Source organism: Geobacter benzoatilyticus (assembly GCF_017338855.1).
Classification (GTDB): Bacteria; Desulfobacterota; Desulfuromonadia; order Geobacterales; family Geobacteraceae; genus Geobacter; species Geobacter benzoatilyticus.
The window spans coordinates 1,283,819-1,341,489 of sequence record NZ_CP071382.1 but is presented as its reverse complement, the minus strand read 5'-3'; the positions used below and the strand labels follow the sequence as shown (position 1 = coordinate 1,341,489).

General features: G+C 60.3%; 50 protein-coding genes, 2 tRNA genes and 2 other RNA genes (2 of these 54 running past the window's edge). 23 read left to right on the top strand and 31 right to left on the bottom strand.

Annotated elements, in window-relative coordinates; translation table 11 throughout:
• The 20 genes from atpD to JZM60_RS06225 form a co-directional block, all read right to left on the bottom strand.
• Positions 1–515, bottom strand: the beginning of a protein-coding gene (atpD, locus tag JZM60_RS06320) for a F0F1 ATP synthase subunit beta (RefSeq protein ID WP_207164654.1). 898 nt of this gene lie to the left of the window's left edge; 515 of the gene's 1,413 nt are visible here — the first part of the coding sequence; the start codon lies at positions 513–515; its stop codon lies off the left edge, out of view.
• 55 nt (positions 516–570) lie between these two features.
• Positions 571–1,434, bottom strand: coding sequence for an ATP synthase F1 subunit gamma (gene atpG / locus JZM60_RS06315; protein ID WP_207164653.1), 864 nt, complete (start codon positions 1,432–1,434; stop codon positions 571–573).
• A gap of 21 nt (positions 1,435–1,455) precedes the next feature.
• The gene (atpA, locus tag JZM60_RS06310) at positions 1,456–2,967 is read right to left on the bottom strand and encodes a F0F1 ATP synthase subunit alpha (protein ID WP_207164652.1); all 1,512 of its coding nucleotides are present in this window, start codon (positions 2,965–2,967) and stop codon (positions 1,456–1,458) included.
• An 8-nt stretch (positions 2,968–2,975) separates the two neighbouring features.
• Positions 2,976–3,518 carry an ATP synthase F1 subunit delta gene (atpH, locus tag JZM60_RS06305; protein ID WP_207164651.1) on the bottom strand — a complete coding sequence of 181 codons (543 nt, stop codon included), beginning with the start codon at positions 3,516–3,518 and terminating at the stop codon, positions 2,976–2,978.
• Positions 3,515–4,135: a F0F1 ATP synthase subunit B family protein gene (locus JZM60_RS06300; protein WP_207164650.1), complete on the bottom strand. Its 621-nt coding sequence runs from the start codon at positions 4,133–4,135 to the stop codon at positions 3,515–3,517. The genes atpH and JZM60_RS06300 overlap by 4 nt, the downstream gene beginning before the upstream one ends.
• Position 4,136: 1 nt before the next feature.
• A complete protein-coding gene (locus tag JZM60_RS06295) occupies positions 4,137–4,562 on the bottom strand; it encodes an ATP synthase F0 subunit B (RefSeq protein ID WP_207164649.1) in 426 nt (141 codons plus the stop codon).
• A gap of 184 nt (positions 4,563–4,746) precedes the next feature.
• Positions 4,747–5,586: a ParB/RepB/Spo0J family partition protein gene (locus tag JZM60_RS06290; RefSeq protein WP_207164648.1), complete on the bottom strand. Its 840-nt coding sequence runs from the start codon at positions 5,584–5,586 to the stop codon at positions 4,747–4,749.
• Positions 5,579–6,352, bottom strand: coding sequence for a ParA family protein (locus tag JZM60_RS06285; protein WP_207164647.1), 774 nt, complete (start codon positions 6,350–6,352; stop codon positions 5,579–5,581). Before JZM60_RS06285 ends, JZM60_RS06290 begins: the two co-directional genes overlap by 8 nt.
• A 136-nt stretch (positions 6,353–6,488) precedes the next feature.
• Positions 6,489–6,914 (bottom strand): response regulator, encoded by a 426-nt coding sequence (locus tag JZM60_RS06280; protein ID WP_241426386.1) that lies wholly within the window; start codon positions 6,912–6,914, stop codon positions 6,489–6,491.
• A 187-nt stretch (positions 6,915–7,101) separates the two neighbouring features.
• Positions 7,102–9,012 (bottom strand): selenocysteine-specific translation elongation factor, encoded by a 1,911-nt coding sequence (selB, locus tag JZM60_RS06275; protein ID WP_207164646.1) that lies wholly within the window; start codon positions 9,010–9,012, stop codon positions 7,102–7,104.
• Complete coding sequence (locus JZM60_RS06270; RefSeq protein ID WP_207164645.1) at positions 9,009–10,808, bottom strand: ABC transporter ATP-binding protein; 1,800 nt, start codon at positions 10,806–10,808, stop codon at positions 9,009–9,011. Before JZM60_RS06270 ends, selB begins: the two co-directional genes overlap by 4 nt.
• 141 nt (positions 10,809–10,949) lie before the next feature.
• The gene (locus JZM60_RS06265) at positions 10,950–11,537 is read right to left on the bottom strand and encodes a GTP-binding protein (protein ID WP_207164644.1); all 588 of its coding nucleotides are present in this window, start codon (positions 11,535–11,537) and stop codon (positions 10,950–10,952) included.
• Between the two features lie 19 nt (positions 11,538–11,556).
• Complete coding sequence (locus tag JZM60_RS06260) at positions 11,557–12,048, bottom strand: roadblock/LC7 domain-containing protein (protein WP_207164643.1); 492 nt, start codon at positions 12,046–12,048, stop codon at positions 11,557–11,559.
• Positions 12,049–12,324: 276 nt separating this feature from the next.
• Complete coding sequence (gene nifJ / locus JZM60_RS06255; protein ID WP_207164642.1) at positions 12,325–15,912, bottom strand: pyruvate:ferredoxin (flavodoxin) oxidoreductase; 3,588 nt, start codon at positions 15,910–15,912, stop codon at positions 12,325–12,327.
• A gap of 61 nt (positions 15,913–15,973) precedes the next feature.
• Complete coding sequence (gene recR / locus JZM60_RS06250) at positions 15,974–16,567, bottom strand: recombination mediator RecR (protein ID WP_207164641.1); 594 nt, start codon at positions 16,565–16,567, stop codon at positions 15,974–15,976.
• Positions 16,568–16,811: 244 nt separating this feature from the next.
• The gene (locus JZM60_RS06245) at positions 16,812–17,126 is read right to left on the bottom strand and encodes a YbaB/EbfC family nucleoid-associated protein (RefSeq protein WP_207164640.1); all 315 of its coding nucleotides are present in this window, start codon (positions 17,124–17,126) and stop codon (positions 16,812–16,814) included.
• A 77-nt stretch (positions 17,127–17,203) separates the two neighbouring features.
• Complete coding sequence (dnaX, locus tag JZM60_RS06240) at positions 17,204–18,925, bottom strand: DNA polymerase III subunit gamma/tau (RefSeq protein ID WP_207164639.1); 1,722 nt, start codon at positions 18,923–18,925, stop codon at positions 17,204–17,206.
• Between the two features lie 82 nt (positions 18,926–19,007).
• An RNA gene (gene ffs / locus JZM60_RS06235) (signal recognition particle sRNA small type) lies at positions 19,008–19,106 on the bottom strand.
• Between the two features lie 95 nt (positions 19,107–19,201).
• Positions 19,202–19,289 (bottom strand) — tRNA-Ser (locus JZM60_RS06230).
• Between the two features lie 90 nt (positions 19,290–19,379).
• Entirely contained in the window at positions 19,380–21,104 is a 1,725-nt protein-coding gene (locus JZM60_RS06225) for an ABC transporter ATP-binding protein (protein WP_207164638.1), read from the bottom strand.
• A gap of 395 nt (positions 21,105–21,499) precedes the next feature.
• On the opposite strand from JZM60_RS06225, the gene JZM60_RS06220 reads away from it, so the two are divergent.
• From JZM60_RS06220 to JZM60_RS06185, 8 genes are all read left to right on the top strand, one after another.
• Positions 21,500–22,084 carry a 4Fe-4S dicluster domain-containing protein gene (locus JZM60_RS06220; RefSeq protein WP_207164637.1) on the top strand — a complete coding sequence of 195 codons (585 nt, stop codon included), beginning with the start codon at positions 21,500–21,502 and terminating at the stop codon, positions 22,082–22,084.
• A gap of 17 nt (positions 22,085–22,101) precedes the next feature.
• Positions 22,102–22,983 carry a CoB--CoM heterodisulfide reductase iron-sulfur subunit B family protein gene (locus JZM60_RS06215; protein ID WP_207164636.1) on the top strand — a complete coding sequence of 294 codons (882 nt, stop codon included), beginning with the start codon at positions 22,102–22,104 and terminating at the stop codon, positions 22,981–22,983.
• Complete coding sequence (locus tag JZM60_RS06210; RefSeq protein WP_207164635.1) at positions 22,984–24,981, top strand: CoB--CoM heterodisulfide reductase iron-sulfur subunit A family protein; 1,998 nt, start codon at positions 22,984–22,986, stop codon at positions 24,979–24,981.
• A gap of 129 nt (positions 24,982–25,110) precedes the next feature.
• Positions 25,111–25,617: a hydrogenase iron-sulfur subunit gene (locus JZM60_RS06205; RefSeq protein ID WP_277603791.1), complete on the top strand. Its 507-nt coding sequence runs from the start codon at positions 25,111–25,113 to the stop codon at positions 25,615–25,617.
• Between the two features lie 46 nt (positions 25,618–25,663).
• Complete coding sequence (locus JZM60_RS06200) at positions 25,664–26,593, top strand: 4Fe-4S dicluster domain-containing protein (RefSeq protein ID WP_207164634.1); 930 nt, start codon at positions 25,664–25,666, stop codon at positions 26,591–26,593.
• Positions 26,594–26,665: 72 nt separating this feature from the next.
• Complete coding sequence (locus JZM60_RS06195) at positions 26,666–27,676, top strand: 4Fe-4S dicluster domain-containing protein (RefSeq protein ID WP_207164633.1); 1,011 nt, start codon at positions 26,666–26,668, stop codon at positions 27,674–27,676.
• 110 nt (positions 27,677–27,786) lie between these two features.
• Positions 27,787–28,632 (top strand): FAD/NAD(P)-binding protein, encoded by an 846-nt coding sequence (locus tag JZM60_RS06190; protein ID WP_207164632.1) that lies wholly within the window; start codon positions 27,787–27,789, stop codon positions 28,630–28,632.
• A gap of 167 nt (positions 28,633–28,799) precedes the next feature.
• The gene (locus JZM60_RS06185) at positions 28,800–31,187 is read left to right on the top strand and encodes a sensor histidine kinase (RefSeq protein WP_207164631.1); all 2,388 of its coding nucleotides are present in this window, start codon (positions 28,800–28,802) and stop codon (positions 31,185–31,187) included.
• A 26-nt stretch (positions 31,188–31,213) separates the two neighbouring features.
• Here JZM60_RS06185 and JZM60_RS06180 read toward each other — a convergent pair whose 3' ends face one another.
• The 5 genes from JZM60_RS06180 to JZM60_RS06160 form a co-directional block, all read right to left on the bottom strand.
• Complete coding sequence (locus tag JZM60_RS06180; RefSeq protein ID WP_207164630.1) at positions 31,214–32,389, bottom strand: aminotransferase; 1,176 nt, start codon at positions 32,387–32,389, stop codon at positions 31,214–31,216.
• A gap of 4 nt (positions 32,390–32,393) precedes the next feature.
• Positions 32,394–33,194, bottom strand: a complete 801-nt coding sequence (pgeF, locus tag JZM60_RS06175; protein WP_207164629.1) for a peptidoglycan editing factor PgeF — start codon at positions 33,192–33,194, stop codon at positions 32,394–32,396.
• A gap of 4 nt (positions 33,195–33,198) precedes the next feature.
• Positions 33,199–34,158, bottom strand: a complete 960-nt coding sequence (locus JZM60_RS06170; RefSeq protein WP_207164628.1) for an RluA family pseudouridine synthase — start codon at positions 34,156–34,158, stop codon at positions 33,199–33,201.
• A 71-nt stretch (positions 34,159–34,229) separates the two neighbouring features.
• Entirely contained in the window at positions 34,230–34,493 is a 264-nt protein-coding gene (locus tag JZM60_RS06165) for a hypothetical protein (protein WP_207164627.1), read from the bottom strand.
• Positions 34,494–34,546: 53 nt separating this feature from the next.
• Positions 34,547–35,965 (bottom strand): DegQ family serine endoprotease, encoded by a 1,419-nt coding sequence (locus JZM60_RS06160; RefSeq protein ID WP_207164626.1) that lies wholly within the window; start codon positions 35,963–35,965, stop codon positions 34,547–34,549.
• Positions 35,966–36,144: 179 nt separating this feature from the next.
• On the opposite strand from JZM60_RS06160, the gene JZM60_RS06155 reads away from it, so the two are divergent.
• Positions 36,145–36,735: a helix-turn-helix domain-containing protein gene (locus JZM60_RS06155; RefSeq protein ID WP_207164625.1), complete on the top strand. Its 591-nt coding sequence runs from the start codon at positions 36,145–36,147 to the stop codon at positions 36,733–36,735.
• A gap of 21 nt (positions 36,736–36,756) precedes the next feature.
• Here the strand turns inward: JZM60_RS06155 and JZM60_RS06150 are convergent, their stop codons facing one another.
• Entirely contained in the window at positions 36,757–36,954 is a 198-nt protein-coding gene (locus tag JZM60_RS06150) for a hypothetical protein (RefSeq protein WP_207164624.1), read from the bottom strand.
• A gap of 79 nt (positions 36,955–37,033) precedes the next feature.
• Positions 37,034–37,621 carry a hypothetical protein gene (locus JZM60_RS06145; protein WP_207164623.1) on the bottom strand — a complete coding sequence of 196 codons (588 nt, stop codon included), beginning with the start codon at positions 37,619–37,621 and terminating at the stop codon, positions 37,034–37,036.
• 167 nt (positions 37,622–37,788) lie between these two features.
• Between JZM60_RS06145 and JZM60_RS06140 the strand changes: the two genes are divergently transcribed.
• The 3 genes from JZM60_RS06140 to JZM60_RS06130 all read left to right on the top strand — a co-directional run bounded on the left by JZM60_RS06140 (position 37,789) and on the right by JZM60_RS06130 (position 41,260).
• Positions 37,789–37,878, top strand: a tRNA-Ser gene (locus tag JZM60_RS06140).
• Between the two features lie 137 nt (positions 37,879–38,015).
• A complete protein-coding gene (locus JZM60_RS06135) occupies positions 38,016–39,974 on the top strand; it encodes a hypothetical protein (RefSeq protein WP_207164622.1) in 1,959 nt (652 codons plus the stop codon).
• A 59-nt stretch (positions 39,975–40,033) separates the two neighbouring features.
• Positions 40,034–41,260, top strand: a complete 1,227-nt coding sequence (locus tag JZM60_RS06130) for a Tll0287-like domain-containing protein (protein WP_207164621.1) — start codon at positions 40,034–40,036, stop codon at positions 41,258–41,260.
• A 58-nt stretch (positions 41,261–41,318) separates the two neighbouring features.
• On the opposite strand, the gene ssrS is transcribed toward JZM60_RS06130, so the two are convergent.
• Both ssrS and aroF read right to left on the bottom strand, forming a co-directional pair.
• Positions 41,319–41,496, bottom strand: a non-coding RNA gene (ssrS, locus tag JZM60_RS06125) — 6S RNA.
• A 60-nt stretch (positions 41,497–41,556) separates the two neighbouring features.
• Positions 41,557–42,573 (bottom strand): 3-deoxy-7-phosphoheptulonate synthase, encoded by a 1,017-nt coding sequence (gene aroF, locus JZM60_RS06120; RefSeq protein WP_207164620.1) that lies wholly within the window; start codon positions 42,571–42,573, stop codon positions 41,557–41,559.
• Between the two features lie 226 nt (positions 42,574–42,799).
• Here aroF and JZM60_RS06115 point away from each other — a divergent pair, with 226 nt between their 5' ends.
• The 10 genes from JZM60_RS06115 (at position 42,800) to JZM60_RS06070 (ending at position 54,108) form a co-directional block, all read left to right on the top strand.
• Positions 42,800–43,084, top strand: a complete 285-nt coding sequence (locus JZM60_RS06115) for a DUF507 family protein (RefSeq protein ID WP_207164619.1) — start codon at positions 42,800–42,802, stop codon at positions 43,082–43,084.
• Between the two features lie 31 nt (positions 43,085–43,115).
• Complete coding sequence (locus JZM60_RS06110; RefSeq protein ID WP_207164618.1) at positions 43,116–43,388, top strand: DUF507 family protein; 273 nt, start codon at positions 43,116–43,118, stop codon at positions 43,386–43,388.
• The gene (locus JZM60_RS06105) at positions 43,385–43,972 is read left to right on the top strand and encodes a hypothetical protein (RefSeq protein WP_241426385.1); all 588 of its coding nucleotides are present in this window, start codon (positions 43,385–43,387) and stop codon (positions 43,970–43,972) included. Before JZM60_RS06110 ends, JZM60_RS06105 begins: the two co-directional genes overlap by 4 nt.
• A 139-nt stretch (positions 43,973–44,111) precedes the next feature.
• On the top strand, positions 44,112–44,399 hold the full coding sequence (gene groES, locus JZM60_RS06100; protein ID WP_207164616.1) for a co-chaperone GroES: 288 nt from the start codon (positions 44,112–44,114) through the stop codon (positions 44,397–44,399).
• Positions 44,400–44,465: 66 nt separating this feature from the next.
• A complete protein-coding gene (gene groL / locus JZM60_RS06095) occupies positions 44,466–46,106 on the top strand; it encodes a chaperonin GroEL (RefSeq protein WP_207164615.1) in 1,641 nt (546 codons plus the stop codon).
• A gap of 280 nt (positions 46,107–46,386) precedes the next feature.
• Positions 46,387–48,447 carry a serine protein kinase PrkA gene (locus tag JZM60_RS06090; RefSeq protein WP_207164614.1) on the top strand — a complete coding sequence of 687 codons (2,061 nt, stop codon included), beginning with the start codon at positions 46,387–46,389 and terminating at the stop codon, positions 48,445–48,447.
• Positions 48,448–48,521: 74 nt separating this feature from the next.
• Positions 48,522–49,760 (top strand): DUF444 family protein, encoded by a 1,239-nt coding sequence (locus JZM60_RS06085; protein WP_207164613.1) that lies wholly within the window; start codon positions 48,522–48,524, stop codon positions 49,758–49,760.
• Between the two features lie 15 nt (positions 49,761–49,775).
• The gene (locus JZM60_RS06080; RefSeq protein ID WP_207164612.1) at positions 49,776–51,413 is read left to right on the top strand and encodes a SpoVR family protein; all 1,638 of its coding nucleotides are present in this window, start codon (positions 49,776–49,778) and stop codon (positions 51,411–51,413) included.
• 3 nt (positions 51,414–51,416) lie between these two features.
• Entirely contained in the window at positions 51,417–53,708 is a 2,292-nt protein-coding gene (locus JZM60_RS06075; RefSeq protein WP_207164611.1) for a serine protein kinase PrkA, read from the top strand.
• A gap of 31 nt (positions 53,709–53,739) precedes the next feature.
• Positions 53,740–54,108 carry a hypothetical protein gene (locus JZM60_RS06070; RefSeq protein WP_207164610.1) on the top strand — a complete coding sequence of 123 codons (369 nt, stop codon included), beginning with the start codon at positions 53,740–53,742 and terminating at the stop codon, positions 54,106–54,108.
• Here the strand turns inward: JZM60_RS06070 and JZM60_RS06065 are convergent.
• Together JZM60_RS06065 and JZM60_RS06060 are read right to left on the bottom strand one after the other, a co-directional pair.
• The gene (locus tag JZM60_RS06065) at positions 54,077–55,252 is read right to left on the bottom strand and encodes a metallophosphoesterase (RefSeq protein ID WP_207164609.1); all 1,176 of its coding nucleotides are present in this window, start codon (positions 55,250–55,252) and stop codon (positions 54,077–54,079) included. The two genes, JZM60_RS06070 and JZM60_RS06065, sit on opposite strands and share 32 nt — an antisense overlap.
• A 46-nt stretch (positions 55,253–55,298) precedes the next feature.
• Entirely contained in the window at positions 55,299–55,451 is a 153-nt protein-coding gene (locus tag JZM60_RS06060) for a hypothetical protein (protein WP_207164608.1), read from the bottom strand.
• A gap of 231 nt (positions 55,452–55,682) precedes the next feature.
• Here JZM60_RS06060 and JZM60_RS06055 point away from each other — a divergent pair, with 231 nt between their 5' ends.
• Positions 55,683–57,671: the 5' portion of a hypothetical protein gene (locus tag JZM60_RS06055; RefSeq protein ID WP_207164607.1), read on the top strand. The gene runs 1,950 nt beyond the window's last position; the window shows 1,989 of its 3,939 coding nt (coding positions 1–1,989); the start codon lies at positions 55,683–55,685; its stop codon lies beyond the right edge, outside the window.

Genomic DNA, 57,671 nt, shown 5'->3' with positions numbered 1-57,671 from the left:
TTGATGAGCTCCATGATGAGAACGGTTTTGCCGACGCCGGCGCCGCCGAAGAGGCCGATCTTGCCGCCCCGTGCATAAGGTGCGAGGAGGTCAACGACCTTGATGCCGGTGGTGAAAGCCTCTACCTTGGTGGACTGGTCAACGAAAGCGGGGGCTTCACGGTGGATGCCGTATTCCTTCTCGGCGCCAACGGGACCCATCTCGTCGACGGGATCGCCGATTACGTTAAGAATACGTCCGAGGGTCTTGCGGCCCACAGGTACCGAAATCTGCTTGCCGGTATCGAGTACTGCCTGGCCGCGAACGAGGCCGTCGGTGGAATCCATCGCGATGGTCCGTACAGAGTTCTCGCCAAGGTGCTGCGCAACTTCGAGCACCAGATTGTATTCCTTATCATCAATGGCCGGGCTGGTTACCCGGAGGGCGTTGTAAATGGGAGGCAGTTTGCCCGGCTCGAACTCGACGTCGATAACCGCGCCGATAACCTGAGAAATTTTACCGAAATTCTGACTCATTGTGCCTCTTCCTCCTGCGGCCCGTGCCGGGCCTATTTTATAATCGTGAGATTGCTTATCCGTTTACCGACTGAGCACCGGAGATAATCTCCACAAGCTCGGTCGTAATGGCGGCCTGGCGGGCCCTGTTGTACTGGAGGGTCAGCTTGGCTATCATTTCGTTTGCGTTCTTGGACGCACTGTCCATGGCAGTCATGCGGGCACCGTGCTCAGAAGCCACGGACTCCAGGAGCGCCTTGAACACCTTCACCTCAATATGCTTGGGAAGAAGTTCAGACAGCAGCGCACCTTGCGACGGCTCGTAAATGTACTCGGCAACATCTTCATCTTCCGCAGAAGCTTCAGGCACAATCGGCAGCAACTGCTCAAGCGTGATATCCTGTGACATTACGCTTCTGAACGAGTTGAACAGCAGGAATACCTCGTCATACTCTTCCGCGAGGTACCCGTCGATAACTTCCTGGGCCAGCAGAGCTGCCGTCGGGTAGCTGAGGTTGGAAAGAACGTTGCCGAAGTTCTTGTAAATGGTCTGACGGTTCTTAAGGAACTCGAAACCTTTACGGCCAACCGTCATCATGGAGATTTCGGCATACTCGCCCTTTTTCTCCCGGACAAAACGCTCGGCAGCCTTGCAGATGTTGGCATTGAAACCGCCGCAGAGGCCACGGTCCGATGTCACCACGATCAGGAGAGCCTTCTGGCCGACCCTTTTCTGAAGCAGCGGGCTTGCGTTTTCGTCCTGGCTCTTGGCCAACCGCTCCAGCACCTCACCAAGCTTCTTGGCATAGGGACGGGCAGCAACCACATTTTCCTGGGCGCGACGCAGCTTCGCGGCAGAGACCATTTTCATGGCCTTGGTTATCTGCCGGGTATTTTTTACCGAAACAATACGTTTTTTTATGCTTTTCAGGCTTGCCATATCTGGAGGACCGTCCTTAGATTACGCGGTAAATTCCTTCTTGAATTCTTCAAGGGCGGCAACAATCTTGCCCTTAAGATCATCATCAATAGCCTTCTTGTCGCGGATTTCAGCAAGAACATCGGCTTTCCGGCCGTCAAAGAAGGAGTAGAGTTCACTCTCGTAACGACGGAGAGATGCAACAGGATAATCATCTACATAGCCGTTGTTGGCGGCAAAGATAATTAGAACCTGCTTCTCGTTGGGAATCGGGCGGTATTGGGGCTGCTTGAGAATCTCAACGAGACGCTCACCCCGTGCCAGCTGCATCTGGGTCGCCTTGTCAAGATCTGAACCGAACTGGGCGAATGCAGCCATTTCTCGATACTGGGCAAGGTTCAGACGAAGGGTACCGGCAACCTGCTTCATTGCCTTGACCTGGGCGGAACCACCGACCCGCGAAACCGAGAGACCGACGTTGATGGCCGGGCGAACGCCGGAGTAGAAAAGATCGCTCTCCAGGTAGATCTGGCCGTCGGTAATGGAAATGACGTTGGTCGGAATATACGCGGAAACGTCGCCCGCCTGGGTTTCGATGATCGGCAATGCTGTAAGGGAACCGGCGCCGCAGTCATCGGAGAGCTTTGCTGCACGCTCAAGGAGACGGCTATGGAGATAGAAGACGTCGCCCGGGTAAGCTTCACGCCCCGGCGGACGGCGAAGGAGCAGGGAAAGCTGACGATAGGCAACGGCCTGCTTGGAAAGGTCATCGTAGATGATCAGGGCATGCTTGCCATTGTCGCGGAAGAACTCGCCCATGGTTACACCGGTGTAGGGAGCGATGTACTGGAGCGGTGCCGGCTCGGAAGCAGAGGCGGAAACAACGATGGTGTAATCCATCGCCCCGTGCTCCTGAAGCTTGCTCACCACCTGGGCTACGGTGGAGCGCTTCTGACCGATGGCGACATAGATACAGATGAGGTCGCCGCCCTTCTGGTTGATGATGGTGTCGATGGCAACGGCGGTCTTTCCGGTCTGGCGGTCGCCGATGATGAGCTCCCGCTGGCCGCGGCCGACCGGAACCATTGCATCGATAGCCTTCAGGCCGGTCTGCATCGGCTGATGTACCGACTTCCGCTTGACGATACCGGGGGCCTTCACTTCCACCTTACCGAAGGTGGTGGTGTTGATGGGGCCCTTGCCGTCGATGGGTTGGCCGATTGCATTGACGACGCGGCCGACAAGGGCCTCGCCGACCGGAACCTCGACGATCTTGCCGGTCCGTTTGACGGTAGTGCCTTCCTTGATGGTCTCGTTGTTTTCACCAAGGATCGCCGCACCGACGTTATCCTCTTCGAGGTTGAGAACCATGCCGGAGACCCCGCCGGGGAACTCCAGGAGCTCGCCGGCCATGGCCTTGTCCAGGCCGTGGATGCGGGCGATACCGTCACCGACGGAGATGATGGTACCGGTCTCGGCTACCTCGACCTCCTTGCCGTACTCCTTGATCTGCTTGCGGATAATTTCGCTGATTTCTTCGGCTCTGATTTCCATGGAACCTCTCACCCCTTCTGTAATATATCCTGAATCCTGTTCAACTGGGTCCGTACGCTTCCGTCAAAAACCTTGTCGCCAATCTTGGCAACCACGCCGCCTATGAGCGACGAGTCAACCTCAACCGTGAGCTTCAACTGCTTGCCCGTTGCCTTGGCAAGGGCATTCTTCACCCCTTCCACCTGCGCATCCTCAAGGGGGAACGCCGAAGTGAGGACCGGGCGCATGACACCGGAGAGCTCATCGGCGAATGTGGCATAGCTGTATGCAACCTGCGGCACAAAACCTATTCTTCCCCGGTCAAGAAGGACCTGGAGGAAGTTGGCAACGGTGCCGGAAAGGTTCAGCTTCGCAAGGATATCCTTAAGGATTTCCTTCTTGGCTTCAATGCGGTAAGCAGGGCTTTTCAGGACCGCGGACAGGTCGGCATTTCCTTCTAGGAGCGCCGCAAACTGCCCCAGCTCGGTGCCGAACCGATCAACCGCCCCTTCTTCCGCGCCGAGCTGCACCAAGGCCTTGGCGTAGCGGCGTGCAATAGCGTTCGAGATCAATGTAAGTTCTCCACCTTCGTAAGATAGTCGTTAACCAGCCGGTCCTGGTCATCTTTTTTTATGGTTTCGCGCAGGGACTGTTCAGCCATCTGCACTGCAAGGCTGGCAGCTTCTTCGCGGAGCGCAATCCTTGCCTTGAAGACCTCCTGGGAGGCGGTGGCGGCGGCCTGCTCGCGAATCTTCTCCGCAGTAACCTTGGCTTCTGCGATTATCCGCTCTTTTTCCAGCTCCCCTTCCTTGCGGATGGCAGCATAGATTTCATCAATTTCCTGGTTTGCCTTTTCGAGCTTTTCGCCGTATTCGGCAAATTTTTTCTCGGCAGCAGCCCTCGCTTCCTCTGCTTCTCCGAGAGCCTTCTCAAGGGCCGCACTCCGGTCAGCGAGAGCACCTTTGGCATTAGCCTTCTTGAGTGCCCAGACAAGGATGCCGAGCAACGCGACAAAGTCGATTACCCGCCACATGAAGTCTTTCATCTGCTTGCCGGTGTCGACGTGGTGGGCACCCTCGCCCCCCTCGGCAGCAAAGCCGAGCGCCGCCATGCCGGCCAGCACGAGACAAATGGCAGCCGTCGAGACGATAGGCTTCAGGAGCCCGCTTTTCTTGAACCCATATGCCATGTTACAGACTCCTCCCAAGGACTTTCTCGCAGATTTCAAGGGACAGGGAACGGGCCTGAACCGTCAGATACTCTTTAGCCTCGACAGTCTCTTTCGCAACCTTCGCCTTAATGGAGGAGAGAGAATCAGCGGCCTCCTTGCGGGCCTTCTCAAGAATGGCAGCCTCCTCCCGGAGAGCATCACCCCTGAGAACCTCGCGCTCGGCGCCTGCCTTCGACTTGATTTCGCGCAACCGGGTCTCGTAAAGAGCCATCTTTTCCTGCACGTCTTTATCAACAGCCGCGGCACGCTCTTTTGCGCCGTCAATCTGCCCCTTCCGATCCGCCATGACCTTCCTGATCGGCTTATAAAGGAAGATGTTCAGGACGAGCATGAGAACCAGGAAGTTCACAAGCTGAATGACAAAGGTAAGATCTAAAGTTATCACGCTGCCACTCCGTAAAATCCACCGCTGTTATTTGTGTAGCCTGTTGCTATATACATGTATCAAAAAAAAATACGGCCGTGCTGCCGCTAAACAGACGTTAGCTATCACATAATAAACAAGTGTGTCAAGAAATTTATCCGCCCAACTCCATTAGAATCAAAAGCCGGGGCACAGTGCCGACAGCTCAACCCATCAGGATTTCAACAATTCTCTCAAGCTCATCCTGATTGCCGTAAGCAATTTCTATTTTCCCGCCCTTGCCGCTTTTACGTACGGCTATCCTCGTCATAAACCGGCGTTGCAGCTGCTCCACCAGGTCGGCAGCATGTATTTCGGCGGACACGGATTTGACTGCCGGTTTCCGGCCGCCTTTCATGCGTTTCACGAGGCTCTCCGCCTCGCGTACGGTGAGGTTCCCCTTGATGATTGCGTCCCTGGCCTCGCGAATCTGCAATTCGGTATCAAGGGAAAGCATTGCCCTTGCATGCCCCATGGCGAGCCGGTCTTCGACAATATCCTTCTTGAGGTCGCCGGGAAGCTTCAAAAGCCGCAGCGAGTTGGCAACGGTGGAACGATCCTTACCGACCCGCCTGGCAAGCTCCTCCTGAGTCAGGCTGAAGTTCTCCATAAGGGAGTGATAGGCCTCGGCCTCCTCAACGGCGTTCAGGTCCTCCCGCTGGATGTTCTCGATGAGGGCCATCTCCAGGGCGGTATCCTCTGATACGTCCTGAATGACCACCGGAACCTCGCGGAGGCCCGCCTTCTGAGCGGCCCGCCAGCGGCGTTCCCCTGCGATCAGCTCGAAGTGGTCACCCTTTTTCCGCACTACAAGAGGCTGAATGATCCCCTTCTCGCGAATGGATGCGGCAAGCTCCTCCAGCTTATCGGCGGTAAAGGTCTTGCGAGGCTGGTTTTTGTTGGGACGAATCTCTTCGATGGGGCAGGAGAAGTAGCGCTTGCCTTCCTCTTCCACGACCGGAAGAAGGGCTGCCATCCCCTTTCCGAGTCCGGTCTTCTTAACCATGGTTCGCCTCCCTGTTCATGAGTTCCCGGGCAAGCTCCAGATAAGTGACGGCACCCTTCGAGGTGATATCGTACAAAATGATGGGACGACCGTGGCTCGGCGCCTCGGATAGCCGCACATTGCGCGGCACCACGGTTTCGAATGCCAGGGCACCGAAATGGGCGCGAATCTCCTCGCTCACCTGCCGGGAGAGGTTTATACGCCCATCATACATGGTGAGAAGAATCCCCTCGATGAAAAGCGCCGGATTAAGCCCCTTCTGGACCAGCTTGATGGTTTTAATGATCTGGGAAAGCCCCTCCATGGCGTAATATTCGCACTGAAGCGGGATGAGAACCGAATCGGCGGCGGTCATGGCGTTGACGGTCAGCAACCCCAGCGAGGGAGGGCAGTCGATTATAATATAATCATACCGGCTGTCGAGGCTCGACAGCGCCTCCTTGAGCTTCCATTCCCGCGCCATGGCGGAGACAAGCTCCAGTTCTGCACCGGCCAAATCAGTTGTGGACGGGAGGAGATCAAGACAGGCGAGGTCGGTGCGGACTATCAGGCTTGCCGGATCAACATCGTTGATAATTGCATCATAGACCGACTCCGTCAGGCTACTCTTGTCAATGCCGACGCCGCTTCCGGCGTTCCCCTGGGGGTCCATATCCACAAGGAGCGTCCGCTTTTCCGCGGCGGCAAGTGATGCCGCGAGGTTGACGGCGGTGGTTGTCTTGCCGACTCCACCCTTCTGATTCGCTATGCAGATCTTCTTAGCCATTTTGGGCAACCGTTGCGGGAAATGTAAGAGGGGAAAACGGATGGAAAGTTAGATTAGATATCACATATTCCGTTGTTTGTGAAGGCATTTCTGCCCCATCCAGGCAGCATCGCCAATCTGCCGGGCATAGGGCCGTTTACCGGCAAGGCGCGTTCAGCAGCCGGGCCTGCTCCAGAATGCCGACCAACTCCTTCCCATCCACCGGCTTGGTCAGATATGCGAGAGCCCCCAGCTCCCGGCAGCATTTCAGGTCGCATTCCTCGCGGGAAGAACTGAGGACAATGACGGGCACGCTTTCAGTTCTTTTGTCATTGCGCAGCGCCCTGAGAACCTCGATGCCGTTTATTTTCGGCAGTTTCAGGTCGAGCAGGATGACTGCCGGAACAATGGCCGCCGCTTCACCCGCAGGACAACCGGTGCCGAGAAGATAACCGAGTGCCTCTTCGCCGTCATGGGCGACAACAACGTTGTCCAGTCCCTGCCGACGCAAGGAACGCAACGCAAGAAATTCGTCATCGGGGTTATCCTCAACCAGAAGAACCAGAAACTTTTCCACTGTCACCTGTCCCCTCCCCACCTGCGGCGCAGAAACCCATTTCGCTCAAGGCCGGAGTCAACCTCCAAATCCACCACTCTGGACAAGTCGCTCCCCTCCGGCGTTGCGAATCCCGACCCCTCACCTCCGTGCAACCCTGTCTGAATCCTACGCAAGAACGCCCGATTTGCAAAGCGAGAAATGCATTGTGAGGCTATCCCTTGCGGAGTATGCGCTTGTCACCAACCCGGATGGTGACTTTCTCCTGATCGAAAAACTCCAGAAGCGGAATCATGAATTTGCGTGAAAGCCCAGTGACATCTCGAAACTCAGGCGGCGTAATTTCACCCTTTTCGCGAAGATGCGCGATGAGCTGATCCCGCAACTCGCTGACGGGGCCGGGAGCGTAAAACACATCGCTCTTGAGTTTCACGGCCCGTCCTTCACGGGCAAGGATATTCAGGTGCTCCAGAACTTCTTTCTCGCCGCATCGAAGCTGATCGCACAACTCCTTCACGGTGGGAGGTTCCGCTCCGCCCCGCCCAAGGGCAGCCTCGATACGCCCCTGAAGTCCGGCCTGGTCCGTCGTCGGACTCCCCTTGCGACCGGGGAGCTTGACCAGTTCCCGCTCCAGGACCACCTTCCCCTCCTTTTCCAGCGCGGTCAGCAGCGGGGTGAAAAACCGAGGATCGCTACGCTTCGGAAGCCTCGTCTTCAACTCCTCCTTCCCGATCCCCTCCCGAAGGGTATTCTCTCGGAGATACCCTTCCACCTCCCCCAGCAGATGGGCCTTGAGGGACATGAAGGCATCCCGGGAGAGGAATATGCGGGGTTCCCGAACCACCTGTACCACCTCTCCTGCGGAGAGGAGCGGAGCCAGGGCAGCTTCAGCCTTTTTGGGCGGCAGCCCGCTGCGGACGGCAATCTCATCGAAGGGAACGCCGGAGAGAAGGCTCCCGGCCACCAACAGCCGTACGGTCTCGGGCCCCGCAGCCTCCCCCAGGGAATGGAGCAGCGCCAAAGCTTCCTCGGAACGGCGGCGCCGCCGGGGAGGCATCGGGTCCAGTACCCGGCCGCCGCCGACCGTCACTTGGGGTGAATAGGAGCGGAGCACAAAGGGGTCGCCGGGGAGAAGGAGCACCGGATGCTTCAGGCGAAGCTGCACAAAGGCCGACTCCCCCGGCGCCAGAGTATCCCGGTCCAGGAGAATTATCTGGGCCGGCACCTCGTAGGTGGCTGAATGCAGCCGAAGGGTGGCCCGGTGCCGGAGCTCCTTCGGCGCAGCGGGAAGCAGATCAAGGCGGGCATCCACAGCCCGGGTGGTCCGGAAGGCTCCCCTGGGCACAACGATGTCGCCCCGCACCACTTCCACATGCTCCACGCCCTGGAGGTTGACGGCCACACGCTGCCCGGCGCCCGCCGAATCCCCCTTCGTGCCATGGGTCTGCACGCCGCGCACCCGCGCCTGCCTGCCGGAGGGGAGCATTTCCACCTCATCCCCCACCCGAATCTCCCCGGCCAGCAGCGTGCCGGTCACCACCGTGCCGAAACCGGTTACCGTAAAGACCCGGTCCACCGGTAGCCGAAAAGCCCCCTCGCACCTTTTTTCCTCCACCTGGGATGCCAGGAGGGCCAGCTCACCCTTCAGCTCTTCGATCCCCGCGCCGGTACGGGATGATACCGGCATGATCGGCGCTTCCTCCAGGAAGCTTCCCGCCAGATAATCACGCACCTCTTCCACCACGAGGCCGAGCCACTCGGGGTCAACCATATCGCTCTTCGTAAGGGCGACCAGCCCCTTCTTTACGCCGAGAAGCTGACAGATCTCCAGGTGTTCACGGGTCTGGGGCATAATCCCCTCGTCGGCGGCAACAACGAGCATCACCAGATCCATCCCCCCAACGCCGGCCACCATGGTCCTGACAAAACGCTCGTGTCCCGGAACGTCAACAATACCGAAACGGGTGCCGTCGGGGAGCTCCAGGTGAGCGAAGCCCAGTTCGATGGTGATTCCCCGCTTCTTCTCCTCCGGAAGGCGGTCGGTTTCGATGCCGGTCAGAGCCCTGACCAGCGATGTCTTGCCATGATCGATGTGGCCTGCGGTGCCGAGGATAAGGTGTTTCATGTATCTTCCTGCCCCCTGAATTGAAGCTGATAGAGTCGTGCGTAGAGCCCGCCGGCGGCCAGCAGATCCCGGTGCGTCCCCTCCTCCGCCTTCTCCCCCCGGTGGATGACGGCAATCCTGTCGGCATCCCGGACCGTCGAGAGCCTGTGCGCCACCACCAGCGAGGTCCGGCCCGCCATGAGTGCGCGAAGCCCTTCCTGAATGAGCCGTTCGGATTCGCTGTCTACGCTGGAGGTGGCCTCGTCGAGAACTAGAATTTCCGGATCGAAGGCCACGGCCCGGGCAAAGGAGATGAGCTGCCGTTCGCCGGCGGATAGGTTCACGCCCCGTTCCCGCACCTCTTCGTCGTACCCCTTGGGAAGCGCCTCTATGAACCGGTCCGCCCCCACGAGCCGTGCCGCCTCTTTAATTCTGCGGGCAGCCTTCTCATCCCCTAGGGAGATATTGAACCCGATGGTACCGGTAAAAAGGTACGGCTCCTGAAGCACCACCCCAATCCGGCGCCGGAGTTCCGGAAGCGGCAGCTCCCGGATATCGGTGCCGTCAAAGCAGATACTGCCGCGGGTCACGTCGTAGAAACGGGATAGGAGGCGGGTAACCGTCGTCTTACCGCCGCCGGTTTCGCCCACCAGCGCCACCTTTTCGCCACGCCTCAGGGTGAGATCGATCCCCTTGAGGACATACTCTTCGTCCTTGTAGGCAAACCAGACGTCGTGAAATGAGATGGTATCGACAGGAAAGCCCCCCTCACCACTTACTCCTTCCGCCGAAGGTCGGGGAGAGGGGGAAACATCCTTCTCCATGTCCAGCAGATTGAAAATCCGCTCAAGGGCCGCCATGGCCCCCTGCATGATGGAGTATTTGGCCGAAAGATCCCGGATGGGAGCGAAGAACTTCTCAATATACTGGATAAACGCCACCAGCGCACCGAACGTGAGGGCTCCGCTGACGATCTCCCCACCGCCATACCAGACTATGAGCCCCACGGCCACGGAAGAAAGTGTTTCCACCAGGGCGTAGAGGGAGGCATCCCAGGTGATGACCGGAAGATTTGCATCCCGGTACCCGGCATTGAGCCGGGAGAACTCCCTTCGCTCCAGCTCCTGACGGTTGAACAGCTGCACCACCGCCATGCCGCCGATGGTCTCGGCCAGGAATGTGTTGAGATTCGCCAGCCGCGCCCGAACCTCGCGAAATGCCCTTCGCATCTTGATCCGGAAGGTGAAGGCAACCCAGATGAGCACCGGGAGCACCGCAAAGGTGACCAGCGACAACTTCAGGTTAATCCAGAGCATGACGCCGACGATCCCGGCCAGAAATAGAATATCCCCCACAACCGTGATGATGCCGGCGGCGAACATTTCCCCGAGCACTTCAACATCACTGGTGAGGCGTGTCACAAGGCTGCCGGTGGGGGTACGGTCGAAGAAGGAGACCGGAAGCCTCTGGACGTGGCCGAACAGCTCCATGCGCAGGTCGAACATCACCTTCTGCCCCAGATACTGAAGCAGGCAGACCTCAACAAACGTGATTAGGGCCTCGGCAAGAATAAGGGCGAGAAAACCCGCCGCCACCAGCGGCAGTCCCTCCATGCGGCCGGCAACGATGTATTCGTCGATGGCCGTTTTCATGAGCCATGGCTGCGCCAGGCGCGCCGCCGCCGACAGGGGGAGAAGGCAGAGGGCGGCCACGGCGACCCATCGGTAAGGGAGCACGTAGCGGACGAACCGGTACATGAGCCTTCCGTCATAGGCCTTGCCGATTATCTCATCTTCGTAGGCACCGCCAAAGTGCATAATGTACCGACCGGCACTCCTTCCCCAGGCTCTGAAATCGTCAGCGTGCGCATTCTACGTCATTTCTTCCGCAGGCAAAACAGAAAAGCCCATGGTTTTGCCATGGGCCGCAAGCTGCGAATGGAGTCGAAACTCCTGCCATCATTTCCCCTTTTTCAGGTCAATGAGAATCAGCTTCGCAACCGCCTTCAAGGTCTCGAAGACCCCTTCGCCAGTGGAGGCGCAAGCCTCGTAGTCGGGAACTCCGGTGGGATTCAGCTCCCGGCGCAGCTCGTCCACGCCTATGATGTCGGGAAGGTCCCGTTTGTTGTACTGAACAACGTAAGGGAGCTTGTCAAGGTCGTACCCCTGTTCCTGAAGGTTGATGCGGAGGTTTTCCAGGGATTCGATATTGGCGTCCATCCGCTCTTCCTGGGAATCGGCCACGAAAACCACGCCATCCACACCCTTGAGAATCAGCTTGCGGGAGGCGTCGTAGAAAACCTGGCCGGGAACGGTGTAAAGATGAAAGCGGGTCTTGAAGCCGCGAATCTCTCCCAAGGCCAGGGGGAGAAAGTCGAAGAAAAGGGTCCGTTCGGTCTCCGTGGCGAGGCTGATCATCTTCCCCTTCGCTTCGGGAGCGGTCTTCTGGTAGATATACTGAAGGTTGGTCGTCTTGCCGCAAAGGCCCGGCCCATAGTAGACAATTTTGCAGTTTATCTCACGCGATGCGTAGTTAATGAAGGACATCCGCCATACCCCCGGCCCGTCAGTTGAAAAGATTGTCGATGTCGTCGTCGGTGATCTCGGCGAAGGGGAACTCCTGGATGCCGCTGCGCTCTTTCTCCTCAGCCTTTCTCTTCAGCTGGTCGAATATGGCGGTCAGCTCCTCGGAGGCCTTTTTCACCCTCAGCCTCACCAGACCGAGGGAAGAGCGGCTGTCAAACAGGACCACAAGGATCACCCGGCCACCGACAATGGAGATATGAAGGTTGTCCTTTTCTCCCTCGTGGAAGAGAATAGAGAACTCCTTCTCCCCGATCAGCTTGGCAAGGCCGCCGGTGGCAGCAATGTTTCCCGCGGTGAGAGAAGCCAGGGAAGTGGTGTCGAAACGCTCGGTTTCTCCACACCCGGCGATAAGCTGGCCGTTTTTGTCGACCAGGAAGATCACCTTTGCATTGGCTTCCCGGAGCAGTTTCTCTATTACAGCACTGATCTGCCTGAACTCCTCATCGTACATCACCATCTGAGGATCTGCCATTGAGTACCCCTTCGTCGGCCTGTGAGTTATGCACCGATACCGGATGGGTTATAACAAAAATTTGACACCCGTTCAAGGAGAGAAAACGGCGCAATTTCCGTAACCATCATCGCAGCCATCAAAAGTTACAGCAACAACTATCGGACTTTACTGCAAAATCAGGGCCAGTAGCCTTCAGAGCAGGGCAAACAGGCAATCACCAACACCCACAGAATTGTGCGCAACAAAAAGCCCCGGCAGGATTTCCTGCCGGGGCTTTTATCGTTACCAGAATGGTTATTTCTCGCAGGTGTCCTCGAAGTTGAGGGCAGCCAGCTTCTGGTAGTAGCTGAAGTGGGCTTTGGACCAGGCCGCCGCCTTCTTCATGAGCTCCTCGTACCCCTTCGGATTGTTCTTCTTGAGTACGCGGTAGCGGTTCTCGCTATTGACATACTCGTCGAAGGCGATTGTGGGGGCCTTGCTGTCGAGCTGGAGCGGGTTCTTGCACTCGGCGGCAAGCTGCGGATTGTAGCGGTACAGCGGCCAGTAGCCGGAGTTGACCGCCCGCTTCTGGCAATCCACGGCACTGGTCATGTCGATGCCGTGGGCGATGCAGTGCGAGTAGGCGATGATGAGGGACGGGCCGTCATAGGCTTCCGCCTCCAGCATGGCCTTGATGCACTGGGCCGGGTTGGCAAGGGATACGGACGCAACATAAACCGAACCGTAGGACATGGCCATCATGCCGAGGTCCTTCTTGGAAACAGCCTTGCCGCCGGCAGCGAACTGGGCAACGGCCCCCAGCGGGGTCGACTTGGATGCCTGGCCGCCGGTGTTGGAGTAAACCTCGGTGTCGAGGACCAGCAGGTTGATGTTCTTGCCGCTGGCGATGACATGGTCGAGGCCGCCGTAACCGATATCATAGGCCCAGCCATCGCCGCCGATGCACCAGACGGACTTCTTGACCAGGTAGTCGGCCACGGTGAGGAGCCGCTTGGCCTCCGGCTCGGGGCAGCCGGCCAGGGCCTTTTTCAGTTCCGCCACCCGACCGCGCTGGGCCTCGATGCCGGCCTGGGTAGACTGGTCGGCACCCTTGATTTCGTTCATGAGGGGTACCGCGCTCGTGCAGGAAGAACAGGAGCAGGACGACGAAAGCTTGTCGATCAGTTCAAGGGCCATGCCGTTGAACTTGTCCACGGCCAGCCGCATGCCGTAGCCGAACTCGGCGTTGTCCTCGAACAGGGAGTTTGACCAGGCCGGACCGAGCCCGTCCGCCCGCTTGGCGTAGGGAGTGGTCGGGAGGTTGCCGCCATAGATGGAGGAGCAACCGGTGGCGTTGGCGATGATGGTCCGGTCACCGAAGAGCTGGGTCAGCAGCTTCAGGTACGGAGTCTCGCCGCAGCCGGCGCAGGCGCCGGAGAACTCGAACAGCGGACGGACCAGCTGGGAGCCGCGGACGGTGTCCAGCTTGGCCGCAGTGGGATCCACATCGGGAATAGTGAGGAAGAAATCCCAGTTCTCCACTTCCTGAGCCCGGAGGGGGGGCTGGAATGCCATGTTGATGGCTTTGTGGTTCGGATCTTCCTTGCTCTTGGCCGGGCAGTTGTGGACACAGGCGCCGCAGCCGGTGCAATCTTCCGGAGCTACCTGGAGGGTCAGTTTCTGTCCCTTGAACTCGGGAACCTTGCAGTCAACAGACTTGAAGGTGGCCGGAGCGCCGGAAAGGACGGAGGCGTCGTAGGCCTTCATCCGGATGGTGGCGTGGGGGCAGACGAAGGAGCAGATGCCGCACTGGATGCAGAGCTGCTCGTCCCATACCGGAATCTCCACGGCGATGTTGCGCTTCTCGAACTGGGCGGTCGCCGTCGGGAAGGTGCCGTCGGCCGGCATCTTGGAAACCGGCAGGTCGTCGCCGAGGCCGGCGATCATGGGAGCCGTGGTCTCCTGAACGAACTGGGGAGCCTTGGGGCTGACGACCGGTGGCTTCGTGATGGTGCTGGTGGCCTTCTCGGGCACCTTCACCTCGTAGAAGTTATTGAGGCCGGCATCAACTGCCTTGTTGTTCATGGCGACGACCGCTTCGCCCGCCTTGCCGTAAGACTTCTTGATGGCATCCTTGATCTCGGCAACTGCCTGGTCCAGCGGGATGATATTGGAGATCTTGAAGAACGCGGTCTGCATGATGACGTTGATCCGGGGTCCGAGGCCGATCTCGTTGCCGAGCCGCACGCCGTCGATCACGTAGAACTTCAGCTTCTTGTCGATGATCTGTTGCTGCACGTCGGTGGGGAGCTTGTCCCAGATCTCGTTGTGGTCGAAGGGGGCGTTCAGGAGGAACGTGGCGCCCTGCTTGGCCTTGGCCAGCATGTCGTACTTCTCCACGAAGGCGAAGTTGTGACAGGCCACGAAGTCGGCCTCCTGCACCAGGTACGGCGCCCGGATATACTTCTTGCCGAAGCGCAGGTGAGAGGTGGTCATGGAGCCGGCCTTCTTGGAGTCGTAGACGAAGTAGGCCTGGGCGTTGTTGTCGGTCATCTCGCCGATGATCTTGATGGAGTTCTTGTTGGCACCCACGGTACCGTCGGAGCCGAGGCCGAAGAACATGGCCTGGTAGGCCCCTTCCATCGGGTTGAAGAAGTTCGGATCGCACGGAAGGCTGCTGTTGGTGACATCCTCGGTGATGCCGACCACGAAGTTCCTCTTCGGCTTGGCGGCGGAAAGGTTGTCGAACACCGCCTTGGCCTGGGCCGGGGTGAACTCCTTGGAGCCGAGGCCGTAGCGGCCGCCGACGATGACCGGGTAGCCGTCGAACTGGCACTTGCCGTCGGCCATGGCCTCGCCGATGGCGGTGCGGACATCCAGGTAGAGGGGCTCGCCCAGGGCGCCGGGCTCTTTGGTCCGGTCGAGGACGGCGATCTTTTTCACGCTCTTCGGCAGCGCGGCGATGAAAGCGTCGATGGGGAACGGCCGGTAGAGGTGAATTTTCACCACGCCGATTTTCTCACCCTTGGCGGAGAGGTTTTCAACTGTCTCCTGCACCGTGTCGGCGCCGGAGCCCATGATGACGATGACGCGATCGGCGTCGGGAGCGCCCACGTAGTCCACCAGCTTGTACTGGCGGCCCGTGATCTTGGCGAACTTGTTCATCTCCTCTTCGACGATCTCGATGCATTTCGGGTAGTAGGAGTTAACCGTCTCGCGCCCCTGGAAGTAGACGTCGGGGTTTTGGGCGGTACCGCGCATGACGGGGTGGTCCGGAGAGAGGCCCCGGGCCTTGTGGGCGGCGATCAGTTCGTCGTCCAGCATGGCGCGCATGTCGTCAAAGGTGAGCTCCTCAACCTTCAGAACCTCGTGGGAGGTACGGAAACCGTCGAAGAAGTGAAGGAAAGGTACCCGGGAGCGGAGTGTGGCGGCCTGGGAAATCAGAGCGAAGTCCATGACTTCCTGGGAGTTATTGGAGCAAAGCATGGCCCAGCCGGTGGAGCGGCAGGACATGACGTCGGAGTGGTCGCCGAAGATGGAGAGGGCCTGGGCCGCAATGGCGCGGGCCGAGACGTGAAAAACCGTGGAGGTCAGCTCACCGGCGATCTTGAACATGTTCGGGATCATCAGGAGCAACCCCTGGCTGGCGGTGAAGGTGGTGGTCAGCGCCCCTGCCTGGAGGGCGCCGTGCACGGCACCGGAGGCACCGCCTTCCGACTGCATCTCGACGACCGACGGGACGGTCCCCCAGATGTTCTTTTCGCCCATGGCGCTCTTCATGTCGGAGATTTCTCCCATGACCGAAGACGGGGTGATGGGGTAAATGGCAATTACTTCGTTGGTGGCGTGGGCCACGTGGGCGGCCGCGGTGTTGCCGTCGATGGTAACCATGTTACGACTCATGCTTTCCTCCTCTGGTATAGATACGAAACAGCACTGAACTGATCGTCGTCCAACTTGCGTTTTACAACTCGCTGCGCCCCTCAAGTGCCCGCTGGACCGTCGCAGCATCCACATATTCCAGGTCGCTGCCAAGCGGGATGCCATGGGCAAGGCGTGTAACCCTTATGCCGAGCGGCTTGATCTGCCGCGCCAGATAGAGCGCCGTCGCCTCCCCCTCAACAGAAAAGTTGGTGGCGATGACCACCTCCCGAACGTCCCCCCCCTCAAGCCTCCGCATCAACTCGGCGATGCGGAGCCGGTCCGGAGTAACGCCGTTCAACGGCGACAGGGCCCCCTGAAGGACGTGATAGCGTCCCCGAAAGGCCCGGGTCCTTTCCACCGCCAGGAGATCCTGGGGCTCTTCCACAATACAGAGAGACGTTTCGTCCCGATCGCTGCTGCAAATATGGCAGGGATCCTCCTCGGTAATGCCGAAACATACGGAGCAGAATCGCACCCGAGTCAACACGTCGCCAAGGCTGTCGGCCAACGCCGCGATGTTTTCCGGGGATTTCAACAGATGAAAGGCAAGACGTAACGCGGTTTTCTCGCCAACACCGGGCAATTTCTGCAGCTCCGCAAGAAGCCGCATAAAAGAGTTTGATGACTGTAGCATAGTTTGCACCGAAGATAAAACATTTTTTTATTAAAACGAAAATAAAACTTTTTACTATCGGTAAATTTTCATAAGTTTTTGCGATTAGGGCTAAAGGAATTTTATTCTCGCTAAAATTTAGCCGGCAACAATGGCACAGATACCATGCGGCCCAAAACGCAAATCAAGCAGAGTTTTCATTCCCGCCACCAGATGCAAAAAGGGCGGCAACCATCCGGCTGCCGCCCCCGCTCGAAAGCTGCGATTAAAAGAGGCCTGGGATATTCAGTCCGCCCGTGATCTTGCCCATCTCTTCCGAGAACTGCGCCTGCACCTTCTTGAGGGCTTCGTTTACTGCCGCGACAATCAGGTCCTGAAGCATCTCGACATCGTTCGGATCAACCGCTTCAGGCTTTATGGAGAGCGAAAGAAGCTGATTTTTGCCGCTTACCACCGCAGTAACCGCGCCGCCTCCGGCCGTCGCCTCGGCAGTCTGCTTCGCCGCTTCTTCCTGTAATCTCGCCATCTTCTGCTGCATCATCTGGGCTTGCTTCATGATACCTGCCAAACCTTTGGACATCTGCTCCTCCGTAGTTTTCGTGGTGTGTATTTTTACTCTTGGTCAAAGAGTTCCGCTAAATCAAAACAATGTTCGAGTTATTCTTTGCGCTCCAGGGAGACAACATCTGCAACGGTACCGCCAAAAACATCCAAGGCCTCGGTGACCGCAGGATGAGAAATGGCGACCTGATTCAGATCGGACTGGCGGCGTTCGTTCTCAACTCTTTTTTTTTCCAGGAGATTGGGAGGGGCCTCATCAGTGCCGGGGGCGATGGTACGGAAAACTAGTTCCGGCTCTCCCTTGAAAAAACGACAGGCCAACCCCTTCAAGGCCTCCCTGGAATCATTGTCCCTGAGGCTCGCAAGGGCGAAGGACCCTTCGGGAAAACCGATCTCCAGCCGTGCTGCCGACACCGCAAGCGGACTTCCCTGTTCGAGCATCGATCCGAGACGGGGCTTCTCGCCCCTGACAAGGGCAACGAAATCGGCCCACTCATCGCCGGTTCTTCGGGGCTCCGCCGCGGGTTTTGCCTCTTCGCGGCGACGAACAGGTGCGGGAGGTGTCTCCTCCGCCTGACGCCCGGCCGGACGATTTGAAGAAACCGGAGCAGAAGGAGCATGCTGAGCCTGTGGTGCCGGCCGCCACTGGGCGCGGGCATCGGCAACACCACCGGCGCCCCCCTCTTCGATTTTCTTCAACTGCTCCAGCAGCTCGTCAACCGGAACCGCAGGCGCCAGGGTGGCCATCTTCACAAGAGCCATCTCCAGAATGAGCCGGGGAAATGAGGCATGAGCCAGCTCCCCATCGGCCCGAAGCAGCACGGCCAGGTGCCTTTGGAGGTCATCGAGGGGTACGCTGTCCACCTGTTGCCGCAGGACCGCCAGCTCCGCCTCCGAAAGATCCACAAGATCGGAAGCATCGCCAACCGCTTTAATAATCAGCATATTGCGGAGATGATCAATCAGTTCGCCGCAAAACTGGCGCATATTGTAGCCGAACTCGTCCACCCGTGCCACGATGCCGAGGGCGGCACGGGTGTCCCGGCCAAAGACCGCCGCCGTGGCATCCAGCAAAAGCCGCCGGTCCACGACCCCAAGGAGGCTCACCACCTCCTCATCCCGCACCTGATCGCCGCAGAAGGCCAGAACCTGGTCCAGCACGGAGAGGGAGTCACGCATGCTCCCGTCCCCCTTTCGGGCAACCATGGTCAGGGCTTCATCGCTGATGGTGATCCCCTCCTGATCCACGATATGGCGCAGGCGACCCACCACTTTGCCGAGGGGTATCCTCCGGAAGTCGAACCTCTGACAGCGGGAAAGGATGGTAATCGGCACCTTGTGGGGCTCTGTGGTGGCGAATATGAATTTGACATGGGGCGGCGGCTCTTCGAGGGTCTTCAACAGGGCGTTGAAGGCGCTAGTGGAGAGCATGTGGACTTCGTCGATGATGAAGATCTTGTATCGGAGACGGGACGGGAGGTACTTGACGTTTTCCCGCAATTCCCGGATGTCGTCGACACCGGTATTGGAAGCACCGTCGATCTCAAGGACATCCACGGCGGTGCCGGCGGTGATCTCCGTGCAGGCGGAGCAGACGTTGCACGGCTCGGGGCTCATCCCCTGCTCGCAGGTCAGGGCCTTGGCCAGGATGCGGGCGGAAGAGGTCTTCCCGACCCCACGGGCGCCGGTAAAGAGAAACGCATGGGCGATGCGGCCGGAATCGATGGCATTCTGGAGAGTCTGGCTGACATGCTCCTGGCCGGTAAGGTCGCTAAAGGTCTGGGGACGCCATTTTCGTGCAAGAACGAGATAGGACAAGGAATTAACACCTCACGACGCGGTCGGATGCTGCGTGCTCGGAAGGGGGGGAGGGTTTAACGGGGACGTTGCGGGCACAACTGATAGCTGGGCTTCCCCGCGGCACACGGTGTCGGTTACTGCCGTTGCTTCCTTCCGGACCTGGCGGGGTTCATAACCTACCGTTGCGCGGGACCCAGCTATCAGCTCTGCCCGCAAAAGGCATTCAGCCCGGAGCAATGCGCCGGGCCTCGGTTCATATTTCACAAGCCCGGCGGACTTGTTCAATTGTGATTATGGCGGAGAGAGAGGGATTCGAACCCTCGGTACCTTGCAGTACACACGATTTCCAGTCGTGCTCCTTCGACCTCTCGGACATCTCTCCGGAACGATGGACTATAGTATAAGCATAGCGGTTTGTAAACCCATTTTTTCTCCGGCTTTTTCCTTACGGCAATGCCGGCCGGCGGAGCGGTTACAGACTGGCTATCTCCCGTTGAATCTGCTGTTCGCGCCACATTGCCCCATAAAGGCCATTGCGGGCGAGAAGGTCGTCATGGCTCCCCTGTTCGGCGATCACGCCATCCTTCAGCACGATGATCCGGTCGCACTCCCGCACCGCCGAAAGGCGATGGGATACGATGACAACGGTCCGGTCGCCCCAATAGCCCGACAGGCTCTCCAGGATCGCGTCCTCGGTTTGGGCGTCCACCGCCGAGAGAGGATCGTCGAGAATCAGAACAGCCGGGTTCTTGAGCAGCGCCCTGGCAATGGCCGTGCGCTGCTTCTGGCCACCGGAGAGAGTCACCCCCCGCTCCCCCACAACGGTTTCGTAGCCGTCAGCGAAGCGAAGCACATCCCCATCGAGACTAGCCAAACGCGCGGCCGCCTCAATCTCCTCACTGGTGGCCCCTTCTTTGCCGTAGGCGATATTCTCGCGCACGGTACGGGAGAAAAGAAAACTCTCCTGGGGGACGAAACCGATGGCGCTCCGAAGCCGAGACAATGGCATCCGGTTGACGTCTGTACCGTCAAGAAAGATCCGGCCGTCCGGAATCGGGTAGAGCCTTGCCAGAAGGCGCACCAGCGTCGACTTGCCGCTTCCCACCGCCCCCACGATGCCAAGGCTGGAGCCTGCGGAAACGGTAAGCGAAACCCCGTCGAGAACCGGCGGCGAAGCGACGCCCGCCGTTCCGTAGGAAAACCTCACATCCCGCAGCTCGATCTCCCCTCGCAGAGGCCACGCACCGGCGGGCTCCTCAGGTTCCGTGACGCGGGGAACGGCATCGAACACCTCGTTGAGACGAGCCATGGACGCGGCACCCCGCTGGATCAGGTTAAGGATCCAGCCAAAGATGATTGTGGGCCAAACCAGCATTGCCAGATAGCCGTTGAAAGCAACAAAGTCCCCCAGGGTCATGGCACCGCCGATAACCCGCTGCCCCCCCAGAAACAGGACGATAAGGGTGCCGAGGGCCGAAGTAGCGGCCATAATGGGCAGCAAGAACCCCCGAAGGCGCGCCATGGTCATATTGCGACGCAGGTAGCGGCGCCCTATTTCCTCGAAGGCTGCAACCGTCGCATCTTCGCGGCAGTACGAGCGCACCACCACGGCGGCGGCAATGCTCTCTTCCGCCTGGCTGGTGAGGTGCGCCAACTCCTCCTGCGCCCGCCTGGAATGATGAAACATTCGGCGGGTGATTCCTTTGGCGGCAATAATCATCAGGGGAAACGGAACAACGGCCCAAAGCGTGAGGGACGGGTTGATGCGCGCCATGAGCGCAATGGCCGACACGTAGATGAGGGCGGTATTGATGATGTTCAGAACTCCGAAGCCGAGGAGCATCCTGATATTGGTAAGGTCGTTGGCGAAGCGGGACATGAGATCGCCGGTCCGCCCCCCCTCGAAGTAAGGCATGTCCAGGGAGAGCAGCTTTACGTAGAGGTCTTCCCTGATGGCATACTCGATGCGGCGGGCGGCATGGAGCAAGGTCGTCCGGGAAAAAATCCGGATCACGCCATGGATAAGGGCAGCGCCGATAATGGCGCCTCCGTACCAGGTTGCGGAGCGGGAAGCGGCAGAGGGATTGCGGAGACTTTCCACTGCCAGCTTCAGAAGCCACGGGACGAGAAGGGCAAAGGCATTGGTCCCGAGCAGGCAGACGGCACCGAGAATATATGTCCGGCGGCATCTCCGCATATAACCATATAGGATTCTGAGCTCGCCGATTTTTCGCCTCCGAGAAGTTGGTCGTGACGCCCTTGTAATCCATTTGCACCTTAATGTCAAAGCACGCCCACGCAGCAGGCAGCCCTGCAGCCGCGAAGCGCCCGTAGAATCTCACACACCGTTTTACTTTGAAGTTGACAGAGCGCTCCGCTCTGTGATAGGCAATTTAATAATACTAAAAACCACAGTTCAAAACGCCCTTTTTTTCGTTGTGGCAGCTGGACAGTTTTTATCAAAAATAAAATTATTGTTCATCCTTGCCCATACAGAACCAAAAACAGGGCACCCTGTTCCCTTCCCGCAGAACGGCTAGCCATACAACATGCCAGTTGAGCCCATCGGCCACCTCCGCACCAGGAGATCGTATGAAACACTCCGCAATGCATCTTTCCACCGAGACGATGAATCCAGACTTCGTAAAGAAAGTCGAAGCCCTGTCGGGGAGTTCGGTGCGCCGCTGTTTCCAGTGCGGCAAGTGCTCGGCCGGCTGCCCCATGCGCTCTTTCATGGAGCACCCCCCCAACCGGATCGTCCGGTTCCTGCAACTGGGGCAGTACGAGCGGGTTCTGGCGGGGCGCAGCATCTGGTACTGCGCCTCGTGCGAGACCTGCACCACCCGCTGTCCCAACAAGGTGGACCTGGCGTCGATAATGGATGCCCTGCGCAAGTGCGCCTGGGACGCCAAGGGGCCGTCCAAGGAATCCTACGTGCAGCTGGCCAACCGGCTCTTCATCGAAAACATCCGCACCTACGGCCGCCAGTACGAGATGCGGCTCGCCGCCGTCTTCAACGTAAAGAGCGGCCAGTTCCTCAAGGATCTCATGCTGGGCCCCAAACTCATCACCAGGGGAAAGCTCAAGGTTTTCCACCAGAAGAACCGCAACCAGGCCGAGATCGAGCAGATCTTCAAGCGGATCGAGGAAATGCGCAGAAAAGGGGAGGCGCCGTAAAGGCAGGATAACTATTCATGGAACAAACTCTTTCTTACTCCTACTATCCGGGCTGCTCGCTGCATGCCTCGGCCAAGGAATACGACGAATCGACCCGGGGGCTCTTCAAGGCCCTGGGAATCGGCCTCAAGGAAGTGCCTGACTGGCTCTGCTGCGGTGCCACTCCGGCCCACAACGTGGATGAGTTGCTGTCGCTCTCCCTGTGCGCCAAAAACCTGGCCCTGGCCGACGGGGTGGAAGGAGACCTGGCCGTGGCCTGCGCCGCCTGCTTCTCGCGGCTGAAGGTCACCCAGCACCACCTGACCGACAACGAAACCAAGCGCAAACAGGTGGAATACGCCATCGACGGAACCGTCAACCTGCACAAGCCGATCAAACACCTGCTGGAGATCCTGGCAAAGGACTTCGGCCTCGAACGTCTCGCCGGCGCCGTGCAGAAGCCACTTTCCGGCCTCAAGGTCGCCTGCTACTACGGCTGCCTCCTGACCCGCCCACCTGAGGTACCGCAGCTGGACTGCGTTGAGGCCCCCACCATCATGGAGCGGGTCATCGGCGCCGTGGGGGCGGAAACCGTTGGGTGGAGCCACCGGATGGAGTGCTGCGGCGCCAACTTCACCCTCTCGCGGCCGGGAGTGGTCCTGAAACTCTCCGGCAGTATCCTCGATTCCGCCAAGGCCGCCGGCGCCGACTGCCTCATGGTCGCCTGCCCCCTGTGCCACGGCAACCTGGACATCCGGCAGAAGGAGATCGAAGAGGCCACGGGTAAGCGCTTCGGCATGCCGGTCTTCTACATGACCCAACTCCTGGCCCTGGCCGTGGGAGCGGCGCCGGGGAAACTGGGCTTTGACAGCATGATCGTGAATCCGCTGCCGCTGCTGAAGGAAAAAGGATTAGTGTAAATGTCCCGAATCGGCGTATTCGTCTGCCACTGCGGCGAGAACATAGCGAGAACCGTTGACGTGGAACGGGTGGCGGCCAAGGCGGCGCAACTGCCCGGCGTCGCCTATGCCACCGACTACAAGTACATGTGCTCCGACCCCGGCCAGAGCCTCCTTAAAAAGGCCGTGGCCGAGCATGGCCTTGACGGCATCGTCGTGGCAGCCTGCAGTCCGCGCATGCACGAAAAGACCTTCCGCAACGCCGCCAAGAGCGCGGGGCTTAACCCCTTCCTCTGCGAGATGGCCAACATCCGGGAGCACTGCTCCTGGGTCCACGAGGACAAAGAGGAGGCCACCGCCAAGGCCGGCAACATCGTCGAAATGATGGTGGCCCGGGTCAAGAAGGACAAACGGCTCGTCCCCATCACCGTGCCGGTCACCAAGCGGGCGCTCGTCATCGGCGGGGGAATCGCCGGAATCCAGGCGGCCCTGGACATCGCCGACACCGGCCACCAGGTGGTGCTCGTGGAGCGGGAGCCCTCCATCGGCGGCCACATGGCCCAGCTCTCCGAAACCTTCCCGACCCTTGACTGCTCCCAGTGCATCATGACCCCCAAGATGGTGGATGCCGCCAACCACCCGAACATCACCCTCCACACCTATTCCGAAATCGAGGCGGTTGACGGCTATATCGGCAACTTCCAGGTCACTGTCCGCAAGAAGGCACGGAGCGTCATCGAGGAAAAGTGCACCGGCTGCGGCGTCTGCTCCGCCAAGTGCCCCCAGAAGAAGATCCCCAACGCTTTTGACAAGAACCTGGGCACCCGCCCCGCCATCTACGTCCCGTTCCCCCAGGCGGTCCCCAACACCCCGGTCATCGACCGGGAACACTGCACGTACTTCAAGAGCGGCAAGTGCGGCGTCTGCGCCAAGGTCTGCGGCCCCCAGGCCGTGGACTACACCCAGGAGGACCAGCTCATTACCGAGCCCGTCGGAGCCATCGTGGTGGCCACCGGGTTCGAGCTCTACAGCATCAGCGAGAAGCCGAAAGGCTCCCCCATCAAGGGGTACGGCGAATTCGGCCACGGCACCATCCCCGACGTCATCGACGGCCTCACCTTCGAGCGGCTGGCCTCGGCCAGCGGCCCCACCGGCGGCAAGATCCTCCGCCCCTCCGACGGCAAGGAGCCCAAGCAGGTGGTCTTTGTCCAGTGCGTGGGAAGCCGGGCACGGGAGAAGGGGATCAGCTACTGCTCCAAGATCTGCTGCATGTACACCGCCAAGCACACCATGCTCTACAAGCACAAGATCCACGACGGCCAGGCCTACGTCTTTTTCATGGACGCCCGGACGCCGGGGAAGAGCTACGACGAGTTCTGGCGCCGGGCGGTGGAGGAAGAGGAGGCGGTCTACATCCGGGGGATGGTGAGCCGGCTCTACCAGAAGGGGGACAAGGTGGTGGTCATGGGGAGCGACATCTCCGTGGGGGTCCAGGTGGAGATCGAGGCGGACCTGGTGGTCCTGGCCACCGCGGTGCAGCCCCGGACCGGCGCCGACACCCTGGCCCAGAAGCTCGGCATCTCCTACGACAGCTACCACTTTTACTCCGAGGCCCACGCCAAGCTGAAGCCCGTGGAGTGCGCCACCGCCGGGATCTATCTGGCCGGGGCCTGCCAGGGGCCGAAAGACATCCCCGACACCGTGAGCCAGGCCAGCGCCGCCGCGGCGAAAGTCATGACCCTCTTTGCCCGGGATGAACTGGAGCGGGAGCCCATCGTCGCCAAGGTGAACGAACGAAACTGTGTCGCCTGCCTCGCCTGCAAGAAGGTCTGCCCCTACGGCGCCGTGGAGGAGAAGGAAATCCGCGACCGGCAGGGGAACCTGATCCGGACCGTGGCCTATGTGAATCCCGGAGTCTGCGGCGGCTGCGGCACCTGCCAGGCCACCTGCCCGTCCAAATCGGTGGAACTTGACGGGTATACCGATGAACAGATCATGGCCATGATAGAAGCGCTGTGAGGAACGAGCGATTTTCCGCCAGCTCGGCGTCAGGCTCTCGACTCCTTGTGCGGCGTAGCCCTGCTACGCCTCCGCGTCGCTGTTAGCCTTCCTTGATCTGACGAAAACTTGCTCGTTCTGGGAGAACATATGGTGCACGATGTAAAAACCAAGCACGAATTCGAACCGAAGATTGTCGCCTTTGTCTGCACCTGGTGCACCTACGCCGGGGCGGATCTCGCGGGGACGAGCCGGATGCAGTACCCGGCCAACGTCCGGGTAGTTAAGTTCCCCTGCACCGGCCGCATCGACCCGGTTTTTATCATCAGAGCTTTCCAGAAGGGGGCCGACGGGGTGCTGGTCTCCGGGTGCCACCCCGGCGACTGCCACTATATGGCGGGGAATTTCCACGCCCGGCGCCGCTTCGCCGCCTTCCGGGCACTCCTCGACTTCGTCGGCGTGGACCTCCAGCGGCTCCAGTTCTCCTGGGTCTCCGCCGCCGAGGGGGGGAAGTGGGTGGAGGTGGCCACGGAGCTCACCGAACGGGTCCGGGCACTGGGGCCCATGCGGGAGTTCAAGGAGTTGGAGGCGGAGGAGCAGTGGTCCGGGGTCATCGACACGCCTGAACTGAAGGAAGCGTATAACACAATCCCGTAGGGGCAATTCACGAATTGCCCCTACACCACCACAAAGGCATGATGCAATGACGAACAGCGCACAAACAATCGACCCTGCCCTCTACGCCGCCGCCACCGACGCTGTTAGGGCCGAGGCAAAAAAGGTTCTCGAATCAGGCGCCGTTTCGGCTGTGGTGGGGTGGCAGGCGGGTCGCCGCCCCGGCACCGCCATGCCGGCCATCGTTACCGACCCCGCGAGGGTGAACGATCTCATCTTTTCCCCGGCCTGCGTCAACAACCTGGCCCTCTACCTCACGAAGGCCAAAAAGGAGATCAGAGCCAAGGGACGGATAGCCATCGTGGCCAAGGGGTGCGACCTCAAAGCCCTCGTGGGGCTCATGGGGGAAAACCAGCTCAGGCGCGACGACCTCCATGTGATTGGCGTAGCCTGCGCCGGGGTGCACGGAGCAAACGTCGATCGCACGCTCCCCCTTTCGGAAGCGACCATCGCCAGAAAGTGCCGGGAGTGCGCGGTGCACACCCCCGAAGGGGCGGATGCCATCGTCGGCACCCTGCCTGAGCTTCACCGCTTCACGCCAACGGAATCCGAGGAGCTGGCCCGGCTTGAAGCCATGGCCCCGGCAGAGCGGTGGAAATTCTGGAAGGAGCACTTTTCCCACTGCATCCGCTGCTATGCCTGCCGCCAGGTGTGCCCCTTCTGTTATTGCGAGCAGTGCATGTGCGACCGCAACCGTCCCCAGGCGGTGGAAACCACCCCCCGACCGGCGGGGAACATGGCCTGGCACATCGTCCGCGCCATGCACCTGGCCGGCCGCTGCGCCGGCTGTGCCGAGTGCGAGCGGGCCTGTCCCATGGATATTCCCCTCAATCTCCTGAACCGTAAGATGGCGAAGGAACTGAAGGAACTCTACGGGTTCGAGGCGGGGTTAGAGGTAAAAGATAAGGGGCCCCTGGCCGAGTACCGGGAAGACGACGACCAGAGTTTTATCAAGTGATTCCGTAGGGGCGATCCTTGTGATCGCCCGTAAGTCCGGGCGAATACAAGATTCGCCCCTACAGGACAAACGATGCCAATAACCATCACCGAACAGAACCTCCGACTCCTCATCGACACCCTGGTCAAGGCAGGCACCCGCGTTGTGGGCCCCAAGGCCGCCGGCACCATGACCCTCTACGAGCCGCTCTCCGCTGGTGAAGAGCTGAATCTCGGGGGACTTCCCCGCCGCTCCGCCAAGGAGACCTTCTTTCCCCTCTGCGAGACCATCCTCACCTACGAGCGGGAGAAAGAGGGGGTGCGGGTCACCGATGTTGATCCCGGCTCCGTTCCCGAGACGCTGCTGATCGGCGCCCGTCCCTGCGACGCAGCCGCCGCGCCGGTTCTGGATGCGGTCTTTTCCTGGGACTACAAGGACGAATTCTTCCTGGAGCGCCGGCGCAAAACTACCATCATCGGCCTGGCCTGCACGAGAGCCGACGATGCCTGTTTCTGCACAGCAGTGGGGCTCTCCCCGGCCGACACCAGGGGGAGCGATCTGTTCCTCACTCCCCTGAAAGACGGCGGCTACCGCTGCGACGCCATCACCGGCAAGGGTGAAGCGCTCCTCGCCGCCCACGCCGCACTCTTTGCCGATGGCGACGGCACCCCCGCCCCCCTGGCGGAGCCAAGCCCCGGGGCGATGGATCTGGACAAAATCAGGGGCTGGCTCGACACCCACTTCGAAGATCCCCTCTGGGAAGAAATCGCCGAGCGGTGCGCCGGCTGCGGCGCCTGCGCGTTCCTCTGCCCCGCCTGCCACTGCTTCGACATCGTGGACGAGGGGGGCGAAGCGAAGGGGGCACGAAGAAAATCCTGGGATGCCTGCGGCTTCGGCAAGTTCACCAACCACGCCTCGGGCCACAATCCCCGGGACGTGCAGCCCCAGCGCTACCGCAACCGGATCATGCACAAATTCAAGTACTACGTGGACAAGTTCGACCAGCGTCTCTGCACCGGCTGCGGCAGGTGCATCCGGGCCTGCCCCGTTGGAATCGACATCGCGGCGGTTTTAGAAGAAATCAACTCAAAAGGCGTGGAATAACAAGGAGAAACAGAGAGCACGGAGAAAGGCTTGATAACCAAACGGGTCAAACCTTAAATAAGTTTTTCTCCGTGTCCTCCGTTTCTCCGTGTTATCAAAAAGGTTTTACCATGTGCGACCACAGCAAGAACATCTACCTCCCCCAACTGGCCACCATCACGGATATCGTTGACGAGACCCCCGATATCCGCACCTTCCGGCTCGTGTTCCAGGACGAGGCGGTACGCGACTCCTTCACGTTCCGGGCCGGCCAGTTCGCCGAGTACTCGGCCTTCGGGGCCGGGGAGGCCACCTTCTGCATCGCCTCGGCACCCACCCGCCCAGGCTACATCGAGTGCTGCTTCCGGGCGGTGGGGCGGGTCACCGAGGCGCTCCGCTCCCTGGAGGTGGGAGAGACCATCGGCGTGCGGGGCCCCTACGGCAACTCGTTTCCCATCGAGGAATTTTTTGGGAAGAACCTGGTCTTCGTGGCCGGGGGAATCGCGCTCCCGCCGCTGCGGACCCTCATCCGGCAGTGCCTCGACTGGCGGGACAGGTTCGGCGACATCACCATCGTCTACGGGGCCCGCACCGAATCGGATCTCGTCTACAAGCGTGAGCTGAAGGAATGGGAGGAGCGCAGCGACGTGCGCCTCGTGAAGACCGTGGACCCGGGGGGGAACTCTCCCGAGTGGGACGGCAAGGTGGGCTTCGTGCCGGCAATCCTCGAAGATGCGGCCCCCTCGGCCGGCAATAGCATTGCCCTTGTCTGCGGCCCCCCCATCATGATCAAGTTCACCCTCCCGATGCTGGAGAAGCTGGGCTTTGCCGACGAAGCCATCTACACGACGCTCGAAAACCGGATGAAGTGCGGCCTCGGCAAGTGCGGCCGCTGCAACGTGGGCAATGTCTACGTCTGCAAGGACGGTCCCGTATTCACCGCCGCCCAGGTAAAGGCCATGCCCCAGGAGTTCTGACCCCCCTCACTCCATCCGACCCCCATCCCAGAGCATTCATCACGTGGTCCCGTATTTGGAAGCTCCCCCAAAACGGTACTTTTTCAGTTCTTTGCTTGCCAATTACCAGTATATAAGTTTACAATTTCCCATTCATTCCCAACCATTTATGGAGAACAATACGGGCAATGCAGAATCACGCCGTATCGAAATACACCACCATATCCTCAGGCATCCTCCTTGGTGCCATCGGGTACGTCGTGAACTGGCTGAACCCGCCCCTCTTCTTTGGCGTCAATATTTTCTTCGGCTCCTTCTTCGTCATGCTCGCCCTGTTCCGTTACGGGACGGGTGCCGGTGTGCTGGCCGCAGCCCTGGCGGGGAGCTACAGCCTGATCTCCTGGCACCACCCGCTGGGAATGCTGATTGCCGTAAGCGAGGCGCTGGCGGTCGGGCTGATGCTGAGGCGGTCCCGCAATATCGTCCTACTCGACACGCTCTACTGGTTCTGCCTCGGCATGCCCTTTTACCTCCTTTACCATGTGGTGGCCCAAACCGACCTTGCACTGGCCACCCTGCTGACCCTCAAGCATGGCGTCAACGGCATCTTCAATGCACTTGCCGCAACTCTTCTGTTTCAATTTGCCAATCTTTCGCAATCTTTCAGGCGCCCCGGCGAACCGTCCCCCAGCTTTCAGCACATCCTCGCAACATCCATGGTGGCAGCCATCCTTATTCCGGGCATCGGCTACGTCGTCCTGGAAATCAAACGGGACATCGCCCTTGAAGAGCAGCGGATTCAGCAGAGGCTGCACTCCACTTCGATTCTGACCCGGCAGATGATTGAAACCTGGCTCGCCGACAAAATCCACGATGTAAAGACCCTGGCATCACAGGTTGGCGACCCCCAGATCGTCCCGGCCGCCACCATCCAGAAAAAAGCCGAGCTGATAAAAGCGCTGTCACCCCATTTCCTGAAGATGTCGGTCCAGAACGACAGAGCCATCTCCATAGCCTTTGTACCGGAGCGGGACGAGCAGGGACGCCCGAACACGGGAAGGGATTACTCCGCTATGCCCTACCATCGCATCGTGCGGGAGACCCTCAGGCCGGCAATATCGGACATTGACTACGGCACCATAACTAAAGGGCCGCGTCTGGCCCTCTTCGCGCCAATCGTTCTCAACGGTGAATTTCGCGGCTACTGTACCGGAGTCATCGAGATGCCGCGATTGACGGAACAGTTGCGCATAATCGGAAGCAATCGGGCCGTAGACATAACCCTCCTGGACCGGAAAGGGCAGATCATCACCAGCACCGATCCCAACAGGAGATTGATGGAACTCCTGAACCCTCTCCAAGGAAATGAGCGCAAAACCCTGCCGGACGGATTCTATCAACTCATCCCACGCCTCAAGAGGGCAAGCGACCTTCAACGCTGGCAGCTGGCATCCGTGGGCATGGACTCTCGCCTCAATGCGAACGTGCCGTGGACTATCGTCATCACCACCCCAATGAAACCATTTCTGGACAGGCTGGAGAACAACGCCAGCCGCGGCTTTGCCCTGCTCCTCGTTCTGATTGTCTTCTCCGTCGCCACTGCCCAGGCTGCCAGCGCAGCGTTCATCCGCCCCATCGCTGAACTGGAAAAGATGTCCGAAACGCTCCCCATGGACGTCATACAGAACAAGGAAATTCAATGGCCCAAAAGCGGCATCCGGGAGATTGCCGGGCTCATCGGCAACGTCCGGCAGATGGCTTCCACGCTCCAGAGCTACGTCCACGAACTGCAAACCCTTAATGAGTCGCTGGAACGGCGGGTGGCCGAGCGAACCGAAGACATCCGCCGCCTTAACGAGGAACTGGAAGAGCGGGTAGCCGAGCGGACATCGCAGCTCAAATCGGCCCTCCTCCACATGGAGTCTTTCTCCTACTCCATCTCCCACGACCTGAGGGCTCCGCTGCGGGCAGTAAACGGCTACGCCCACATTTTGCTGGAAGATTTCGGGCAGGCCATCCCGGAGGAAGCCCAACGGTATCTAAAGCAGATATCCGGCAACGGCACCCGGATGGCTGCTCTCATCGACGATCTGCTGACCTTCTCCCGCCTGAGCCGGCTCCCCCTTAACAGGGAAACCATGGAGCCCGCAACCGTGGTCCGCGACGCACTGGAAGAACTGGAGAGAGAACGGGCGGGACGCACGGTCCAGGTCACGGTTGGAGAGCTCCCCCCCTGCCTGGCCGACCCATCCCTTATCCGGCAGGTTTTCACGAATCTTCTCTCCAATGCGTTCAAATACAGCCGCAAACGGGATGACGCCAGGATAGAGGTGGGGAGTTTCCAAAAGGAAGGGACGACAGTCTATTTCGTAAGGGATAACGGCGACGGCTTCAACATGGCTTACGCCGACAAGCTATTCGGCGTCTTCCAGCGGCTCCACCGCAGCGAGGATTTCGAGGGGACCGGCGTAGGACTTGCCATCGCCCACAATATCGTCACCCGCCACGGGGGGAGCATCTGGGCCGAAGGCACTCCTGGAGAAGGTGCGACCTTCTTCTTCACCGTCACATCATGAGCAACTGAGCACTACTAATCGGAGCATCAGACGGCAAACGACCGGAACCGCTCCACCGCCCCCGGGATTTCCTCCTCCCGGATGTTGCCGAAGGCAAGCCGCAGATAAGGTTCAAGCCCCGGACCGAACACTTCTCCCGGCAGGGAGATGACGCCGGCCTCCACAGCAAGCCGACGGGCCGCCTCCCGCCCCTCCCTTCCCTTGAGCGGGTGCCTGACCCACGCGAAGAACGTGCCGCTGGCCGCCAGCTCGAAGGGATTCCCCCGCCCCGCGAAAAGTGAGCGGAAGAGGTCATGGCGCCGCTCCATCATGAGACGGTTTTCCGCGACCCAGTCATCGAGATGGCGGACCCCATACAGGATCGCGTGCTGGGTGATGCGGGGCTGGCAGACCGCCATGGTGTCCTGGGCCTTGAGGGCGTGGCCGATGAACTCTTCGGACGCCACGAGGCACCCGGCCCGGTAGCCGGTTAGCGCATAAGTCTTGCCGAAGGACATGATCTGGACCAGGTGGTCACCCCAGTGGGGATCGGCGAACAGATCATGGGGAGCCGGGCCGCCGGGAATGAAGTCGGAGTAGGTCTCGTCGATGACCAGGGCGGTTCCCCGGCGCCGGGCCAGGGCATAGAGTTCGTGGATTACGTCGGGCAGGGTGACGACGCCGGTGGGGTTCGAGGGGGAAACAAGAAGTATCGCCCGGGTCCGGGGGGTGATGAGCCGCTCCACCGCCGCCGGATCGATGACGCCACCCCGTTCCTCGTCGAAGGGGAGCCAGACCGGACGGATGCCGAGCATCTCCAGGGCCATGGGGTGATCGAAGTAGGCGGGGAGCGGCACGATGACCTCGTCACCGGCCCGGCAGAGGGTCACCATGGCGAGCCAGAAGGCCTGGCTGGCGCCGATGGTGAGACAGACCTCTTCCGGCGCGGGTCCCGCCCCGTAAACCCGGCCGTAGCGGGCGCATACCGCCTCCCGCACCTCTGGAAGCCCTTCGTCGGGGGAATACTTCGCCATGGTCGGATCATCGAGGCACGCCGCAAGATAGTCAACCATCTGCCGGGCCGGGGCGTAGTCGGGCACCGCCTGGCACAGGTCGATCAGGGGGCGCGCCGGGTCGGGCTCACGGCCGGCAAGCCACCCCTTCACCTCGGAGATGGGGGGTGGGTGGACAGCGCGGATCTGGTCGGAAATGGCAAATTTCATCGATCTACCCCTTCAGCATGATGAAGCCCAGCTGCCGTCCCGTTTCCCCGCCATCGCGGCGGTAGGAGAAGAAGACCTCCGGGGCGCATGAAACGCACTGCCCGGCCGTTTCAATGTTACGCTCCGGAATGCCGGCCGCCCCCAGTTGCAGGGCGTTGGCCCTGGCCAGGTCCAGCTGCCACCGGGCCGTGTCCTTGATGGTGGCCACCGCATCCCAGTCATGGCCGTCGGCCCGGAAGGCGTCGGCAACCGGTTTGTCCACCTCGTAGCAGCAGGGGCCGATGGCGGGGCCCACGGCCGCCAGAATATCCCGGGGCTCGGAACCGAAAAGATTGATAAAGGCATCCACCCCCTTGCGGCAGATCCCCGCTGCGGTCCCCTTCCACCCTGCATGAAGCGCCGCCGCCACCCCTTTCACCGGGTCCAGCAGGAGCACCGGCACGCAGTCGGCCACGCAAACCCCGATCATGACCCCCGGCTGGTTGGTGATGATGCCGTCGGCCTCCAGCTTCTGGAAGTATGAGTAATCGGGATTGGGCGAATCGATAACCAGAAGGTCGGTGCCGTGGACTTGGGTCACTGTCACCAAGCGCCCCGTCTCCACCCCGAAAGAACGGGTCAGGAGACTCCGGTTCCCTTCCACGGAATGGGGTGAATCGTTGGTGCCGGTCCCCAGGTTGAGGGAATTGTAGGGCGCGCGCGAAACCCCTTCGTGCCGGGTGGTGAACCCATGAACCGATACCCCGGCGGCAGTCAGTATCTCCGGCTCCAGATAGTGAACCTTGTCGGCCCGTTTCGTTTCCATCGTTCTATGCTCCTTGCTGTTCAAGATAAGTGATGATTCGAGCCATATCCTCGGGAAGTTCCGTGTCGAATTCCATGTAACCGCCGCTGGCCGGGTGGATGAAGCCGAGGGTCTTGGCGTGGAGTGCCTGGCGCCCCAGCTCCCGGACGAGCTTTTTCAGCACCGGGTCCCGCAGGTCGTTGGCCCGGCCGGCGCCTCCGTAGACTTCGTCACCCACCAGGGGATGTCCCGCCTCTGACAGATGGACCCTGATCTGGTGGGTCCGCCCCGTCTCCAGCCGCAACCGCAAGAGGGTCATCCCCGGATAACGGGCAAGGACCTTCCAGTGGGTAACGGCATGTTTGCCGTGTTTCGCCTTTCCCGACATCCGCAGGCGGTCAGTGGGGTGGCGGCCGATGGCCCCTTCGATGCGACCCGTCTCGGTTTTCGGCGAGCCGAAGACCAGGGCCAGGTAGATCCTCTTGATGGTATGCTCCCGGAACTGGCGGGCAAGCCCCTCGTGGGAGCGGTCGTTCTTGGCCACCACCAGGACGCCGGTGGTATCCTTATCGATGCGATGGACGATGCCGGGGCGGATCTCGCCGCCGATCCCCGACAGGTCGTCACAGTGGGCGAGGAGCGCATTCACCAGCGTTCCGCCGGGGGTGCCCGCACCCGGATGGACCACCATTCCGGCCGGCTTGTTGAGGACCACAAGGTCGCCATCCTCGTGGAGAATCTCCAGGGGTATTTCCTCCGCCTCGGGTAGCGCAGGCACCGGCGGCGGCACCACAACGACGATGCACTCCCCCCCCCGCAGCTTCAGGGACGGCTTTTCCACCTTGCCGTCCACCGTCACCCGCCCCTCGTCCATGAGGCGCTGCACCGTGGACCGGGTCATCCCTTCAATGGAACGGGCAACAAACTGATCGAGCCGGCCAGGTTCCCCGTCACCGGGAGCAATGAATTCGTATCTTTCTTCCATGATTCCTCAAAAACGACAAAGGCGCGACCGTAAATCGCGCCCCGTCTGCAAAACCCTTCGTGATATTTCCGTTACCAGATCGGAGACTCGATCTTGCCTGCCCGCTTGATCAGAACATCAACGAGGGCGATATCATAGATGGTCCCGGCGGCAATCTCCGGCACCACCCGGGTCTGGAAGTGCTGGCGCCCTTCCTCGATCTCCTCGGCAAGGAGCTCGAAGATGGAATCCTCCTTGATGCCCCGCTCCACCTTCTCGCGATTGTAGATGGCAATGTCCGAAATGATTGCCCTGGCAAGTCGCTTTGCCTGTTCGGAATTATCGATAAGACTCATGGGATGTCCTCTTGTTGGCTTTCATTTCGATATCCCGGCACAGAACGGAACAGTTACCGCAACCGGAGGGAAAAGAAGATGCTGGCGCCGCCCCGGCGCACCAGGAGAATCGCCGTCCCTTTGCGCTCGGCCTCGGCCATGGCGCGGTCGTACTCGGCCGGGGTTGCAATGCTCCGGCGATTGACCGAAACGATTATGTCGCCTTGCCGGATGCCGGCCTCGGCGGCAACTCCTCCATCTTCCACGGCGGCGGCCATCACGCCTGACGCACCGCGGCGAAGCAGTTCCGGCGGCAGGGGCTCCACAACCAGGCCGATAATATCCGGCGCGCCCCCCTGGGGATGGGATTTACGGGCCGCGGCGCTGTCGGCGCTGGCAGAGGTGATGGAAAGCTTCATCTCGCGCCCGCCGCGGAACACCGTGACCGGAACAGTCTTGCCCGGAGCCGTTGCGGCAACAACCCGCTGGAGGTGCTGGGCGTCCTTAATCCCGGTGCCGGCGAAATCGAGGAGGATATCACCCTGGCGGATCCCCCCCTTGGCGGCGGGACTCCCCTCCATCACGTCGGCTACCAGCACCCCGCGGGCCTTGCCCAGACCGAACTCACGGGCCAGTTCGTCGGTAACCGGCTGGATCGATACGCCAAGCCATCCGCGGGTCACGCTCCCCTTGGTGATGAGCTCGGTAACGATCTGCTTGGCCATGTTGACGGGGATTGCGAAACCTATTCCCTGTCCGGCGGCAACTATGGCGGTATTGATGCCGATTACCTCGCCGTGGACGTTCAGGAGCGGCCCCCCCGAGTTGCCCGGATTGATGGAGGCATCAGTCTGGATAAAGTCCTCGTAGGTCTCTATCCCCATATTGGAGCGGCCGGTGGCGGAAACCACCCCGACGGTCACGGTTCGGTCGAGGCCGAAGGGGTTGCCGATGGCGATGGCCCACTGCCCCACCTGGAGTTTGTCCGAATCGGCCAAAACTGCCACGGGGAGGTCTTCCCTGGCATCGATCTTTATGACCGCGATATCGGTCTTGGGGTCGCTCCCCACGATCTTGCCGTCATAAATATTCTCGTTGGAGAGCTTGACCTTGATACTCTCCGCATCGCGCACGACATGGTCGTTGGTTATGATGTAACCGCTTTTGTTGATGATGAAGCCGGAGCCGAGGCTCTTGTCGCGCCGGTAGCGGGGCCGGCTTTCGCCGAAGAACTCCTCGAAGAGCGGCGAAAACTCGAAAAAGGGCTGCTCTATTTTCTTTCGGCTGATGGTGGAGATATTGACCACCGCCGGCGTCACGTTTTTCACCAGCGCCACAAAGGCCTGCTGAGTGGCCATTATGTCCTTGGGCACTTCCTTTACCGGCGCTTCGGCCCTCCCCGTCTCGTAATAGAGCTTCTCTTCCTTCTTCGAGCATGCGGGCAGTACGGTGAGAAACAAAAACAGAACTATAAACAAACGACGAATTTGCATCGGGAATGCCTCGGCAATCATGGTGAGGATGTCCTTAAACCGTTGAAAGAGTAGCCAAATTGCCTATGGATGTCAACGCCCTTTCGCCCCCGATCGGCTCCCTCTGCAGACACCTCCATATAAGCTCTTGACGCTCCCGGCTCGATTGCCCTATAACGGGCGGAAGACAGGAGGCATCCGTGGAAGACATCAAGTCCAAAATCAAGGAACTGAGGCTCGGGGAAAAAATCCGCAAGCTCCGCCAGGAGCGGCGTCTCACCCTCCAGGAGCTCTCTGATCTGTCAAGCCTCTCCAAGCCCCTTCTGTCCCAGATCGAGAACGACCAGGTCACCCCCCCCATCGCCACGCTCCTCAAGATCTCGAAGGGGCTCAAGGTGGGAATCAATTACTTCTTCGAGGAGGAAGAAGACCAGCAGAAACTCGTGCTGACCCGGGCATCCCAACAGACGGCCACCCTGCGCCGCACCGGCAACGACGCACCCCACGGCTACACCTACCGGTCGCTGGCCCCGGGCATGCGCCACAAGCCCATGGAGCCGTTTCTCGTGGAGTTCGAGCTGACAGCGTGGGATGACCGCTTTTTTTACCGCCACGACGGCTTCGAGCTCATCTACCTCCTGGAAGGGGAGCTGGAATTCCACTACGGCACCGACGTCATGCGGCTAAATCCCGGTGACAGCATTTACTACGACTCATCGGAACCCCACGGGTATGTCTCTGTGGGCGAAACAAAAGCAACGGCCGTTGCCGTGCTCTACTCGAAGAATTAGCCGCTGGCTCCCACTCCATCCCTAATCGGGCAGTTCCTCGCAATCCACATAGACCCAGCTGTCGAGCTGGCCGTTCTCCAGCGTGACCTGAATCGTCCCCCCCTCCTCGGTACAGAAGGAGGTGTAACCAATCTCGCCGGTTTTCAGATTCCGGACTTTCACACGCTCGCCCTTCCGCTCAGTTCGCTGACAAATACCGGTACGCTCCTTGTCTTTCATGACATACCTCCTCCTGGTGGAATTTCGTAGTAACTCCACTAGGGTAACACGGCAAGCGTGCTTGGCAACCGGGCCGGAGCTATATCTCCTCACCATGCATCACATTAACCGGAACAATCCTCACGCAAGCCGGAACACCGGCCAGTTCCCCATGGACCCCGGCAAGAAATCGCACCGTTGCCACCCTGTGGATGTACGCCTGGGTGAAGCGGTAAAAAAGCTTCCTGATGGACGAGGGCGTGCTACCCAGCAGGCGGGGGCGGGAACCGGCAAGGCGCAGCGTCAGCCGCACCCCCCCATTATCTTTTCCCACGAGAAACGACAGATCCCCCCCGCCGGTCCGCACCAGCGCTCCTCCACGGATGACAAGGGAAAGGGATTCTCCCTGCTCATCCCTTTGCCGGACGGGCGCCATGAAACTGATGAGGCTCACGGGGAGCCAAAGGACGCGAAACTCGACTCCCCCGGCCGTAACCTGCGGACGGACAAGGGAACGGGTAAACCGCCTGATAAAAGAAAGGTAGCGGTCCAGGAGTAAATCGGGGGAAACTCCGGCCGCAAGGCTTTGCGAAATCGTCATCCATTGAATGGAAAAAACGGAGAAATCCTCCGTAAGCACCTGTTGACAAGCTATTTCCTGCTCCGCCGGGGTCGTAGCTCCGCTCATATATCCTCCCGCTGGCGACGATAGCACAACATACTCTTCATTGTCCCCCTAAAGGCATCAGCCCTGCGACAGGAGTCTTGAGTTTTGGGAAAAAGTAGCGTATAAAAAAATTCTTTGCAGCAACGGATCCTTTGAACGGATTCCCATAAAGACTCAACACCGCTTTAGGAGAGATGGCCGAGTGGTCGAAGGCGGCAGACTCGAAATCTGTTGTACCGCTTGCGGTACCTAGGGTTCGAATCCCTATCTCTCCGCCATATCATCGTCCGGAATAGTCCGGGCACCCCACTAAGTCCCGAGAAATCGGGGCTTTTTGTTTATGCATCGCCCGGCACCGCCAATCGTCATGGAATGCCGGCCTTCATTCGACGCGCAAGCAATCACGAGTCCTATCATGACCCACCGGCTTCATTTGGAACAGTTCGGCCCGGTCCATGCCCTTCCCGTCATACACTACCGGATGGAATTCGCCTGGCTCGTGCGGGAGGCGGTGCATCGCGTCAGGCCCGGCTGCATAGCCCTTGAACTGCCGCCAACCCTGAAAACCCCCTTCCTGCGGGGAGTAGCGCGGCTGCCTGAGGTGTCGGTTCTCAGCTACGGGACAAGGGGAAAGCGGGACGAAGCGGTCTACCTAATCATCGAGCCGGCGGACCCTCTCGTGGAAGGGGCGCGGCTCGCACAGGAACAGGGCATCCCCGTGGAGCTGATCGACGTGGATGTCGACTCCTATCCGCTTCACCACGAGGCGCTTCCCGATCCCTATGCCATCCACCGGATCGGCCTCACCCCCTACTACGAGGAGTACCGGAAAAGATGCACGTCCCTTCCCCACGGTCCTGAAGACCTGCGGCGGGAGCAGGGAATGGCTTTCCGGCTCCAGCAACTGGCCCGCAACCATGACCGCATCCTCTTCATTTGCGGAATGTTTCATCTGGAGCGGGTAAAGGAAGCGTTCAGCCGCCCCCTGGCTCCCCCCCTTGAACGGGTGCGGCGCGACAACGTGGCCCTTTTCAACCTCCACCCGGATTCCTGCCGGGAGATTCTCGGCGAGTTCCCCTTCCTGTCGGCGGTATACGAGCTGCGCCGCGGCCCCCTCCCCCCGGAGCCCGCCGACGGCGGGGCGACGCTGCGCAAACGCTACAGCGCCCTGGAGTTGATCGCCGGGGGAAAACAGGAAATCCCCGAAGATGACCTCCTGCGGCACGCCATTGAACGGAGCGCCCGCCACGCAGGAAAGGAGGGGGAATTCCCCGACCGGCAGCGGATCGTCTACCAGCTCTTCCGCGAAGCATCCCGTCACTACCGGCAGGAAACCGGCGAACCGGTTCATCTCTGGCAGAAGCGGGCCTTCTTCCGCTTTGCCCGCAATTACGCCCTCACTTCCGGCATGCTTATCTCCGATCTCTTCCAGCTTCTGGCAGCGGCCCGGGGGTGCATCGACGACAATTTCGCCTATGCCTTCTGGCGGCAGGCTACCTGCTATCCCTGGCAAAAGAACGATACCGACATCCCGACCCTTGCCATCTCCCCGGAGGAGATCTGGGGCGGAAGCCGCCGCATCCGTTTCCGGCCTCGCCGGAAGAAGCAAAAAGGGCTGTCGCACCTGGGATTTTTGAACAGGAAGAAGGAAAAGCGCCCCGGCGAATGGCTGGAGGGATTCGACAATCCATCCATCTGCTCCTATCCGCCGGAAGACGTGGTCATCGAGGATTACGGCCGGTTCCTGAAGCGAAAGGGAGCCATGCAGCTATCCGAAGAGCTCTCCCGAACCGAGCCCTTCACGGCATCGCTCCTGGACGGGATCGACATGCGTGAGACCCTGCGGAACTTGGCCGACGGCCGGATCTACGTGCGGGAGAACCAGCGGGCCAAAGGGGGGGTCGGCGGGGTGGTGGTGATTTTCGACGAGGACCGGGAGGGACGCAGATTCCCCTACCGGATGACCTGGCTCGGGGAGCACGACCAGGAGTCGGACATGGCCTTTTACGCTACTTCCCCGGCAGACAACATCGTGGGTCCCGGCATCTGCCGCTGCGAGTACGGCGGCTTCCTCCTCTCCTACCCGCCCCGGCGCATGGTGGATGTCTGGCAAGACCCGGACTACGCCTTCGCCCGCTCCAAGGCCGAGGTACTCCTTCTGGCGGCCCTGGACTACGCGCCCGAAAAGCATGTGGTATATGCGGCTGCCCGTCCGCCACGGAGCTTCTTCCGCCAGCTGGCGGCCCGCATGGGAAAAAAGATCGTCTATATCCCCCTGGGCTCCCTGTCGCCGGTGAAACTCAAAGGGCTGCGGATCCTTCACATCCTCCACGGCCACGACAAGCGGGAAATCGCCCGGGATTACATCTGGTAGGGCTTGCTACGCGCCACCAGCCGGTTATACTGGGTGAGTAACGCCACGCCGGAGGCCCCATGTCCTGGTTCGCCAATCTGAAGATAAGTACCAAGTTCAACATTATTCTCTCATTGCTTCTGCTCTTCGTCTTCCTTGCGGCGGCATTTTTCGTCTACCAGCGGGAGCGGGCGCTCATCAACCGGATTGCCGTTGACAACGCCCGAAGCATCGCCCGGCAGATCATCGAAACCCGCGACTACATCTCCAGCGTGGTAAACGGCGAACCCAATGAAAACTACAACCTGGTCCCCCAGGTAGTTGCCACCAACGTGGCCAGGCGGCTGACCAAGGGGAGCAACTATTACGTGCGGCAAGTCTCGCTCCGCTACCGCAACCCGGAGAACCGCCCCGATTCATTTGAAGCCGAAATGCTCGGGAGCTTCAAATCGGACAAGAACACGGAAACCTACCGGATTGTCGGAACCGGAAAGAAGCGGAGTTTCCGCTATATGCTCCCGATGGTTGCGGAAAAAAGCTGCCTCGAATGCCACGGCCGCTACGAAGAGGCGCCACCCTTTGTCCGCGCCCGCTTCCCCAAAGGACACTATTCCTACAACTACCGGGTCGGTGAGGTAATCGGCGCCGTGTCGGTTTCCATCCCCCTCGCCGACCTTTATCGAGAGGCCGGGACCAACTTCCGGAATGATCTGGCCTACCGGGGGCTTACCTTCTGCCTAATCATCCTCGTTATGGGGCTCCTTGTCCGCCGCACCATCATCAATCCGATCCGCGAGGTATCCGGCACCATTGCCCACGTTGCCGCCACCGGGAGCTTCGGTGAACGGATCAAGCGGCGCAGCAGGGACGAAATCGGCGAACTCGGGGCAGCTTTCAACGAAATGATGGATGAGCTGGATATCAAGACCCGGCAGCGGATGGAATCCGAGGCCCGCTACCGCAACGTCCTGGAGATGGCCCAATCGGCGATCGTAACCTTCCTGGCCGACGGCAAGCTTGTCATCACCAACCGCAGGGCCGAGGAGCTTTTCGGGCTTCCCAAGGACGAATTGCTCGGGGCGTCCATATACACCTTCCTGGACGACGGCGGCGTGGTAAGGGACGACATCGAATCCTACCTCCGCAACGGTGGGGGGAAGATGGTTGGAGAGACGGTACCGCAGAAAATCCGGAACGTCGGGGGAGAGATAACTGCTGTGGAGATGGCCCTCTCCATGTCAAGCTCGGACGAGAATCCCCTCTTCACGGCAATTCTAAGGGAAAACATCCGGCACAAGGCACTCTGAAACGGATATGGCATAAAAAAAGAGGGGGATACGCCGATGCGTTCCCCCTCTTTTCCGTCATCCCTCCACCATGCCGTTGGCTTGTAAGGGCCTCACAGCGAGTTCCTTACAGGTGGCAAGCTCTGTGCCGCTTCAGGCAAATCCCGCAAGGGGCAGCACACCGCGGTCTAAAGAGCCCCCGTTTTACGTAAATGTTCCGCTGGGGCATGTCAGCCTGACGCGCATGGCAGAGAGAATTCTAATCTTTGTAAACAGTTTAGCGCCATGCCCCGGAGAAATCAAGGGGCATTTCCACCTCAGCCGCCGAACCCCAGGAAAGCATTCAGATGCCGGATTTCATCCATGAGCGCATCGAAACCATGGAAGGTCAGCGACTGGGGACCGTCGGAAAGAGCCTTTTCCGGTTCCGGGTGAACTTCGACCAGAACGCCATGGGCTCCCGCAACAAGCGCAGCCTTCGCCATGGGAGCCACCAGGCTTCGCCTGCCCGTCGCGTGGGACGGGTCCACCATGACCGGCAGATGCGACATCTCCCTGATGAGGGGAACCACTGCCAGATCGAGGGTGTTGCGGGTGGCGGTCTCGAAGGTCCGAATCCCCCGCTCGCAGAGGATAACGTGGGGGTTCCCCTCGGCCAGGATGTACTCGGCGGCCGCCAGGAATTCCTCAAGGGTCGCGCTCATCCCCCGTTTCAGGAGGACCGGCTTCTGGATGCGCCCCAACTCCTTCAGGAGCTCGAAATTCTGCATATTGCGGGCACCCACCTGAAGGAGGTCGGCGTATTCCGCCACAAGCCCGACCGTGTCTGGACTCATGACCTCGGTGACGATGGGAAGCCCCGTTGCCTCCCGGGCTTTGGCCAGGAGCTTCAGCCCCTCTTCCCGCATTCCCTGGAAGGTGTGGGGGCCGGTGCGGGGCTTGAACGCCCCACCCCTGAGAAGATCCGCCCCAGCCTTCTTGACCGCCCGGGCGGTTTTCAGAATCTGCTCCTCCCCCTCCACGGCACAGGGGCCTGCCACCACCACCGGCCGCTTCCCCTCGCCGATGGAGACACCGCAGACCTTCACAATGCTGTTCCGGGGATGAAAATCCCGGGAGACGAGCTTATAGGGCTTTGATACGTGGATTACTTCCTGAACCCCTGGCAAGTGACGAATGGTCGTATCGTCCACGTACCCCTTGTTGCCGAGGACACCGATGGCGGTTCTTTCGCTCCCCGGTATCGGCGCCGCTGTGAGCCCCATGGTTTCCACCGCCTTCACAACCGCCTCGATCTGCTTCGGTCCAGCTTTGTGGTTCATAACGATCAGCACGCGCCCCTCCCCGCCCAGGAATTTCAAACAGCTAACGGGGCAACGATAGCAGAGCGAACGGCGGGGGTCAATCATGAAGGCTTTTTCAGGATGTACCGGAGAAGGGGCATCTGCGCCTTGCTTTTTCCCCGGCAATGGGTAGAATGGGGTTCCCCGGCCGTAAGCAGCGACAGAAACGGCCCTGGGGATATGGCACATCCCTTAAAGCTGGATTACGGGAGGAGCGATGAGGCTCAAAGAAGCGCAGATTGCCAGGCTTGCCGAACAAGTGCTGGAGCGGCTCACCGACGCGGGACTCATAACCCTCAAGGCCGAGCGGGGTGTCGTCCTGGACAGGATCAGGGGGGTCGTCGCCGCCGATGCCCAAGGCGAGGATAATCTTGAGAAGGAAGCCGAGCGGCTCCTGGAGCAGACCCTGCGCTCCATGGGGGGCGGCGCCGGCATCGACCGGCATAAGATGCTGAAGATGATCAAGGAGCGGCTGGCAAAAGAGAAGGGAATCGTCCTATGACCCCCCGCCGGCCGGTACGGAGCACGAAACCATGAGCATTTCCGAAGATCGCGTATCCCATCTTGCCCACCGTATCCAGGACCGTCTCTGGAAGGACGACCTGGCCGACTTCCCCGATGAGCGGCGCTCCCTCCAGTGCATCAAGGAGGCAATTTCCTCCTTTTTCGCCGTCACCGGCGAGGTGGATGCCGCCGTCCGGAGGAAACTCGCCTCCTACTCCCAGTCAAAGGTGCCGGGGAGCCGGGAATACGAAATCCTCTACCAGAAATTCTACCAGGAAGAGATGGCCAGGAGAAAATGGTGATCCACGGCACGCGCTCCATATGCAGGCTGGTCCTCGCCCTGCTTCTCGCCATCCCGTTTCTGCTGCCGTTGGCCGGTTGCGGACCCAAGCCCCAGGTGTCGCTCGCGCCATCCTTCCACCCCGCTACCGATGTGGAAACCGCCTATGTGGTCCCCTTTGCCGGCGCCCTTGTCCCCGAGGAATTCTCCGCCACCGTGTTCAACGATTTCGTGGACCAGCTCAATGGCCGGCGGCGTGAAACCGGCATCCGCTCCTTCACCATCCTGAAGGATGACTTGAAGACGGTGGGCGCTCCATGGCTCTCCCGCCAATATTACATATCCGGCGACATCTGGAGCTATGTGGAGGATTCCGGTTGCTGCTCCACCAACATCCGGGTCAAAGCCAGGGTATATATCCACGAACCCGGCAAGAATGCCCCATCGGTGGAGATCTTCGTTCCCATGGAGAGCTTCTTCGATCATGACCGCTCCACCATAGACCGTGAACGGGACCGGCTGGCCCGTGCCCTTGCCCGCGATCTTTCGCGAAAAGTCCTCGACGCCCTTTCCCCGCACGGTTCTCCATCCCCGTCGACCCCCTGAATTTTTTTTTGCGAATGGCCTTGATTTTTACCCGAGGGGTGACTATAGTTACTCCGTGTTAGCACTCAGCCGCATTGAGTGCTAATTTTTTTCGATGAAATCACGTGAGCATACTCATGGAAGAAAGGAGACGCAGCAGATGAAACTCAGACCGTTGCAGGACCGCATCCTCGTAAAAAGGATTGAGGAAGAGCAAGTTACCGCAGGAGGGATTTTCATTCCCGACACCGCCAAGGAAAAGCCCCAGCGTGGCGAGATCGTGGCCGTCGGCAATGGCAAGAAGACCGAAGACGGCAAGGTGATCCCCGTTGACCTGAAAGTGGGCGACAAGGTTCTTTTCGGCAAGTACGCCGGCACCGACATCAAGGTTGAAGGCCAGGACTTCCTCATCATGAGGGAAGACGACATCCTCGGCGTTATAGAATAACGACCGGCTTCGCCAAAGGTCCGTAAAGCAAAGAAAAAGAAGATTAAATAGGGAGGAACAGAAAAGATGGCCAAGATTATCAAGTTCGATCAGGAAGGGCGCAACGCCATCCTGAAAGGTGTCAATACTCTTGCCGACGCGGTCAAGGTGACCCTCGGCCCCAAGGGACGCAACGTCATCATCGAGAAGTCCTTCGGCTCCCCGCTCATCACCAAGGACGGCGTCAGCGTTGCCAAGGAAATCGAGCTGGAAGACAAGTTCGAGAACATGGGCGCCCAGCTCGTGAAAGAAGTCGCTTCCAAGACCTCCGACGTTGCCGGAGACGGCACCACCACCGCTACGGTTCTTGCCCAGGCCATCTACCGCCAGGGCTCCAAGCTGGTGGCCGCAGGCCACAACCCCATGGAGATCAAGCGCGGCATCGACAGCGCCGTTGAGACCATCGTGGCCGAGCTCAAGAAAATCTCCAAGCCCATCAAAGATCACAAGGAAATCGCCCAGGTCGGCACCATCTCCGCCAACAACGACAAGACCATCGGCGGCATCATCGCCGAGGCCATGGAGAAGGTCGGCAAGGAAGGGGTCATCACCGTCGAGGAAGCCAAGGCCATGGAAACCAGCCTTGAGACCGTGGAAGGGATGCAGTTCGACCGCGGCTACCTCTCCCCCTACTTCGTGACTGATCCGGAGCGCATGGAGGCTTCCCTTGAGAACGCCAACATCCTGATCCACGACAAGAAGATCTCCAACATGAAGGATCTCCTCCCGATCCTTGAGCAGACCGCCAAGAGCGGCCGTCCGCTGCTGATCATTGCCGAGGACATCGAGGGCGAGGCCCTGGCCACCCTGGTTGTCAACAAGCTGCGCGGCGTCCTCAACATCTGCGCCGTGAAGGCCCCGGGCTTCGGTGACCGCCGCAAGGCCATGCTGGAAGACATCGCGGTTCTCACCGGCGGCAAGGTGATTTCCGAAGAGCTCGGCTTCAAGCTCGAAAACGCCACCTTCGACATGCTCGGCACTGCCAAGCGGGTCACCATCGACAAGGACAACACCACCATCATCGACGGCGACGGTTCCGAAGCCGATATCCAGGGCCGCGTAAAGCAGATCCGCGCCCAGATCGAAGAAACCAGCAGCGACTATGACCGCGAGAAGCTCCAGGAGCGCCTGGCCAAGCTCGTGGGCGGCGTTGCCGTCATCAAGGTCGGTGCCGCCACCGAAACCGAGATGAAAGAGAAGAAGGCCCGGGTCGAGGACGCCCTCCACGCTACCCGCGCAGCCGTTGACGAAGGGATCGTCCCCGGCGGCGGCGTTGCCTACATCCGTTCCCTCGGCGCCCTTGAAGGAATCAGCCTCCCGGCAGAGCAGCAGTTTGGCGTTACCCTCATCAAGCGCGCCCTTGAGGAGCCGATTCGCCAGATCGCCCAGAACGCCGGCGTTGACGGTTCCATCGTCGTCGACAAGGTAAAGAACGGCGAAGGCGCATTCGGCTTCAACGCTGCCGATGACGAGTACGTGGACATGATCGCGGCCGGCATCATCGACCCGACCAAGGTTTCCCGCTCGGCTCTGCAGAACGCCGCTTCCGTGGCCGGCCTCATGCTGACCACCGAGGCGATGATCGCCGACAAGCCCAAGGACGAAGCAGCTCTTCCGGCAATGCCCGGCGGCATGGGCGGAATGGGTGGCATGGGCGGCATGATGTAAATCATTCCAGCTCTTACTGGATGAACGGAAAAGGGGAAGGACTTCGGTCTTTCCCCTTTTTTTGTTCCCAGCATTTTGCCGACCTGTTTCGATTGTGTATTCGGGTGGCAACCTTTGAAATGTGTACCAATTGGATGAGCAAAAAAAACAGCGTGGGTCCTTGGCTCCCCGCGAAAATGTGTATACTTAACAAATGCCAAGGATTGCTCCGCGGCCCACACTTTTCGGGCAGGCAAAGGCCTGCTTTTCCTGCCCGCGTCTCGAGGGAGGGGAGAATACGATGAACGGTACCAGCACCGTGACGCTGCGCGATCATATCGCCGCGGTCAAGGAGGGAACGCGCCGCTTCGAGAACGCTTTCCAGGGGGTAACCCGGATGATCCTGGAGCAGGGAGTCGACAAGGTGGTGGTCAACGGCCGCACCACCTACGATTTCCGGATATTCCGCACCGGCCGCAAGCACCCCGTTGGCATGTACGACGAGATCAACAGCTTCGTCTCCTTCGTGAAGGATGCGGCCGAAGGGGGCTCCTCCAAGGAGATGGCCTTCGTCCTAGTGGGAGAACCGGGCAACGGCAAGACCTTCTTCGTGGAGTTCGTCTGCGCCCGCTACCGGGAGTTCCTCACAAAGCCCGAAAACCGGCGCTATTCTTTCCGCTACACCGGAATGGCACAGTTGGGGAGCTATGGGAAAATCGACGTAATAGAGTCCCAGACCTACGAGGACCCCATGGTCCTTGCCCTGAACCTCTTCGAGACCCGGAGGGAGGGGGCGGAATTCCTGACCCGTGAGTTCGGCTTCACCGACAGCGAGCTTGAACATCTCTCCGACAACTACCGTCCGCTGGGGGCCTGCTCCAGCTACATCCTCAACGACATCCGGAACTTCACCGGCGGCGATATCGGCGCGATGCTTAACTTTATCGAGGTAATCCCGGTCCCCCTCACCGAGACCCTGGGGACCATCACCGGCAAGTACGCGGCAAAAGACAAGATCACCTCCAGCGCCGTGGACCTCCTGGGGGAAGAGTCGATCCAGCGGCTTCTCCACATCACCGACATCAACAACCCCTACCGCTTCGATCTCCGCCGTGGCGCCCTGGCCCGGGTGGCCGGCGGCGGCATCCACTTCTCCGACGAGATCTACAAGAACAAGAAGGACCTGGTGCAGGTGTATCTCGGGGTCATCCAGAACCGGGTCATCGAGATCGACGGCTACCGCTGGCCCATCGACACCCTCATCATCGCCACCAGCAACAACGCCGAGTTCAACCGCTACCTCTCCGAGAAGGAAGAGGCTCCCATCATCGACCGCTGCCGCATCTGCTACGTCTCCCACAACACCAACTACCGGATGCAGGAGCAGCTCACCACCTACGCCATCGGCGGCGAAACCAAGACCACCCTGAACCGGGAGGAACTCCACCAGGACCCGAACCTGAACTACGCCGCCTGCGTGGGGGTGGTGCTGACGCGGCTCCCCCACTCCGAGAAGCTCACCCCCATCGAGGCCATGAAGCTGGCTGCCGGGGAGGTCGCCGGGGAGAAGAGCCTCAAGACCCTGGCCGAGGTGGTGGACATCCTGAGCCAGGAGCAGGACGTCACCAAGCGCTTCGGCCAGAAGGGGCTGGGCCAGCGTAACCTGGGGCGGGCGGTCCAGCTCCTGGTGGAAAGCTCGGAGACCAACGAGGGGCGCTGCATGGTGGCCTATGACGTGTTCAAGTCCCTGGAGCGGATCGTCCTCGACTACGTCCCCGACCAGAACGACCGGGCCAAGTACCTGGAGGATCTGAAGATCGCCAAGGGGCTCTACCGCGAGCGGATCATGACCGAGATGTTCAACGCCTACATGGATGAGCCCTATGCCATCAAGAAAGACGTCATGAACTACGTGAACATGATCATCGGCATTGATGCGGAGAGCCTCGGCCCAGATCGGATGTGGAAGTACAAGGATCCCCAGACCGGCGAGCTGAAGGCCCTGAAGATCGACGAGCGCTACGTGAAGAACGTGGAGGACCGCCTTGGCCTGAAAACCGAGGAGCAGCGGGAGAGCTTCCGCACCTCCATCCGCAAGATCTACGGCCAGAAGATCTCGGTGGATCCCACCTACGACTTCATGGACAACCTGGAACTGGTGAAGGCGGTGACCGATGTGCGGCTCAAGAGCGACATCGCCGGCGCCGGCTCCCTCATCGGAGCCCTGGCCAACCGCACCAACGAGGAAAACCAGAAGCTCTACGACCGAATGGTGGACACCATGCTGAAGAAGCTCGGCTACTGCCGCACCTGCGCCCAGAAGACGATCGAATACTTCTGCACCCAGGAAGATGAAATCTAGACAGGAACGCGGCTTTTCCGCAATTTCTGCGTTGATCTTGCGAAAATCCCGTTTCTATACGGTCTGAAACCAATATGAAAAACGAAGACTCCAACAACTCCAAACTCTGGGACATCTCCTCCTTGGCCTCCGAGCCCCAGGGGTCCTACACCACCCGGCTACGCTCCCTGGACGAGCTCATGGAGCGGGACCGGCTCAGGGAAGAGGACGGGTTCCCCCGCAAGATCCGGATCGGCAAGCTCATCAAACCGGGCAAGGGGGGGCAGGAAAAGTTCGTGGTAGTCCCCACCACGGTGGAAGAGAAGTTCATGCACGACAGCGCCCCCACCCCTCCCGAAGAGGAGGAGCCCATGGGGGGGACCGGCGACGAGGCGGAAGGGGACATCCTCGGCGAGCAGCCGGTGCGCCCCGAACAGGGATCGGGAAGCGGCACCGCGGGGCACGGTGGCGGTGAGGGGCACGAGCTGGAGTCGTCGGCCTACGACCTGGGACGGATTCTGACGGATCGGTTCAACCTGCCGAACCTGAAGGAGAAGGGGAAGAAGAGCTCCCTCTCCCACTACACCTACGACCTCACCGACCGCAACCGGGGCTTCGGCCAGATACTGGAAAAGAAGCAGACCCTCCGACGGGTCATCGAAACCAACATCGCCCTGGGGAACATCACCGACGTCACCGACATCGACACAACCAAGCTCCTCATCGACCCCAGGGACCGGATTTTCCGTATCCTCTCCCGGGAACTGGAGTATGAATCCCAGGCGCTGGTATTCTTCGTCCGGGACTATTCAGGCTCCATGGACGGCAAGGCGTCGGAGCTGGTCTGCTCCCAGCATGTGCTCATCTACAGCTGGCTCCTCTACCAGTTCGCCAGGCAGGTGGAGACCCGCTTCGTCCTCCACGACAGCGACGCCCGGGAAGTGCCCGACTTCTACACCTACTACAACCTCAGGGTGGCAGGGGGAACCCGGGTGGCGGCGGCCTACAAGCTGGTGAACGATCTGGTGGAGCAGGAGAGCCTTGCCAAGGATTACAACATCTACGTCTTCCACGGCACCGACGGCGACGACTGGGACACAAACGGCGAAGAGACAATTCCCGAGCTGCGGCGGATGCTCACCTACGCCAACCGGGTGGGGATAACCATCGCCGAGCATAATGCCTATGGCCCGCGGGGAGCCACCGAGGTGGAGCGCTACCTGAAAGGGTCTGGGCTCCTGGATGAAAAGCCGGAGCTGCTCCGCATGGATGTAATGGGCGAAGACGCGGAGGAGACGCGAATCATCGAAGGGATCAAGAAACTGATCTCCTGATTCCTCAAGGTTGCTATGGAACTCATCGACCAGCATACGAAAAGCATAATGGAAGGATGCAAGGAGCGGGCTCGCGATGCGGGCCTGCGCTTCTCGGACGAGACCCTGGAGTACATCGTCACCAACCGGGACATGCTGGAGCTGCACCCCAAGGTGATGATACCGACCCTCTACGACTACTGGGTCCACGACGTGGAGCTCCTCAAGGGGAAGGGGAAGTACGAGCTATACCCCCACAACCCCTACGAGACGGTCATCAATACCCGTCCCCCCATCTCCTTCTACAACGACAACAACCCCGACTGGCTGAACGTGATGATCTTCTACCACGTGCTGGCCCACATCGACTTCTTCCAGAACAACCTCTACTTCCGCCATACCTGGGAGTACGATCTGACCGGCAAGGCCCTGGCCGACAAGCGGCTCATCGCGCGGCTCCGCTCCGAGCACGGCCGATGGGTCGACTACGTAATCGAGTTCGCCCGCTCCATCGACAACCTGGTGGGGTACTTCGACGGCCTTTCCCATCTTTTCCGCCATGACCGCCCCCCCTTCCCCAGGCGTATCGATTATTACTTCGACGTCTTTCTCCAGGAGGTAAAAGGGGTCAAGACCGCCGAATACGTGAAGGAAATCGAGCGTTATAACCGCTGCACGAGGGAATACGGAGAGTTGTGCGAGGAAAGCTTCTTTGCCGACGTGGTGGCAAAGCATCCCGAATTCGAGGCGTTCTACCTCAAGGGAACCCGGGAGAAGAAGGAGGAGCGGCTCGACATCCTCCAGTTCCTCATGGAGCACTCGGAATTCCTGAACCAGGACGAGAACCGCTGGATGAAGTCGGTGCTGGAGGTGATCCGCTCCACCTCCGTCTACTTCCAGCCCCAGATCCGGACCAAAATCATGAACGAGGGGTGGGCCAGCTACTGGCACGAAACCCTCTTCCTCACCGATGACCGGATCAAGGGGCACGAGGTGGAGTTCGCCCGGGTCCATTCGGGGGTCACCTCCCTCCACCGGGTGGGGCTGAACCCCTACGCCATCGGCATGCGGCTCTTCCAGCAGATCGAGGAGGCGGCCGACCAGGGGAAGCTCTCCCTGGAGTACCAGCGGCTTGCCGACAGCCACGCCCGCAAGGAGTTCGACCGCAAAACAGGAACCGGGCGCGACTTCATCTTCGCGGTGCGGGAGAACCTCTGCGACTTTACCTTCATCAACACCTACGTGGACCAGGACTTCGTCAACCGCCACAAGCTCTTCGTGGTGGGCAAGCGCCTCAACAAGGAGCGGACGGCGTGGCAGTACTACGTCAAGAGCCGCAAGGCCGGGGAGTACCGGGCAATGCTCCAGGACTCCCTCTACCATCCGCCGCGCATCGAGGTGGATCGGGCCAAGGGGAGCGGGAAGACTCTCTATCTCAACCACAGCTTCGAAGGAAAACCACTGGTCACGGAGTTCATTGCCAACACCATGCTGGGGATCGAATTCCTCTGGGGGGGGCCGGTGAAGCTGGAAACCAGCGAAGTGGGAGCCGCTCCCCCCCAGGAATCGGGTGCCCCCCGTCGCGAAGAGGAAGCTCGAAAGATCAACTGGCGCCGGTTTGTCTATACCATGGAGAACCGGACGCTTACCAAGACTCTCTTGGGAGCGGATTAACCCATGGACACCATAAGCCGGGCACTACAGCACATCGACCAAAGCGTAAGCGAGTTGGACCACCGGGCGCCGATCCCCTTCGGTGAGTTCCTGGACATCCTCGTTGCCAACCCTACAAGGGTAATCCGCAACGTATTCCAGGTTTTCAACGACATGGTCATGGGGCACATCGACATGGGCGCCGACGAGTATCCCGACGACCCCGAGTCCATCAACTACGTCCCCTATGACTGCCGCAGGCTTTTTGTGGAGGGGACAGATCACCCGTTCTTCGCCGACCGCCTCTTCGCCAACCGGTTCGTGGGGCTGGTGGAAGCCCTCAAGCGGGGCACGCAGCAGAACAAGATCTACGTCTTCGCCGGCCCTCCCGGAAGCGGCAAGAGCACCTTCCTCAACAACCTGCTCCTGAAATTCGAGAACTACGTCAACACTGGCGACGGCTTGCGCTACGAAGCGGTCTGGCGCCTGGACCGCCAGGCGTTCGGCGGCTTCACCAGAAGCGAAACCGCGGTCTTTCTCGACAAGCTCTCCAAGCTGCTGGAAGAGCATGAATTCAACCAGGAAGAGCTTCTGGCGGCGGAACACGCCTTGCACCCCGGCGACGACTTCGTGGAGATCCCCTGCCCATCCCACGACAACCCCCTCCTCGTGATCCCCAAGCAGTTACGCCGCCAGTTCTTCGACGACATCTTCAAAAACGACGAGATGAAGTGGCGGCTCTTCACCGAAAAAGAATACGAGTGGGTCTTCCGCCAGACATCCTGCACCATCTGCAGCTCCCTATACCAGGCGCTCCTGGCCCGGCTCAAGAGCCCGGCCGCGGTCCTCGGCATGCTCCACGCCCGCCCCTACCGCTTCAACCGGCGCCTGGGCGAAGGGATCAGCGTCTTCACCCCCGGCGACAAGCCCATGCGCCACAGTGTCTTCACCAACGACATGCTCCAGAACCGGATCAACGGCACCCTCAAGGACAGCAACCTGGTAAAGTATATCTTCTCCCAGTATGCCAAGACCAACAACGGCATCTATGCCCTCATGGACATCAAGGGGCACAACACCGACCGGCTCATCGAGCTCCACAACATCGTCAGCGAAGGGGTCCACAAGGTGGACGATCTGGAGGAGAACGTCGATTCCCTCTTCCTGGCCCTCATGAACCCCGAGGACAAGAACAATATCGAGGGGTACCAGTCGTTCCTGGACCGGATTGAATACATCAAGATACCCTACGTGCTGGATCTGAACACCGAGGTTGAGATCTACCGCAACGCCTTCGGCAAGCATATCGACCACAGCTTCCTGCCCCGGGTCCTCCACAACTTCGCCCGCGTCATCATCTCGTCGCGCATGGAAGAACGATCCTTCGCCATGCACGAGTGGATTCCCGAGCCCCACCGCTACAGCACCTTCTGCGACTTCAACCTCCAGCTCCTCAAGATGGAGATCTACACCGGCTTCATCCCCCCCTGGCTCACGGAGGAGGACCGCAAACGGCTCACCGCAAAGCGGCGGCGCCAGATCATCTCCGAGGGGGAAAACGAGGGGCACAAGGGATTCTCGGGGCGCGACGCCCTGAAGATCTTCGGCGAGTTCTACTCCACCTTTGCCCGCAAGGACAAGCTCATCACCATGACCACCCTGGTCGCCTTCTTCACCAAGGTCCACCCCGAACTGGGGAAACAGCTCCCGACCGGATTCCTCGACTCCCTCATGGGGCTCTACAATTTCACCATACTCCAGGAGGTAAAGGAGTCCCTCTACTACTACAACGAAGAGCAGATCTCCCGGGACGTGCAGAACTATCTCTTCGCCGTCAACTTCGAGCCCGAAGTGGATGAAACCTGCACCTGGACAAAGGACAAGCTCCACATCAGCGAGTCGTTCTTCGAAGGGATCGAAAACCGGCTCCTCAGGGCAAACGGCGACCGGGAGCAGCGCCTAGCGTTCCGGAAAGAGATCCAGCGGGAATACGCCGCGCACACCCTGACCCAGGAGATACTCTTCGAAGGGAAAGCCATAACTGAAACCAGGCTCTACCGGACCCTGTTCGAGAAATACGTCTTCAACCTCAAGGAGAAGGCATTGGACCCGTTCCTGGACAACGTCAACTTCCGCCGCGCCATCAAGGATTTCGGCAAAGAGGATTTCAAGACCTACGACAAGCGGATCCGCGACGACGTCACCTTCCTCGTCGGCAACCTCTGCAGCAAGTTCCGCTACACAAAGAACGGCGCCAAGGAAGTATGCATCTACGTCATTGACAATGACTTGGCCAAGGCTTACGGGCGGAGTTGACTGCTGCTGAATCATCCGGAGGAAAAGTGCCATGACCCTGCGTACCCTTGCCGCCTCTATCGCCCTCATCGTGCTCGCAGCACCTCTCGTATGGGGGGCCGACCCGCCCGCCGAACCCAAGGCGGAGATCCAGGATCGCATCGAACAGCTGGAAAAGCAGATTCGCGAGCTGAAGGAACTGCGGGAGAAACAGCTGGAGAAGGACGCACGGACCCGCGACATAAAGGAGCCGTGCGTCGCCGCGGTGGGCGGGGCCGATGTCTGCTCGTGCCTGGCCGAAAATCTGCCCAGGGGGGTCGATTTCGTCACCTATGTGCGGATGATGTCCCCTGCAAAGGACGAAGTGGACAAGCGGGTGCTGGAGATGGTCAAAGCGGCCCGGGAGCGGTGCGTGAAGTAGGCGCCCCGCCGGGCTCCATACGAGGGGGGACCAGCTCGATGACGGTCACCTCCGGAGGGGCCAGGAAACGGAGCGGCGGCCCCCAGGTGCCGGTGCCGCGGCTCACGGAGAGGGCCGACCCCTTCGCCAGCCTGTGGAAGCCGTCCATGCAGGGATAGGAAAGGCGAACCAGGAGCCCGAAGGGAAAGAGCTGCCCCCCATGGACATGGCCCGAGAGCTGGAGGTCGAAGAGCCCCGTGGCATCCCGGTCAATCCGGGGGCGGTGCTTGAGGAGGATGGTGAACCGCCCGGCGGGGAGTCCGGCCAGTATTTGCCGCTCAACATGGGGAGACGAGGGGATTGCCGGGTCGTCTACCCCGGCGATGTTCACCACACCCCCAACAGTCGCCCCCTCGCCCCGCAGAACCGTAAACCCCGCCTTCCGCGTAAATTCGAGCGCCCCGTCAAGCCCCACGTAAGCCTCGTGGTTACCGGTCACCGCAAACTTGCCGTACCGGGGCGAAAGCTCCGCCAGGGGTTTGGCCATGGCCGACAGGTCGTTTATCTGGCCATCCACCAGGTCACCGGTCGAGACTACGATGTCGGGTCGCGCCTCCCTCACCTTTGCCAGCATCTTTTCGAGCCGGTCTTCGCGAACAATCAGCCCCAGGTGCACATCGGAAATCTGCGCAATGGTCAGTTTCGGCACCGAGGCCGGCAGCTTCGTGGTGGGTATTACGATCCGCCGGACCCGGATGTCCCTGGCTTCCAGATACCCCGATAGCGTTGCCAGGAGCGCGTAGGCGGCGGCGATACCGAAGGCCGTCCCTTTCCCGATGATAGGCAGGGGAGGGGTCCAGCCCAGGATCGCTCCTCCCCCCTTGAAAAGAAGACGGCAGAAGTCAACGGCCAGGGAGGCGGAGAAAAAGAAAAAGATAAGCCCCATCCAGAGATATCCGGTCCAGGCCAGGGTCCGGGCCGCGAGCTCCCAGCCGTGTCGCTCGGTGATACGGACCAGAACCGGGGTGACGGTCATGAGCGCCAGGAAAAGGGCAAGGGCAACGCCGACAACCGGACCGAAGCCGAAGGCCCCCCGCACCTTGATGAAGAAGTAGGCGTGGACGCCGCCGTAGACAAGAAAAAAAATGAGCAGGAAAAGCGACACTATGTTTCACCTTCACGCGGGTTGGTAAATTTCTCCCGGATATGCCCTACTGTTCCGGATCTTCGCAAACCGGGCAATGGCTCTCGCCACTCTCCCGGTCAATTTCCAGCTCTCCTCCGCACACTTCGCATATCCCCTCGGATTTCTCCCCCTGCACCTTTTTGCGGTACCCTTCCCCGAATCGTTTCGTAGTTTCCATGGGTTACCCTCCACTAGCTCCCGCCCCTCTTAGGATCCCCATCCGAAAACCTTTTGGGGCCTCTGGATGATCACCCGATAATTTTACCACGGGACAGCCTGGTGGCTACGGAGCCTTTTGACAGGAATGGCAGAGCGGATACAATTAGTATGCTCCAATTATTTGACCACTGACCGTCCCCGGTCCGGGGGAGTTGTGGCGGAGCTTCAATGAGCGAAAAAGGAGGCACCAATGGCAAGGACTGCTCAAGAGATGGTTTACGAGGTGGGAGGTATTCCCGATCTTCCCGCCTGGGCCGATACGCCCCTGGCGTTTCGCATCGATACCGGCACTCTCGATGCCGATCCTACCCCCGCAATGGCCGTCGACCGCCATCCGGCTGGGCCCATCAGCTTCGATCCCGTCAGCGGGGCCTTCTCCTATGAAGCCGGAGAGGGGGACAAGGCTCCCTTCACGGTAACTTTCTCCGGCACGCGCCGGGGGGAACCCGTCAGCCAGGGCGTCGTCATCACCCCGGTCCCCCGCTTGCCGGCCGAGCGGGATTACATCGCCAGCCATCCGGCACAGCCCGATCCGGCCAGCTCCCTCTACCTCCACCGAACCGTTAAGCCCAACGCCGACGGTTCCGAGGATCACCTGGTGACGGGGATGCGGGTGGTCTTCGACCGCTCCGGCGACGCCAACTCCCTCCATGCCTCCTACAGCGTTGACCGGAGCCATAAACTTCCGGATGCGCCGGACCCGAAGGATACGGTCAGGAGGCTCACCCTCTGTGCCGACCAGCTCGTCATCAGGGGCGAGCTGTCGCTCCCCGGGACCGAGGTGAACATCTTCGTCCGGGAGTTGATCTTCGAGGATGCTGAGGGGGATCCGGGGCGCATCAACACCTCCCCCCTGGCCTACGCCCTGGAAAAGGCCCCCGATGCCCAGCGGGCCACCAACACGCCGGGGGGAAACGGCCGGCCGGGGCGGCAGGCCGGAAACGTGACGGCCTACCTCCACACCATCCGGGTACCACCGGAAACCGCCACCCTGCCGCGGTTCGTCATGGTGGGGGGGAACGGCCAGCATGCCGGCCTGGGTGAAAACGGCCCTGACGGGGTGGACCGCTCCTACATCTATGGACAGACCTTCATCTGCGACGGGAGATCCCTCAGTGTCAATTTCGACCCGCCGGCCGTTTACTGGAAGTGGCACTACAAGTGGGCCGCCTTTGACCAGCAGAAGACCTGGGGGGCACCCAGCTTCCCCACCTCCGGCCTGGACGCCCTCCCCGCCGGCATGCCGGGTGACGGTGGCGACGGCGGCGTCTTCACCGCAAACCGGGACCTCGCCCCCTTCGTGGACAACAGCGGCGGCACCGCAGGCAATCCGGGCGTTGACGTCCATGGCGGCAGGGCCGGCTATCCCATGACGAGCGCCCAGTACGAGGTGACCACCTGGTACAATCTCTTCACAGGCGCCCACCTCGACGGCGCCCAGCCTAAAATTATCGGCAAGCCGGAGACCACCGGCGCCGGGAAATCCTGCCCGGCTCCCCGGGCGGCAAAGCCGAAGGGAAGCCAGCCGGCACCTGCCGTAATCGCGTGCCCCAACGCCTGGCTCCACCCACTCCAGCTCCAGACCGTACTGCAGTTCGTGCGGGACGCCTACCTGGCCGAAGACCGGGAAACCGTGGCGGCCATACTTGCCGACTACCGGGATGCCCTCGCGTTGGAACCGCCGGCCCAGACCGGTTGGGGAACGGAGTTCGAGCTGTCCCGGTATTACGCCGCCCAGGCGGAGGCGGCAACGCTCCTTCACCGTCTGGAAAGCCACCTGGACTACTATGGCAATCCGGCCGGCTGGACACCGATTCTCTCCCTGCAGGCAAACCTTCAGCTATACGAGAACGAAATCACCGACGCCCTCAGGACCCTCGTGCTGGTGAGCTGGATCAGCCAGGAGGGAGTCCGAGCGGAAAACGCCGCGGCAGCCATGCAGAGCGCCATCCTGGAACTGGACAAAGACGCCGCAGCCGCGGTCAGGGAGGTCCAGGCAGCGGAAAAGGGTCTCCGGGAGATCAACGACCGGATCTACAGCCTCAGCCACGAGCTCTCTACCATGAACAATGATCTGGCAGCCCTCAGGGAGCGCCTTCTGGCCCAAGCCCACAACACAATGCAAACCCGGGCTCTTATCAACCTTGGGGTAAAGACCTTCTCCGCCATCTGCTCGGTC

Excerpts from the sequence above, each read along its gene's own strand:
- atpG (WP_207164653.1), bottom strand. The coding sequence starts at position 1,434 with ATGGCAAGCCTGAAAAGCATAAAAAAACGTATTGTTTCGGTAAAAAAT.
- atpA (WP_207164652.1), bottom strand. The coding sequence starts at position 2,967 with ATGGAAATCAGAGCCGAAGAAATCAGCGAAATTATCCGCAAGCAGATC.
- JZM60_RS06300 (WP_207164650.1), bottom strand. The coding sequence starts at position 4,135 with ATGGCATATGGGTTCAAGAAAAGCGGGCTCCTGAAGCCTATCGTCTCG.
- JZM60_RS06290 (WP_207164648.1), bottom strand. The coding sequence starts at position 5,586 with ATGGTTAAGAAGACCGGACTCGGAAAGGGGATGGCAGCCCTTCTTCCG.
- JZM60_RS06285 (WP_207164647.1), bottom strand. The coding sequence starts at position 6,352 with ATGGCTAAGAAGATCTGCATAGCGAATCAGAAGGGTGGAGTCGGCAAG.
- selB (WP_207164646.1), bottom strand. The coding sequence starts at position 9,012 with ATGAAACACCTTATCCTCGGCACCGCAGGCCACATCGATCATGGCAAG.
- JZM60_RS06270 (WP_207164645.1), bottom strand. The coding sequence starts at position 10,808 with ATGCACTTTGGCGGTGCCTACGAAGATGAGATAATCGGCAAGGCCTAT.
- JZM60_RS06265 (WP_207164644.1), bottom strand. The coding sequence starts at position 11,537 with ATGTCCTTCATTAACTACGCATCGCGTGAGATAAACTGCAAAATTGTC.
- JZM60_RS06260 (WP_207164643.1), bottom strand. The coding sequence starts at position 12,048 with ATGGCAGATCCTCAGATGGTGATGTACGATGAGGAGTTCAGGCAGATC.
- nifJ (WP_207164642.1), bottom strand. The coding sequence starts at position 15,912 with ATGAGTCGTAACATGGTTACCATCGACGGCAACACCGCGGCCGCCCAC.
- recR (WP_207164641.1), bottom strand. The coding sequence starts at position 16,567 with ATGCTACAGTCATCAAACTCTTTTATGCGGCTTCTTGCGGAGCTGCAG.
- JZM60_RS06245 (WP_207164640.1), bottom strand. The coding sequence starts at position 17,126 with ATGTCCAAAGGTTTGGCAGGTATCATGAAGCAAGCCCAGATGATGCAG.
- JZM60_RS06225 (WP_207164638.1), bottom strand. The coding sequence starts at position 21,104 with ATGCGGAGATGCCGCCGGACATATATTCTCGGTGCCGTCTGCCTGCTC.
- JZM60_RS06220 (WP_207164637.1), top strand. The coding sequence starts at position 21,500 with ATGAAACACTCCGCAATGCATCTTTCCACCGAGACGATGAATCCAGAC.
- JZM60_RS06215 (WP_207164636.1), top strand. The coding sequence starts at position 22,102 with ATGGAACAAACTCTTTCTTACTCCTACTATCCGGGCTGCTCGCTGCAT.
- JZM60_RS06210 (WP_207164635.1), top strand. The coding sequence starts at position 22,984 with ATGTCCCGAATCGGCGTATTCGTCTGCCACTGCGGCGAGAACATAGCG.
- JZM60_RS06205 (WP_277603791.1), top strand. The coding sequence starts at position 25,111 with ATGGTGCACGATGTAAAAACCAAGCACGAATTCGAACCGAAGATTGTC.
- JZM60_RS06200 (WP_207164634.1), top strand. The coding sequence starts at position 25,664 with ATGACGAACAGCGCACAAACAATCGACCCTGCCCTCTACGCCGCCGCC.
- JZM60_RS06195 (WP_207164633.1), top strand. The coding sequence starts at position 26,666 with ATGCCAATAACCATCACCGAACAGAACCTCCGACTCCTCATCGACACC.
- JZM60_RS06190 (WP_207164632.1), top strand. The coding sequence starts at position 27,787 with ATGTGCGACCACAGCAAGAACATCTACCTCCCCCAACTGGCCACCATC.
- JZM60_RS06185 (WP_207164631.1), top strand. The coding sequence starts at position 28,800 with ATGCAGAATCACGCCGTATCGAAATACACCACCATATCCTCAGGCATC.
- JZM60_RS06180 (WP_207164630.1), bottom strand. The coding sequence starts at position 32,389 with ATGAAATTTGCCATTTCCGACCAGATCCGCGCTGTCCACCCACCCCCC.
- pgeF (WP_207164629.1), bottom strand. The coding sequence starts at position 33,194 with ATGGAAACGAAACGGGCCGACAAGGTTCACTATCTGGAGCCGGAGATA.
- JZM60_RS06170 (WP_207164628.1), bottom strand. The coding sequence starts at position 34,158 with ATGGAAGAAAGATACGAATTCATTGCTCCCGGTGACGGGGAACCTGGC.
- JZM60_RS06165 (WP_207164627.1), bottom strand. The coding sequence starts at position 34,493 with ATGAGTCTTATCGATAATTCCGAACAGGCAAAGCGACTTGCCAGGGCA.
- JZM60_RS06160 (WP_207164626.1), bottom strand. The coding sequence starts at position 35,965 with ATGCAAATTCGTCGTTTGTTTATAGTTCTGTTTTTGTTTCTCACCGTA.
- JZM60_RS06150 (WP_207164624.1), bottom strand. The coding sequence starts at position 36,954 with ATGAAAGACAAGGAGCGTACCGGTATTTGTCAGCGAACTGAGCGGAAG.
- JZM60_RS06145 (WP_207164623.1), bottom strand. The coding sequence starts at position 37,621 with ATGAGCGGAGCTACGACCCCGGCGGAGCAGGAAATAGCTTGTCAACAG.
- JZM60_RS06135 (WP_207164622.1), top strand. The coding sequence starts at position 38,016 with ATGACCCACCGGCTTCATTTGGAACAGTTCGGCCCGGTCCATGCCCTT.
- JZM60_RS06130 (WP_207164621.1), top strand. The coding sequence starts at position 40,034 with ATGTCCTGGTTCGCCAATCTGAAGATAAGTACCAAGTTCAACATTATT.
- JZM60_RS06115 (WP_207164619.1), top strand. The coding sequence starts at position 42,800 with ATGAGGCTCAAAGAAGCGCAGATTGCCAGGCTTGCCGAACAAGTGCTG.
- JZM60_RS06110 (WP_207164618.1), top strand. The coding sequence starts at position 43,116 with ATGAGCATTTCCGAAGATCGCGTATCCCATCTTGCCCACCGTATCCAG.
- groES (WP_207164616.1), top strand. The coding sequence starts at position 44,112 with ATGAAACTCAGACCGTTGCAGGACCGCATCCTCGTAAAAAGGATTGAG.
- groL (WP_207164615.1), top strand. The coding sequence starts at position 44,466 with ATGGCCAAGATTATCAAGTTCGATCAGGAAGGGCGCAACGCCATCCTG.
- JZM60_RS06090 (WP_207164614.1), top strand. The coding sequence starts at position 46,387 with ATGAACGGTACCAGCACCGTGACGCTGCGCGATCATATCGCCGCGGTC.
- JZM60_RS06085 (WP_207164613.1), top strand. The coding sequence starts at position 48,522 with ATGAAAAACGAAGACTCCAACAACTCCAAACTCTGGGACATCTCCTCC.
- JZM60_RS06080 (WP_207164612.1), top strand. The coding sequence starts at position 49,776 with ATGGAACTCATCGACCAGCATACGAAAAGCATAATGGAAGGATGCAAG.
- JZM60_RS06075 (WP_207164611.1), top strand. The coding sequence starts at position 51,417 with ATGGACACCATAAGCCGGGCACTACAGCACATCGACCAAAGCGTAAGC.
- JZM60_RS06070 (WP_207164610.1), top strand. The coding sequence starts at position 53,740 with ATGACCCTGCGTACCCTTGCCGCCTCTATCGCCCTCATCGTGCTCGCA.
- JZM60_RS06060 (WP_207164608.1), bottom strand. The coding sequence starts at position 55,451 with ATGGAAACTACGAAACGATTCGGGGAAGGGTACCGCAAAAAGGTGCAG.